Source organism: Rubrivivax benzoatilyticus JA2 = ATCC BAA-35 (assembly GCF_000190375.1).
Taxonomy (GTDB): Bacteria; Pseudomonadota; Gammaproteobacteria; order Burkholderiales; family Burkholderiaceae_C; genus Rubrivivax; species Rubrivivax benzoatilyticus.
Genome location: NZ_AEWG01000141.1, coordinates 1 through 54,299, shown reverse-complemented (window position 1 = coordinate 54,299; position 54,299 = coordinate 1). Strand labels below are relative to the sequence as shown.

Sequence of the window (54,299 nt, the reverse complement as noted above, 5' to 3'; positions counted from 1 at the left end):
AGCGGCGCTGAACGGGGGTCGGAGCGGGTCGGTCGATGTTAGCGGCGCCCTTCGTGCGCGGCGACGAAGCCGAGCAGCGTGTCGATGCCGGAGCTGGCGCCGTGCTGCGCGACACGGCGCGCGCGCGTGTCCAGCCGCTCACCGGCCGCGGGCAGCGCGCGGCAGAGCTGGATCAGGTGGCTGCCGAAGACACCGTCGAGCGCGCGGCGCAGATAACCGGCGCCCAGCGGCGTCGTCAGCGCCCCGAGCGCCTCGCGCCAGGGCAGCAGCGCCCGGCGCAGCGGGCTGTCGGCGCCGTCGACGAGCCAGCCGTGCGCCAGCGCGCCGATCAGCGCGTCGTCGCCGGCCGGAGTCGAGCCGGCGCCGCGGCCGATCAGCTGCAGCAGCGCCGGCGCCGTCGGGCCGTCGGCGGCGGCCTGCAGCGCCTGCCGCAGGCGGCCGTCGGCCGCCAGCACCTGCGCCTGGGCGCCGCCGAAGCCGTTGGCTGGCGGTTGCGAGCGCAGCCAGTCGGCGACGCGGGCGACGCCGGCGTCCAGCTCGGGCAACGCATGGCGGCGGCCCAGGCCGAGCTGCCAGCGCCGCGCCGCGCTCAGGTCCCAGCGCAGGCGTTCGCCGATGCCGAGCCGGCGCCGCAGCGTCTCGAAGCTGTCGCGGCGCACGACGACGTGCAGCGGCAGCAGCCCGGCGCCCGGCGGGCCGACGAAGATCGGCTCGCCGCCCGCCACGACGACGCTGAAGCCGCGGCGGTGCAGCGCTGCGACGGTGGCGACGCGACCGTCCAGCGCACGCGCCGCGGCCTCGCTGAGCGCCAGCGCTCGCACGCGGGTGGCAACGGCGGCACTCATGATCTGCTGTCCGATCGTCGCGCCGCCATCGCCGGGCCCGGGCCAGGCCTTCAGTCGGCCGTCACGCCGACGGTCTCGGCCACTGCTTCGAGCGCCTTCTCGAAGCAGCCGCGCGGCGGCCGCACGGTGCCGGCGCCGACCTGGCCGATGCCGGCCTTGCGGTGCGCGATGCCGGTGTTGATGACCGGCGTGATGCCGGTCTCGACGACGCGGCGCACGTCCAGCCCCAGACACGCGGCCTGGAAGTCCCAGGTCGGGATCTGGAACATCGGCGAGCTGTCGACGTAGATCTCGCGCATCTCCTCGCTGGTCTCCAGCGCGTCGCTGAAGCCGCCGGCACCGACGAAGCGCGTGACGCCCGGGGCGGCGATCATCGCCGCGCCGCCGATGCCCAGCGTCTCGGTGATCGCCGAGTCGCCGATGTCGGGGTTGGCGTCGTCCTGGCTGAAGCCGGAGAAGAACAGGCCCGCCGGCGTGTTGACCGGCGCCGTGAACCAGCGCTTGCCGGTACCGCTGACGCGGATGCCGAAGTCGCGGCCGTTGCGCGTCATCGCGGTGACGATGGTGCCGGCCTCGACCGTCGCGCCGGCGTCCATCACGCACTTGCAATAGGCCATCGCGACGTTGAGGAAGAACTGGTCGGTGCGGCCGAGGAAACGCAGCACCTCCTCCTTGTGCTGGGTGCTGGCCTCGCAGGCGGCGATGTCCGGCGCCAGCAGCTTGAGCAGCAGCGCCGAGGCGGCGATGTTGCGCTGGTGGAACTCGTCGCCCATCGTGATCGCCTGCGCCATCAGCACCGACAGGTCGATGCCGCCGGGAACCATGCCCAGCGCCTGCGACAGCACCGGCCCGAGCACGTCGCGCATCCAGGCCAGGCGGGTCTGCACCTCGCCTTCGAAGGCGCCGAAGCGCATCACCTTGCCGATGCCTTCGTTGAGGTTGCAGAAGGCCATGTTGCCCTGGACCTCGTTGAGCACCACCAGCACCGGCATCGATGCCGAGGTGATGCCGCCCATCGGGCCGACGGCCGAATGGTCGTGGCAGGGCGTGAAGCGAATCTCGCCGCTGGCGGCCAGGCGTTCGGCCTCTTCGGCGTCGCGCGCCCAGCCTTCGAACATCGCGGCACCGAGCACCGCGCCCTGCATCGGGCCGGTCATGTCGGCCCAGGCGATCGGCGGGCCGGCGTGCAGCAGCGTCCTGCCTTCGCGCAGCACCGGGATGCAGTCGGCGGCAGGCCGCACGTCGACGAGGCGGGGCCGCGCACGCTTGATCTCGTTGATGACGGCTTCGTTGGCTTCGTTGATGGTTTCGTACATGGAATCGCTCCGTTTCGTCATTGCAGTGCGGCGACCAGCCGCTGCAGGCGTTGATTGCCGCCCGCGATCGGTTCCCAGAGGTAATGGACGACGTTCGTGCCGCCGGCCTGCAGTTCGTCGGCGAAGCCGCGCAGGCCGATGTTCACGATCGCCGGCGGTGCGGCCAGCAGCGGCGGCGGCGCGCCGATGCCGGCCACCGGCGGCTGCACCAGGCGCAGCGCCAGCTCGACCGCGGTGCGCGTGCTCTCGGCGATCACGATGCCGGCTTCCTCCAGCTTGGCGGCCTGGCTGGCGCGGTCCTGCGGGTCCTGGTCGGTGCCGGTCAGCGTGGCGATGACCGTGATCGGCGCGCCGCCACGCCCGGCGCGCATCTCGGCGACGGCACGCGCGGTGACGCCGGCCGGGTCGGCGTTGGCGCCGTAGCCGAGCACGACGTCGAGCAGCAGCACGCCGTAGGTCGGCTCGTCGGCCAGCGCGCGGATCATCTCGTTGCGCAGCGTCGGATCGATCATCGGGTGCGGCCGGCCGCGGGTGTAGAGGTCGTCGCCGAGGTCGATGACGCGGTGGCCGCCGCTGCGCAGCATGTAGCCCTCGGCGTGCGTCTCGTCGGCGTGCAGCCCCAGCGCGTCGGCCAGCAGCTGCGCCGCCTCGGCGGCCAGCGTGCCGCCGGTGTACAGGCCGCAGATGCCCAGGCCGCTGGCCGAAGGCTGGTGCGAGGCCTGCGAGTCGACGTTGGCCAGGTCCACCGCCAGCGCCGCGGCGCCGTCCAGCGTCTGTGCGAAGTGCACGTTGCCGTCGCGGCGCACGGCCTGGCGGTCGCCGAGGAAGAGCGCGACCACCGGCCGCTGCATCAGCTTCAGCGCCGCCAGCACGCGCGCCTTGACCTCCGGCGCCGGCGGCTTGGAGACGAAGACGACGACGCGACTGGCGGCGTCGGCAGCGACGAAGTCGATCGCCGTCAGCGCGCTGATGCCGCCGACCGCCGCCGACAGATCGCGGCCGCCGAGGCCGATGGCGTGCGTGATGCCGGCACCGCGCGCGGCGATCTGCGAGCAGATCTCCTGGATGCCGGTGCCCGAGGCGCCGATCACCGCGATCGGCCCCTTGGGCATGCGGTTGGCGAAGGCCAGCGGCACGCCGCCGATGACCGAGGTGCCGCAGTCCGGGCCCATGACGATCAGGCCGCGGCGGCGCGCCGCAAGCTTGAGCTCGACCTCGGCTTCGACCGACACGTTGTCGGAGAACATCATCACGTGGCAGCCGTCGTCCAGCGCCTGTCGCGCGACGTCGGCGGCGTAGTGGCCGGCCACCGAGATCAGCGCGACCTTGGCGTCGGGCACCAGCTGGCGGGCGCGGCGCCAGCTGCGCGCCACCGGGTAGCCCGAGGCGCGCCGGCTCCTGGCGACGTCGGCCAGCCGCGTCTTCAGCTCTTCGAGCACGGCGGCGGCACGCGCCGCGTCCTCGCAGTCGACGATGACGCAGACGTCGCTGGGCGTGGCCTCGTCCAGCGTGTCGTGCCACAGGCCGGTCTCGCGGAACACGTCCTTGTTGGCGGGTGTGCCCATCATCACCGAGGCCTTGACGACGCCGGGCAGCGCCGACAGGTCGCGCGACAGCACCATCAAGGTGACGGAGTCCTGGAAACTGCCTTTCAGGATGAAGCAGTGCAACATGGGGAATCCTTTCGTGGATCGGGTTCAGGCGCGGGCGCCGGGGCGCTCGCGCAGCAGGGCCATGCACGCCATGCCGAAGGCCAGCACGGCGGCGGAGATGTAGAAGTTGGCGGCCAGGCTGCCGGTGGCGTCGGAGACGAAGCCGGCGATCGTCGGCGCGACGATCGACGAGCACATGCCGACGAAGTTGTAGATGCCATAGGCCGTGCCGTAGCGCGCCTCGGGGGCGTTGTCGGCGACGGTGGCGATCAGCACCGGGTCCAGCGCCAGCTTGCCGAAGAAGCCGTAGACGCAGATCGCGACGATCACCTGGTTCACGTCCTGCAGCCAGGCGATGCTGATCAGGCTGGCGACGGCGATCGGCACCAGCACGAAGACCAGCGGCTTGCGCCGGCCCAGCTTGTCGGAGATGCGCGCGAACAGCAGGCCGCCGGGGATCGACACCCAGGCCACCAGCGAGCTGACGTTGCCGATCTCCTTGACCGGGATGCCGCGTTCGGTCTGCAGGTAGTACGGCAGCCAGGTGAGGATCATGAAGAAGCCGAACAGCGAGCAGAACACCATCACGTAGGTGACCAGCAGGTTGCGGTTCCTCAGCAGCGAGGTGAACGAGCGCGTGTGCGCCTCGGCCAGCGCGCCGGGGCGGCGCGGGTTCTCCTTGATCAGCCAGGCGATCAGCAGCCCGGTGACCACCGTCGGCACGGCCATGAAATAGAACGGCGTGCGCCAGCCCAGCTCCAGCGTGTGCGCCACCCAGCTCGAGGCCATCAGCCCGAGCGCGATGCCGAAGGCCATGCCCGAGTTGATCAGCGCCATGCCCAGCGAGCGGTGCGCGGCCGGGATCTGCTCCGCGCTGATGCCGAACTGCGGGCCGTAGTAGGTGCCTTCGGCGGCGCCGGTGCCGATGCGCGCCAGCAGCAGCTCCCAGTACGAGCGCACGACGCCGGTCACCGCCGTCAGCACGCCGAACAGCACGAAGCCGGGCACCAGCACTTTCTTGCGGCCGATGCGGTCGCCGAGCACGCCGGCCGGGATCTGCAGCACCGCGTACGACAGGAAGAACGAGCTGCTGACCAGGCCGAGCTGCGTCGCGCTGAGGCCGAACTCGGTCTGGATGTCCTTCATCACCGGGTTCAGCACGGTGCGGTCGGCGTACATGAAGATCCAGCCGAGCCAGAACAGGAACACGGTGATCCACCAGCCCGGGATGCCGACGCGACGGTCGATCGCGCGGGTCGGCAGCGGCTTGGGACAGATCGGGGCAGTCATTCGGGGAACTCCGTCGCGTGGGGCTCCGTCCGGGGCGGCCGTGGCCGGCGGCCCGCACGGAGCAAGCCGGTCACGCCGTCGCGGCCTGTTTCGGGGTTTCGCGCAGGAAGCCCATGCCGATCATCCCGACCGCGAGCACGGCGGCCGAAATGTAGAAGTTGGTGGCCAGGCTGCCGGTGGCGTCGGACACGAAGCCGGCGATCGTCGGCGCCAGGATCGACGAGCTCATGCCGACGAAATTGAAGATGCCGAAGGCCGTGCCGTAGCTCTCCTTGGGCGTGTTGTCGGCCACCGTGGCGATCAGCACCGGGTCCAGCGCCAGCTTGCCGAAGAAGCCGTAGACGCAGATCGCGGCGATGACCTGGTTCACGTCCTGCAGCCAGGCGATGCTGATCAGGCTGGCCGCGGCGATCGGCACCAGCACGAAGACCAGCGGCTTGCGCTTGCCGAGCTTGTCGGAGACCTGGGCGAACAGCAGGCCGCCGGGGATCGACACCCAGGCCACCAGCGAGCTGATGTTGCCGATCTCCTTGACCGGGATGCCGCGCTCGGTCTGCAGGTAGTACGGCAGCCAGGTGAGGATCATGAAGAAGCCGAACAGCGAGCAGAACACCATCACGTAGGTGACCAGCAGGTTGCGGTTCTTCAGCAGCGCGACGAACGACGCCTTGTTCGACTGCGCCTGCGCCTGGGCGCCGAGCGGCCGCGGGTTCTCCTTGATCAGCCACCAGATCAGCAGCGCCATCACCACCGTCGGCACGGCCATCACGAAGAACGGCGCGCGCCAGCCGTAGCCCAGCGAGTGCGCGACCCAGGACGAGACCATCAGCCCGAGCGCGATGCCGAAGGCCATGCCGGAGTTGATCAGCGCGCTGCCCAGCGAGCGGTTGCGCGCCGGGATCTGCTCGGCGGCGATGCCGTACTGCGGCCCGTAATAGGTGCCCTGGCCGGCGCCGGTGACCACCCGCGCGGCGATGAAGGTGGCGAAGCTCCTGGCCATGCCGCTGACCGCGGTGAACAGCCCGAAGAGCAGGAAGCCGGGCACCAGCACCTTCTTGCGGCCGATGCGGTCGCCGAGCACGCCGGCCGGCACCTGCAGCAGCGCGTACGACAGGAAGAAGGCGCTGCTGATGATGCCGAGCTGCGTGGCGCTGAGGCCGAACTCGGTCTGGATGTCCTTCATCACCGGGTTGAGGATCGTGCGGTCGGCGTACATGAAGATCCAGCCGAGCCAGAACACGGCCACGGTGATCCACCAGCCGGGTATCCCGGCCCTGCGCTCGGTCGCGGCCTCCTGGCCGCGGTCCGGTGTCGTGATCGATGACATTGCTTCTACCTCTGTGCTGCGTTCAGTTGACGACGCAGCCAGTGTCATCACGACACCCCGCCGAGGGCAGGTGCCAGGCATCGTTTTCCGCGACTTTCAAACAGCTCTCAACAATGCAATCGCGACCGTTCGAAACCCGGAAGAGCCGGTTTCAGGGCCTCGTGGCGATTCGAAAGATCGGCATTGCACTGTGAGACCGATTCGAACGAACGTGGGGATCGGCGTTTCGACAATGGCTTTTGCAAAGACTGACCGTTCTGCAGGAGCACATGCGATGACCCAACCGTTCTCCGTTCCGCGCCGCCTGATCGTCGCGGTGGGCGGCAACGCCCTCGACCCGGCCGAGGGCCGCGGCACGCCCGAGGAGCAGAAGGCGATCGCCGCGGCCACGGCCCGAGCGATGCTGCCGCTGCTCGAACTCGACAACCAGCTCGTCGTCGTGCACGGCAACGGCCCGCAGGTCGGCAAGCTGCTGCTGGCCAACGCCGCGGCGCAGGACCGCGTGGCGCCGCAGTCGCTGGACATCCTGGTGGCGCAGACCCAGGGCGCGCTGGCCTACATCCTGGCGCAGGCCTTCGAGAACGCGCTGCGCGAAGCCGGCAACCCGCGCCACGTCGTCGGGCTGGTGACGCAGGTCGAGGTCGACCGCCACGACCCGGCCTTCGCCAACCCGACCAAGCCGGTCGGCCCCTTCTTCAGCGAAGCCCAGGCCAAGGCACTGGCCGCCGAGCTGGGCGTGACGGTGCGCGAGGACTCGGGCCGCGGCTGGCGCTACGTCGTGCCCTCGCCCAAGCCCAAGCACATCTGCGACGTCTCGCTGGTCGAGGCGCTGATGTGCGGCCGCACCGTCGTCATCGCCGGCGGCGGCGGCGGCATCCCGGTGCTGCGCGACGAGGCCGGCCGCCGCCGCGGCGTCGAGGCCGTCATCGACAAGGACCTGACGGCGGCGGTGATGGCCAACGTGCTGGGCATCCGCGACATGATGATCCTGACCGCCGTGCCGCGTGTCGCCGTCCACTTCGGCCAGCCCCAGCAGCGCGACCTGGCACGCGCCTCGCTGAGCGAGATGAAGCGTTACCTGGCCGAGGGCCACTTCCCGCCCGGCAGCATGGGGCCAAAGATCGAGGCGGCGATCCGCTTCCTCGAGACCGGCGGCCGGCGCGTGATCATCACCAGCCTGGAGACCGCGGTGCCGGCGCTGATGGGCGAGACCGGCACGCACATCGTGCACGACCACGAGACCGAAGGCGACGACGAGGCGGCAGCCGTTGCCGGCAGCCGTTTGCTGCGCACCCCCGCGGCGCTGGCGACGGCCTGAGCACCGCGCGGGCCGCCCCGTCCCCGGAGATGGCGGCCCCTGACGCGGCCCGCGCCGCGTCGGATGAAACGAGCGGCCGGCCCGGGTCGGGAGGAGCCGCCGCCCGGGCCGTGAGGCGCCTCAGGCGGCGGCGGATCGGCTAACCTGCCGGCCGCCCGCGCATCCGGGAGCCCCCGCCGCCATGAAGAGCGCCCTGTTCGTCGACTTCGACAACGTGTTTTCGCAGCTGCGCCAGCTGCAGCCCGACGCCGCCGAACGTTTCGCGCGTCACCCTTCCGAATGGATCGGCTGGCTGACCAGCGCTCTGGCACTGCCCGAGCCGCACGAGGACGGCGAGCGCCGCCGGCTGCTGGTGCGCCGCTGCTACCTGAACCCGAACTGGTACCAGACCTACCGCCACGCCTTCCTGCGTGCCGGCTTCGAGATCGTCGACTGCCCGCCGGTGACCAGCCAGGGCAAGACCAGCACCGACATCCACATGGTGCTGGACATCGTCGACCTGCTGCAGCACGAGACCCGCTGCGACGAGTTCATCGTCTTCTCGGCCGACGCCGACTTCACGCCGGTGCTGCGCAAGCTGCGCCGCTACGACCGCCGCACCACGGTGCTGGCGATCGGTTTCCCGTCGGCGGCCTACCAGGCCTCGGCCGACCTGCTGATCGACGAACGGGTGTTCCTGCGCGACGCGCTGGCGCTGGCGCAGCCGGCGCCAGAAGCCGTGGCCGACACGGGCGAAGCACGCGCCGCCGCCGCGCCGCGGCCCGAGCCGGCGCGCGAGGCGCCGCGCCCCGCCACCGGCGACGAACTGGGCCTGATCGCCACCCGCATCTGGGCCACGGTCGACGAGTCGGCGCTGCCGGTGAGCGCCGGCATGCTGGCCTCGCGCCTGCGCCAGGAGCACCCGGACATCATGGAGAACTGGAACGGCGGCGGCACGTTCAAGGCCTTCTTCCGGTCACTGGGGATGGCGCGGCTGCTGTGGATCAGCGGTTCGGGGGGGCGCATCGTCGACCCGGCGCGCCACGAGGTCGAGGCCGCGGCCGTCGAGCAGGACGCGGAGTCGCCCTGGCACGGCCGCGGTGCCACCTTCGCCGTCGTGCGCGAGGTGTGCTCGCTGACCGGCGCGCCGATGCTGGCGCCGCAGGACCTGCAGCTCGTGTTGCGCACGCTGTCGGAGCTGCTGGCCGAACGCGGCTTCGAGGCCGCGGCCACCGCGCACGAGGTCTGCCGCCGCTGCCACGAGACGGCGGGCATGCGCGTGCGCCAGCGCGACGTCAGCTTCCTGGTGCGCGGCATGCAGCTCAACGGCCACGTCTTCGGCCAGGGCCAGGACAGCGTGCCGACGCTGGGCTCGCGGCTGGTGAACCAGATGCAGTTCCTGTGCGAGCGCGAGCAGAAGGTGCTGGACGCCGACGAGCTGGCGCAGATCCGGGCCTGGGTGGGGGTGGAAGCGGTCGAAGAAGCGGCCTGACCGGCGCCCCTTGGCTGGCCGCTGCTTCGGCAAGAAGCTCGAACAGTCGCAACACCACACCCTGATGAACTCCACGCCCTCTTCGCTGCTTGCTCTCTTCGGCCTGTTGCTGCTGTCGGCGACGGCCCGGGCCCAAGACGCCGGCCCGCGCGCTGACGCGCAACCCGGCTTCGACTGCCAGCGCGCGCGCACGCCCGTCGAGCGCCTGGTCTGCGCCGACCCCGACCTGGCCCGGGCGGATGCGCGCATGGCGGCGGCCTACAGCGCGCTGACCCAACGCTGGGAGGAAGACCGCAGCCTGCGCCGCACGCAGCGCCGCTGGCTGCGCGAGCGCAACGCCTGCGGCGCCGACACCGCGTGCGTGGCCGCGGCCTATGCGGCCCGCAACGCGGTGCTGGCACGAGCGCTGGCGCAGGTGCCGGACCTCGGCCCCTTCCCGTGGACGACGGCGCCGGCGGGCAGCACCTGGCGCATCGAGCGCATCGACGACACGCGGGTGCTGCGCTTGACGATCCCGGCAGCGACGCAGCGCCAAACCCTGCAGTGGGAGTTCTATCCCGACCCGGACGACCACCGGCACCTGTTCACCGGCGGGCCGCTCACCGAGGTCGTGTGCCGCCCGCCCGACGCACGCGAAGGCTACGCGCCGCGCTTCAGCTTCCAGCAGCGCAAGGCCGGGCCGGCGATCGCGCCGATCCGGCGGGGTGAACGGCAGGGCTACCGCCTGATGCGCATGACGCTGGGGAAGGATGTGCCGCTGGGCGAGGAGATCCGCTGCAGCTTCGTCTTCAGCAGCTGGCTGCTGGACAAACCGAGCGAGCTGTACCTGGTGCCGGTCGGCGCGACGGCGGCGAGGTGAGACCTGTGCCCTGTGCCGAGGCCGCGGCCCTGCAGCCGGCAGGTGTTGGTAGGCCGTCGGGGGCTCGAACCCCGGACCAAAGGATTATGAGTCCTCTGCTCTAACCGACTGAGCTAACGGCCCCGCGCGAAAAGACGGCGATTCTAGGAGCCCTCGTCGGGCGCCGGCAGCGCGGCGCGCACGGCGTCGTCGAGCGCCGCCAGCGCGCGCTCCAGCTCGGCCTGCTGGGCCTGCAGCTGCTCCAGCGGCACGCCGGCCCGGATCGACTGCTCCAGCACCGCGGCCAGCGCGCTGACGGCCGCCGCGCCGATCTGCGCTGCGCCGCCCTTGAGCGTGTGCGCGGCCAGGCGCGCCGCCGCCAGGTCGCCGCCGGCGAGCGCCTCGCCGACGCGGCCGGCAATCGTGCCGCGGCTGTCGGCAAACCGGCGCAGCAGACGCTCGTACAGCCCGCGCCGGCCGCCGGCCAGCCGCAGGCCGGTCTCGATGTCGAGCACGCCCGGATCGGGTGGAGCGGGGGCCGGCGACGGCGGCGCGACCACGGCCGGCACCGGCTCGGCGCCACGCTCCAGGCAGCCCTGCAGCTGGCTGGCCAGCCGGCGCGGGTCGATGGGCTTGGCGATGTGGCCGTCCATGCCGGCGCTGAGGCAGCGCTGGACGTCGTCGACCATCGCGTTGGCGGTCATCGCGACGATCGGCAGCCGGGCGGCGCCGGGCAACGCCCGGATCGCGCGCGTGGCGCTCAGGCCGTCCATCTCGGGCATCTGCATGTCCATCAGCACGAGGTCGTAGCGGCGCTCGCGCACCCGCTCGACCGCCGTGCGCCCGTTGTCGACGACGTCGACGACCAGGCCCAGCTCGGACAGCAGCTCGACGGCCACCTGCTGGTTGAGCTCGTTGTCCTCGGCCAGCAGCACGCGGCGCCCGGCCAGCGACGCGGGGGCGGCGGCCGGACCGGGCAGCGCGGCGGCCGGCGGCAGCTCGGGCCGCGGCGCCACCAGCAGGCGCATCAGCGCGTCGAGCAGCCGGGACGGCGTCATCGGCTGGCGCAGCAGCGCCAGCGTCGGCGTCTCGGCGACGTCGAGGTCGCCCTCGGGGCCGGCCACCAGCACCAGCCGAGGCGGCCGCGCCAGCGCCAGGGGCTGCAGCAACGCCTCGGGCGCCGCACCGCCGGCGAGCCGCGGATCGACGACGGCGACGTCGAAACCCTGGCCCTCGGCATCGCTCTCCTGCAGCATCGCGGCCGCTGGCGGCCAGTCGTCGGCGACGGCGACGTGCAGCCCGAAGCCGCGCAGCATCGCCACCAGCACCTCGCGCGACCGCGGATGGGCGTCGGCCACCAGCGCATGCCGGCCGCGCAGCGCGGTGTCGCCCCAGTTGCGAGCGCCGCGCCCGGCGCCGACACCCAGGTGGACGGTGAACCAGAACGTCGAGCCCACGCCGGGCTGGCTGTCGACGCCGATCTCGCCGCCCTGCAGTTCCACCAGGCGCTTGGCGATCACCAGGCCCAGGCCGGTGCCGCCGTAGCGCCGCGTGATCGAGCTGTCGGCCTGCTGGAAGCTCTGGAACAGGCGCGAGCGCTGCTCCTCGCCAAGCCCGATGCCGCTGTCCTGCACGGCGCAGCGCAGCAGCACCTGGCCCTCGGTCTGGCGCTGCACGCGCAGGCGCACGCAGACGCCGCCCTGCTCGGTGAACTTCACCGCGTTGCCGCACAGGTTGAGCAGCACCTGGCCCAGACGCAGCGGGTCGCCGACGAGACGGCGGGGCACCTCGGGGCCGAGGTCGACGACGAATTCCAGCCCCTTGGCTGCGGCACGCGCGGCGAGCTGGTCGCAGACCTCGCCGACGACCTCCTCGAGGTCGAACTCGCGCCGCTCGATCTCGAGCTTGCCGGCCTCGATCTTGGAGAAGTCGAGGATGTCGTTGATCGTCGCCAGCAGGCTGCGGCCGGCGGACTGGATCTTCTGCAGGTAGTCGCGCTGGCGCGGGCTGAGCTCGGTGTTCAGCGCCAGCGCGGTCATGCCGATGATCGCGTTCATCGGCGTGCGGATCTCGTGGCTCATCGTCGCCAGGAAGGCACTCTTGGCGGCGCTGGCGGCCTCGGCGAGCTCCTGGGCACGCTTGAGCGGCGTGATGTCGGCGAGCGTGACGACCATGCCGTCGCCCAGTTGCTGGCCACCGGCCAGCAGCACCAGGTCGAGGCCGCCGCGCACGCGCACGCGGCACTCGATCTCGTGCACGCGCCCGCCTTCGCGGGCCGCGCGTTCGACCGCCTCGCGCCAGGCGCGCTGCATCGCCTCGCGCGCGGCGTCGTCCGGGCAGACCAGGCGCCACCAGGCGTCGAAGCTGCCGAGTTCGTGCTCGTCGACACCGAACAGCTCGCGGAAGGCGACGTTGCTCGACTCGACGACCTCGCCGCGCAGGTACAGCATCGGCAGCGGCGCAGCGTCGCTCAGCGCCCGCAGGCGGCGGTCGCGTTCGGCGATGACCTCGCGTTCGCGGGCCTGCAGCAGCGCCTCCTCGGCGGCGCGGCGCCGGGTGATGTCGCGCGACAGGGTCAGCACGTGGCCGGTGGCCTTGCGCGTGGTCGACAGCTCGAACCAGTGCGGCTGGCCGCCGATGTCGAGCTCCATCGTCCGGCCGTAATCCGCACCGTCGCGCAGCGCCACGGAGATCGACTCCAGCACGATCGCCGCGGCGTCGGCGGGCAGGACCTCGCCGACGCGGCGGCCGATGATCTCGTCGGAGTCCCGGTACAGCAGCCGGGTGCTGCTGCCGCCGGAATAGACGTCCAGGTATCGGCCCTGGGCGTCGAACTCGAACAGCAGGTCGGGGATGGCCGACAGCGTCGCGGCCAGGTTGGCGCGCACCGACTCGGCGACCGCGTGCGCGTTGCGCAGCTCGCCCAGCGCGTCCTGCAGCTCGGCGGTGCGCCCGGCCACGCGCCGGCGCAGCGAGACGTTCCACAGCAGCAGCGCCCCGCCCAGCGCCAGCACGCCGGGGGCGATCCACCACAGCTGGTCGACGTAGGACGCACCGCGCAGCGGCTCGCCGAACCAGGCGATGCGCAGCGCCTCGTCCTCCTCGGGCGAGATCGCCGCGACGCCCCGGTCGACCAGCGCCAGCGTCGCGCTGTCGCCCTTGCGCACGGCGCGGTGGAACTGCCCGGTGTAGAGCTGGAACGCACGCTTGAACTCGCGTTCGGCGCCGAACTTGTAGAGGTAGAAGTTGGCCGGGGCCTGGTCGAGACAGAACAGGCGCACCTCGGCGCGCTTGGCGCCGGCGATCAGCGCGTCGTAGTTGGCGTACTCGACGAGCGAGTCGATGCCGTGCTCGTGCAGCTTGTCGATGCAGGCGTCACCCGCCTGCACCCCCACCGGCAGACCCTTCAGCGTGGCGACGCTGTTCACCCCGCTCAGCCCGACGTGGCTGTAGATGTTGACCGGCAGCTGCGCGTGCGGCGAGGAGAAGTCGTAAATCGCCTCGCGCGCCGGGGTGCGGTAGATCAGGTCGATGACGTCGGCCTCGCCGGCCTGCACACGCCGCTGGGCCTCGACCCAGCCGGTGGCGATCAGCTCGACGCGCACGCCGGTGCGGCGCTGCCAGAGTTTCCAGTAGTCGACCAGATAGCCCTGGACCTGGCCGTCGGCGTCACGGAACAGGAACGGCGGGTAGTTCTCGTCGCTGATGACGCGCAGCACGCGGTCCTGCGCCAGCGCGTTGCCGGCGGCGACAAAGGCGAACACGAGCATCGCCAGGACATGCGCGAACCGGGGCGGATGGAAGACCGCAGGGCACCGAGGCTCCGTGAGACGACGAACGCGAACGAACAACCGAACTCCCGTGGCGGAGACCGGGTGATCGCCCCCGCCAGACTGGCCTGCGGACGGCGTCTGTCGCGCCTGGTCCGCACCGGAGTGGATGGCGACCGCGCCTACGCTGCACGCGGTGCCATGCGGTTTATAACGGCCACCACGTTGCAGCGTGTATCGGCCGCCCCCCACGGGGCTGAAAAATCTCAACGCCGGGCCGGCAATCCCTCACGCGCGGGCCGTCTGCGTGACGCGCGCTCAGCGCGAGGACAGCGCATTGCCCACCAGCCGGGCGGTGATGTCGACGATGCGGATCATGCGGTCGTAGGCCATGCGCGTCGGGCCGATGACACCCAGCGTGCCGACGATGCGCCCGTCCACCTCGTAGGGGGCGGTGACGACCGACAGCTCCTCGAACGGCACGACCTGGCTCTCGCCGCCGATGTAGATGCGCACCCCCTCGGCCCGGCTGCTGACGTCGAGCAGCCGCATCAGCTCGGTCTTCTGCTCGAAGACGTCGAACAGCCGGCGCAGCCCGACCATGTCGTGGCCCAGGTCCTGCACGCCCAGCAGGTTGTGCTCGCCGGAGACGACGACGTTCTCGCTGCGCCCGGCCAGCTCCTCGCCGGCCTGCACCGCGGCCTGCATCAGCTGGGCGATCTCGCCGCGCAGCGCGTCGACCTCGTGTTTCAGGCGCTCGCGCACCTCCTCGATCGCCAGCCCGGTGTAGTGGGCGTTGAGGAAGTTGGTGGCCTCGATCAGCTCGGCCTGGGTGTAGTCGCGGGCGGTGAAGATGACGCGGTTCTGAACGTCGCCGTCGGGCGCGACGAGGATCACCAGCACGCGGCGCTCGCCCAGGCGCAGGAACTCGATGTGGTGGATCAGCCCGGCCTTGCGCGGCGCGCTGACGACGCCGACGAAGCTCGACAGGTTGGACAGCAGCGAAGCCGCCTGGGCGATGACACGCTGCGGCTGGTCGGGATGCAGCTGCTCGCGCGCGGCGGCCAGCTCCGGGGCGACGGTCTGCAGGTCGATCGGGCGTGCGGTGAGCATCGTGTCGACGAACAGCCGGTAGCCGCGTGCCGTCGGGATGCGGCCGGCGCTGGTGTGCGGGCTGGCGATCAGGCCGAGCTCTTCCAGGTCGGCCATCACGTTGCGGATCGTCGCCGGCGACAGGTCCAGCCCGGAGGCGCGCGACAGCGTGCGCGACCCCACCGGCTGGCCGTCGGCGATGTAGCGCTCCACGAGGGCTTTCAGCAGCGTCTTGGCGCGGTCGTCGAGCATGGTTTCGGATTGTAGGGAGCAGTTTTCCCTATGGTGTAATGCGCCGCATGCCGGCCCCGTTCCGCCATGCCGCGATCGTCGGAAAGTACCAGGCACAGGGCATCGCCCCGGTGCTGCTGGAGCTTGCGCGTTTCCTGCAGCAGCAGGACGTCGCGGTGTCCTTCGAGCGCGAGACCGCCGAGGCCACCGGCATCGCCGAGTTCGGCGCCCACGACGCGCAGTCGCTGGGCGAACACTGCGACTTCGCCGTCGTCGTCGGCGGCGACGGCACGATGCTCGGCATCGCGCGCGAGTTCTCGCGCCACAACCTGCCGCTGGTCGGCATCAACCAGGGCCGGCTGGGTTTCATCACCGACGTGCCGGTGGGCCAGTACAAGGAGGCGCTCGCGACGCTGATCGCCGGCGACTACGAGGAAGAGCATCGCTCGATGCTCGAAGGCCAGGTCTTCCGCGACGGCCAGCCGATCCACGAGGCGCTGTCGCTGAACGACGTGGTGGTGGCGCGCGGCGTCACGGCCAGCATGGTCGAGCTGCGGGTCGACGTCGACGACGACTTCGTCGCCAACCTGCGCTGCGACGGCCTGATCATCGCCACGCCGACCGGCTCCACCGCCTACGCGCTGTCCGCCGGCGGGCCGATCCTGCACCCCGGCATCGCCGGGCTGGTGTTCGCGCCGATCGCCTCGCACACGCTGTCCAACCGGCCGATCGTGCTGCCCGACAGCGCGACGGTGCGCATCACGCTGGTCGCCGGGCGCGACGCCTCGGCGCACTTCGACATGCACAGCCTGGCCAGCCTGCAGCACGGCGACTGCGTGCAGGTGCGGCGCTCGGCCTACAAGGTGCGTTTTCTTCATCCGCGCGGCTGGAGCTACTACGCGACGTTGCGTCGAAAACTCCGCTGGTACGAAGGCGTGGTCTAGAGATGCTCCGCCGACTTTCTCTTCGCGACGTCGTCATCGTCGAACGCCTGGAGATCGAGCTGGACGCCGGCTTCAGCGTGCTCACCGGCGAGACCGGTGCCGGCAAGTCCATCCTGATCGACGCGCTGCAGCTGGCGCTGGGCGCACGCGGCGACGCCACGCTGGTGCGCGAAGGCGCGGCGCGTGCCGAAGTGGCCGCCGAATTCGACGCCCCGCCCTCGCTGGCCGCCTGGCTGGACGAGGCCGGCTTCGCCGCCGAGCCGACGCTGCTGCTGCGCCGCACGATCGACGCCCAGGGCAAGAGCCGGGCGTGGATCAACGGCAGCCCGGCCACCGTGACGCAGCTGCGCGAAGCCGCCGACCATCTCGTCGACATCCACGGCCAGCACGCCTGGCAGAGCCTGACGCGGCCGGCCGCGGTGCGCGCGCTGCTCGACGCCCAGGCCGGCGCCGACACCCGCCCGCTGGCCGCCCGCTGGGCCGCCTGGCGCCAGGCGCTGGGCGCGCTGGACGCCGCCCGCGCGCAGCGCGACACGCTGGAGCGTGAACGCGAGCGCCTGGCCTGGCAGATCGGCGAGCTCGACAAGCTCGCGCCGGGCGAACACGAGTGGGAGGAGCTGAACGCCGAGCACCAGCGGCTGGCGCACGGCCAGGCGCTGCTCGACGGCGCCCGCGCGGCGCTGGACGCCACCGCCGAAGGTGAACCCTCGGCCGATGCGCTGATCGCGCGTGCCATCGACGCACTGGAGGAGGTGCAGCGCTACGACGCCGAGCTGGCCTCGGTCGTCGAGGTGCTGCGCGGCGCCCAGGCGCAGCTGGAAGACGCCGCGCACACGCTGGGCAGCTACCTCGGCCGCCGCGAACCGGACCCCGAACGCCTGGCCGACCTGGACGCCCGCCTGGGGGCCTGGGTCTCGCTGGCGCGGCGCTACCGCCGCCAGCCGATCGAGCTGCCGGCGCTGCTGGCCGGCTGGAAGGCCGAACTCGCGGCGCTCGACGCCGCCGCCGACCTCGACGGCCTCGAACGGGCCGCCGCCGAAGCCGAACGCGCCTGGCGCGACGAGGCGAAGAAGATCAGCCGCGCCCGCGCCAAGGCCGCGCCCAAACTCGCCGACGCGGTGACGCAGGCGATGCAGCAGCTGGGCATGGCCGGCGGGCGTTTCGAGGTCGCGCTGCTGCCGCAGGACGAACCGCAGGCCTACGGGCTGGAGAACGTCGAGCTGCGTGTCGCCGGCCACGCCGGCAGCACGCCGCGCGCGATCGCCAAGGTCGCCTCGGGCGGCGAGCTGTCGCGGCTGGCGCTGGCGATCGCCGTTACCACGGCCGCCAACGCGCCCGGCGACGGCGCGCAGACGCTGATCTTCGACGAGATCGACGCCGGTGTCGGCGGCGCCGTGGCCGACAGCGTCGGGCGGCTGATGAAGCAGCTCGGCGGCACGACGCAGGTGCTGGCCGTGACCCACCTGGCGCAGGTCGCGGCCTGCGCCGACCATCATTTCGTCGTCGCCAAGGCGCTGCAGGGCCAGGCCACGGTCAGCGAGGTGCGGCCGGTGGCCGGCGAGGCCCGCGTGGCCGAGGTCGCGCGCATGCTCGGCGGCGAACGCCTGACCAGCACCAGCCGCGCCCACGCCGAGGCGATGCTGGCAGGGAACGCACGATGAGCCCTCGGGACCTGCCGCGGGCTCGTTCCTGCCGGGCCGCAGCGGCCGCAGGCCGAAGGGAGTTCCAGTGAGCGGATTCGTCGACCCGCCGCCCAGCGAATGGGCGCCGCTGCCCGACGGCAGCGGCAACGAGATCTTCCTCGTCACCGGGATCTCCGGCTCGGGCAAGTCGATCGCCCTGCACGCGCTCGAGGATGCCGGCTACTTCTGCGTCGACAACCTGCCGCCGGAGCTGCTGCGCGAGTTCATCCGCCTGGAGCACGGCCGCTGGACGCGGCGCGTGGCCGTCGCGGTGGACGTGCGCACCGTCGGTTCGCTGCCGCTGCTGCTGCCGCTGATCGACGAGCTGCGCGCCGAAGGGCTGAAGGTTCGTTCGCTGTTCCTGGACGCCAGCACCGACGCGCTGGTGCGGCGCTTCTCCGAGACCCGCCGGCCGCACCCGCTGTCCTCGGTGCCGGCCGGCAACGACGCCGCGCGCGCGCTGGTCGAGGCGATCGAGCTCGAACGCGAGCTGCTGGCGGGGCTGCGCGAGAAGTCCACCGTCATCGACACCAGCCAGCTGCGCCCCGGGGTGCTGCGTGCCTGGGTGCGCGGGCTGGCCGGCGCACGCGAGTCGGCGCTGACGCTGGTCTTCGAGAGCTTCGCCTTCAAGCAGGGCGTGCCGCTTGACGCCGACTTCGTCTTCGACCTGCGTGCGCTGCCCAACCCGTACTACGTGCGCGAGCTGCGTGCGCTGACCGGCCGCGACGAGCCGGTGGCCGCCTACCTGCGGGCGCAAACCGATGCCGGCGAGATGCTCGAGCAGATCGCCACCTTCATCGAACGCTGGCTGCCGGCCTTCGAGGACAACCAGCGCAGCTACCTGACGGTCGCGCTGGGCTGCACCGGCGGCCAGCACCGCTCGGTCTACGGCGTCGAGCAGCTGGCCCGGCGCTTCGAAGGCCGCCAGGCCACCTTGATCCGCCATCGCGAGCTCGACGCCCGTGGATGAAATGACGGCCCCCGGCCGCCTGGCGGCCGCCCTTGCAGGGCGCGCCGGCCGGGGACGGCGGGCTCTTCGCCAGGCGCAGACAGTCCTCCGGACTGTCTTCGTCCGGGCTCAGCCCCAAAGGGGCTCCGAATCCGACCGGGAGACCCGGATCGGATCCGGCCCGTATGCCACGGGCGCTCCCCCTGCCCGCCAGTGGCGAGCTGTCCCCGGGGGGAAGACCTCCGCAGGCCAACAGGCGAGGGGTTGTCGATGAGCCCAACGGGACTGATGCCGCTGTTCCCGCTGCAGGCCGTGCTCTTTCCCGGCGGGCTGGTCGGGCTGAAGGTCTTCGAGGCGCGTTACCTGGACCTCGTCGCACGCTGTCTGCGTGAAGGCACGGGCTTCGGCATCGTTTGCCTGCAGCAGGGGCGCGAGACCGGCACCGCGGCGCAGGGCGTGAAGCTCGAAAGGGTCGGTGTCGTCGTGCGGCTCGACGAGGTCGACGCCGACGGCCCCGGGCTGCTGCGCGTGCGTGGCACCGGGCTGGAACGCTTCCGCCTCGCCGGCACCCCGGCGCAGCAGCCCGACGGGCTCTGGACCTGCGAGGTCGAGGACATCGCTGCCGACGCGCTGCGTGCGCCGGGCGAGGCGATGCAGCCGACGGTGCAGGCGCTGCAGGAGGCGATCCGCAAGCTCGACGAACAGGGCCACCAGCCGTTTGCCGAGCCCTACCGCTTCGACGACGCCGGCTGGGTGGCCAACCGCTGGTGCGAGCTGCTGCCGGTGCCGCTGTCGGCCAAGCAGAAGCTGATGGAACTCGAAGATCCGGTGATCCGGCTGTCGATCGTCGACGGCTACCTGCGCGACAAGTCGATCGTCATCGGCTGAGCACCGCGTCGGCTTCGAGCAGGCGCCGCACCGGCGCCGGCAGCCCGGCGGCCAGCGCCTCGGCACGCGTGAACCAGCGCCCGGCCGGCAGCACGGCTTCGACGGCGCCCGGCTCGGCGGCCAGCGCCGGCGGCAGCGTCCAGCGCAGCGGCTCCAAGGTCCAGTCCAGGTGCGTCAGCACGTGCACGAACGGGGCCAGCCACGCGCCCTGCCCCGGCCAGCCGGCGACGAGCGCCTCCAGATCCTCGGCCGACTCGTATTCGGGCAGGCTCCAGAGCCCGGCCCAGACGCCGCTGTCGGGGCGCTGCACCAGCCAGACCGCGTCGCCCCGGCTCAGCCACAGCAGCGCGTGGCGGCGCCGGCCGCGGCGCAGCGTGCGCGTCTTCACCGGATAGCGTTCGGGCGCGCCTTCGGTGCGCGCGACACAGACCTCGGCCAGCGGGCACAGCAGGCACTGCGGCCGGCGCGCCAGGCAGACGGTCGCGCCCAGGTCCATCAGGCCTTGCGTGTAGCGCTCGATGTCCTGCTCGGGCAGCAGCGCCTCGGCTTGGCGCCACAGCGCCCGCTCCTCGGCCGGGCGTGCCAGGTCGCCGCCGAAGCCGATCGCGCGCGTCAGCACGCGCTTGACGTTGCCGTCGAGGATCGCGGCGCGCTCGCCGTAGGCGAAAGCGGCGATCGCCGCGGCGGTCGAGCGGCCGATGCCGGGCAGCGTCGCCAGCGTCGCGGCGTCGGGCGGGAAACGCCCGCCGTGTTCGGCGACGACGGCCTGCGCGCAGCGGTGCAGGTTGCGCGCGCGGCTGTAGTAGCCCAGCCCGCTCCACAGCGCCAGCACCTCGTCCAGCGGCGCGGCGGCGAGCGCGGCGACGTCGGGAAAGCGCTGCAGGAAACGTTCGTAGTAGCCGAGCACCGTCGCCACCTGGGTCTGCTGCAGCATCACCTCGGACAGCCAGATGCGGTACGGGTCGCGCGTGTTCTGCCACGGCAGCGTGTGGCGGCCGTGCGTGCGCTGCCAGCGCACGACGCGCGCGGCGATCGTGGTGTCGGGCATCAGGCGGCGTCGCGGGCCAGCGGCGCGGCCGCGGACGCCTCGACGGGCGCCCGCTCGAGGCCCTCGGCGTCGCGCGCCGCGGCCACCAGGTCGGCGACGACGCGGTCCAGCCCGACCTGCAGCGCGACCAGGTGCTGGTCCTGCTGCTCGACCTCGGCAATGCGCCCCTCGAGCTCGCCGGCGGCCGACTGGATGCGCACCAGCGCCTCACGGCGCCGGCGGAAGCCCCGGCGGCGCTCGCGCAGCTGCTCGTCGACCTGCGCCGACTGCGACTGGCTCCAGACCTCGACGTCATGCGCAGCGCGCTCGAAGACGACGCGCAGCTTGGCCAGCAGCATGCGCCGGAACTGCTCGGCCGAGCCCGGCATCGCCATGCGCCAGCCCTGGGCCAGACCGAGGTAGCGGCCGTAGTTCTGCTCGAGCTGGTCGAGCTGGTCGACGTAGGCGTTGAGCAGCGGCGGCGGCTGCAGCGCGAAGGCGAAACCGTGTTCGGCGTTGAGCTGCACGAAGCTGGAGTCCAGCATGCGCCGCATCTCGTCGGTGCGTGCGCTGGCGTCGCCGAGCGTGGCGCGCAGGCGCTTGAACAGCGTCGCGAAGCTCTCGCGCGCGCCGGCGGTGAAAGCCCGCCCGCCGATGGCCGACAGCATCGCCGAGACCTCGGTGCGCAGCGCGTCGCTGCCCAGGCGGTCGAGCAGCGCGCCGAGCTGGCGCGTCTGCACCAGCCGCAGCGCCGCCAGGCGCTTGACGCAGCCGTCGAACTCGGCCGACTCGGCCTCGACACGGTCGAGCATCAGCCGCACCTTGGCGGCGCTCTTGCCGCGCAGGCCGCGCAGCTCCAGCAACTGCTCGGCGAGCTGGCGGCGGCGGTCGGCGAGGCGGCGCGACGCGGCGCTGCGCATCTGCTGCGCGCAGCCGGCCGCCGCCTGGGCCAGCACCTCGTGCTGGCGCGGGATCAGCTCGGCGGTCAGCGCCGACTCCAGCGCCGGCAGGCGGCTGCGCTCCAGCGCCGCGGCGTCGCCGGCCACGCGCGCGGCCAGCGCCTCGCGCGCCGACAGCGGAAAGACACGCGAACGCGCCACGCCGAGCGAGGCGGCGCTGGCGTCGCGCTGGCGCTCGATCTGCGCCGCGACGACGGCCGGCTCGGCCAGCGGATCGGCCAGCGTGTCGATCTTGTTGAGCACGACGAACCGTTCGAGCCCGTCGCTGCCCAGGTGCTCGCGCCAGATCGCGAGGTCCGAACGCGTGACGCCGGCGTCGGCCGCGAGCACGAACACGCAGGCATGCGCCGACGGCAGCAGCGACAGCGTCAGCTCGGGCTCGGCGCCGATCGCGTTGAGGCCCGGCGTGTCGAGCACGACCAGCCCGCGCGACAGCAGCGCGTGCGGGAAGTTGATCAGCGCGTGGCGCCAGGCCGGCACCTCGACCTGGCCGTCGGCCAGCAGCGGCGGGTTGTCCTCGGGGCGCTCGTCGTGCCAGAAGCCCAGCGCACGCGCCTCGCCAACGGTGACGCGGCGCGAGCGCGTCACCGCTGCCAGCGTGGCGGCGAGCTGCTCCGGGTCCTGCGGATCCAGCGGCAGCGACTGCCAGGCCTCGTCGCGGCGGCGCAGCTCGGCCAGCGACAGGCCGGCCAGCCGGGTCTCGATCGGCAGCAGCGACAGCCGCGGCGGCTGCGCCGGGTCGTGGAACAGCTCGACCGGGCACATCGTCGTGCGCCCGGGAGTCGCCGGCATCACGCGGCGGCCGGCCGCCGCGAAGAAGATCGCGTTGATCAGCTCCGACTTGCCGCGCGAGAACTCGGCCACGAAGGCCAGCACCACGCGCTCGGCCGCCAGCCGTTCGCGCAGCGTGGCCAGCAGCTCGGTCTGCGCCGCGTCGGCCAGTTCGTGATCGGCCAGGAAACGCGCGAACACGGCCACGCGGCGGTCGACGTCCTGCCGCCATGCGGCCAGGGAGTCGAGCGTCGAGACCAGGGAACTCTTCATGGCGCGGCCGATGCTAGCGCAGCCCTCCGCGCGCCCGGGCGCGCGGCGCCGCGTCAAGGAAACAAGCTGCGCAATCCGTCGCGTTCAGGGACGCTGGCAGGCGGCGCAGAAATAGGTGGCGCGCTGCGCCTGCACGACACGCCGCACCGCGGCGCCGCAGCGCGGGCAGGGTTCGCCGGCACGGCCGTAGACCCGGGCATGGTGCTGGAACTCGCCGTTCATGCCGTGGGCATCGCGGAAGTCGCGCAGCGTCGAGCCGCCCAGCTCGATCGCCTGCGCCAGCGTCTCGCGCAGCGCCTGCAGCAGCCGCGCCGCACGCAGCGGGCCGATGCGCCGGCACGGCGTCGCCGGGTGGATGCCGGCCTGATGCAGCGCCTCGCAGGCGTAGATGTTGCCGGCGCCGACGACGATGCGCCCGGACAGCAGCATCGCCTTGATCGGCGTGCGATGGCGCTGCAGCGCGGCATGGAAGGACTGCGGCGTGAGCGTGGCGTCAAACGGCTCGGCGCCGAGCGCGGCCAGCAGCGTCGCCGCCGGCGGGTCGGCGGTGGACGGCGACCAGACGACGGCACCGAAGCGCCGTGGGTCGGTCAGGCGCAGCGTGCCGTGCGAGGTGACGAGGTCGAAGTGGTCGTGCGGGCCGGGCGCCGGCGCGGCCGGGTGCAGCGCCAGCGAGCCGGACATGCCCAGGTGCAGCAGCAGCCCGCCGCCGCAGCCGCCGAGCAGCGGCAGCCAGAGGTACTTGCCGCGCCGCTGCACCGGCAGCACGCGGGCGCCGAGCAGGGCCTGCGGCGCGACGCCCAGCGGCCAGCGCAAGGCCTTGCCCAGGCGCACCGCCAAGACCTCGGCACCACGCAGCGGCTCGTCGATGCCCCTGCGCGTGACTTCGACTTCGGGCAATTCGGGCATGCGGCATTATGTCGAGATGCCTTGCCGTTCCCTTGTCGCCGCGCGTCGCCGCGGCGCCCGTCCGCTGGCCGCCGCGCTGGCCTTCGCCGCCGTCTCTGCCTGGGCCCAGGGGGCCGTCGCCACATCGCCCCCGGCGCCACCCGAGGTGCGCAACTCGGCCCTCGACGCGCCGCTGTTCTACCAGCTGCTGATCGGCGAGATCGAGGCCCGCCAAGGCCAGCCGGGAGCCGCCTACCAGGTGATCCTCGACGCCGCGCGGCGCAGCCGTGACGAGCTGCTGTTCCGCCGCGCGGTCGAGATCGCGCTGCAGGCCCGGGCCGGCGAGGAGGCGCTGACCGCCACACGCGCCTGGCGCACGGCGCTGCCGCGTTCGCAAGAGGCGCTGCGCACCGAGCTGCAGATCCTGTCGGCGATGAACCGCCTGGACCAGGCCGCCGAACCGTTGCGCGCGCTGCTGGCGGCCGCGACCCCGGCCGAGCGCAGCGGCATCATCGCCGCGGTGCCGGGTTTCCTGCAGCGTGCGGCCGACCCGGCGCGCGGCGCCCGGCTCGTCGAGGAGGTGCTCGCACCGTACCTGGAGACCCCGGCGACGCGGGTGGCCGCACAGATCGCGATCGGCCGCGCGCGGCTGACCGCAGGCGACGGCACGCGCGCGCTCGAGCTGGCGCGCCAGGCGCATGCCGCCGACCCGGCGGCGCAGGCGCCGGTGCTGCTGGCACTGGAGCTGCTGCCCAGCCGGCCCGAGGCCGAGCCCATCGTCACCGACTACGCCGCCCGCCCCGACGCCGAGCCGGCGCTGCTGCTGCTGTACGCGCGGGCGCTGACCAGCACGCAGCGTTATGCCGAGGCGCTGCGCCAGCTCGAAACCGTCACCCGGCGCAAGCCCGATCTCGCGCCGCCCTATCTGACGCTGGGCGCGCTGCACCTGGAGCTCCGGCACGCCGCCCAGGGCGAGGCCGCGCTGCGCCGCTACCTGGAGCTGACCGAACCCGCCGCGGCGCCGGCGTCGGCCGCGAGCGCTGCCGCCAGCGGCGGCGGCGAAGACGACCGCTCGCACGCGCCGGCCCAGGGCCGCGTCCAGGCCTGGCTGATGCTGGCGGCCTCGGCCGAGCAGCGTGGCGACTACGCCGCCGCCGAGCGCTGGCTGGCGCGTGTCGACGCCCCCGAGCGTGCGCTGGAGGTCCAGACCCGGCGGGCGTCGATGCTCGCGCGCCAGGGCCGCGTCGACGACGCGCGCCGGCTGCTGCTGGCCATGCCCGGCAGCGAGCCGAAGGACCTGCGCGCCCGGCTCGACGCCGAGGCGTCGATGCTGCGCGGCGTCAAGCGCTGGAAGGAGGCCTACGAGGTGATGGGCCAGGCACTGAAGCTGCAGCCCGACGACCCCGAACTGCTCTACGAACAGTCGATGCTGGCCGAGAAGCTCGGCCGCATCGACGAGATGGAGCGCCTGCTGCGCCGCGTCATCGAGCTCAAGCCCGACAACGCGCACGCCTACAACGCGCTGGGCTACTCGCTGGCCGATCGCGGCCAGCGCCTGCCCGAGGCACGCGACCTGATCGCCCGGGCGCTCGAACTCGCCCCCGGCGACCCGTTCATCACCGACAGCCTGGGCTGGGTCGAGTTCCGCCTGGGCAACCGCGCCCGGGCGCTGGAGCTGCTGCAGCGCGCCTACGCCTCGCGCCCCGACGCCGAGATCGCCGCCCACCTCGGCGAGGTGCTGTGGGCCGACGGCCGCCAGGACGAGGCGCGGCGCGTCTGGGCCGAGGCCCGCAGCCGCGACGCCGACAACGAGGTCCTGGTCGAGACCCTGAAGCGGCTGAAGGTGCGGCCGTGAGTGCGGCCGCATGAAGCGCGCGCTGCTCGCGGCCGCGGCCCTCGCGCTGGCCGGCTGCACGACGGTGCCGCACAACGCTGGCGGCTGGGTGGCCGGCAAGCTGTCGGTCGAGGTGCGCCCCGCCGACGCGCCGCTGCGCCGCCTGGCCAGCGGATTCGAGCTGCAGGGCGACGGCGAGCGCGGCGAGCTGCGCCTGACCTCGCCGCTGGGCAGCATCGTCGCCACCGCGCGCTGGGCGCCAGGCGAGGCGGTGCTGACCGCCGCCGAGGGCAGCACACGCTACGCCGGGCTGGACGAGCTCTCGCGCGAGGCGCTCGGCGAGGCGCTGCCGCTGGCCGCCCTGCCCGACTGGCTGGCCGGCCGGCCCTGGCCCGGCGCCGCGTCGCAGCCGACGGCACGTGGCTTCGATCAGCTGGGCTGGACGATCGACCTCGCGCGGCGCGACGACGGCTGGGTCGAGGCCTCGCGTGCGGCACCGCCGCCGGTGCTGGTGCGCGTGCGGCTGGAGCAAGCGCCGGAATGAACCCGGACCGAGGCGCGCTTGGCTCGGCGCAAGCGTGACCGGACGGGCGACGGCTTAGAGTCGCGACCCATGACCTTGCGATCGCTGCTCGACGTCCCGGCCCCGGCCAAGCTGAACCTGTTCCTGCACATCGTCGGCCGCCGCGCCGACGGCTACCACCTGCTGCAGTCGCCGTTCGTGCTGATCGACTGGGCCGACACGCTGCACTTCGAGCGCCGCGACGACGGCCGGATCGCCCGCCACGACCTCGGCGTGGCGCTGCCGTCCGACGATCTCTGCCTGCGTGCCGCGCGCGCGCTGCAGGCGGCCAGCGGCACGACGCTGGGCGTCGACATCTCGATCGCCAAACAGCTGCCGGCCGGCGCCGGGATGGGCGGCGGCAGCTCCGACGCCGCGACCGTGCTGCTGGCGCTGAACCGCCTGTGGGGCCTGGACTGGCCGCGCGAGCGCCTGCTGGCGCTGGGCGCGACGCTGGGCGCCGACGTGCCGTTCTTCGTCGGCGGCCGCAACGCCTTCGTCGAAGGCATCGGCGAAAAGCTCACGCCGATCGAGCTGCCGCGCCAGTGGTACGCGGTCGTGAAGCCCGTGCAAGGCCTCTCCACGAAAGAAATCTTCGAACACCCCCTTCTCAAACGGGATACATCTGCTATAGTCTTGGGCTCTCCCGCAGAGGACAAAGTTGTCGCGGAATTCAGTGCAGGATACGGTTGCAACGACATGCAACCCCCCGCGCAGGACCGATGCAACGATGTGGCGCAAGCCCTGGGTTTCCTCGAGCAACGTTACGGCAACAGCCGCATGACGGGCTCAGGCAGCGCAGTCTTCGCGAGAGCTGGCACAGGCGATCGACCCCTGGCGACATTTTCGGAAGCCGAGCTTCCGGAAGGTTGGGTCGGACGGATGTGCCGCAGTCTGGAGCATCATCCGCTGGTCGGCTGGGCTCGTGACTGAGACGGTTTCAAGGGCGCGGCCTAGCCGGGTCCTGTGTAGGGGAGTCGCCAAGTTGGTTAAGGCATCGGATTTTGATTCCGACATGCGAGGGTTCGAGTCCTTCCTCCCCTGCCAAAATTCTCTCTGACGGCGCGTCGCCGTCAGCGCTCCCGGAGATCCCCATCGTGCTGTTCAATACCGTGCTCTTCACCGGCAACGCGAACCCGGTGCTGGCGCAGGAAATTGCCACGCATCTGAGCGTCGAGCTCGGGCGGGCTTCGGTGGGTCGCTTCTCCGACGGCGAGGTCACGGTCGAGATCCGGCAGAACGTGCGTGCCCGCGACGTCTTCGTCGTGCAGCCGACCTGCAGCCCGACCAACGAGAACCTGATGGAGTTCCTGATCATGGTCGATGCGTTGAAGCGCGCCAGCGCTCGCCGCATCACCGCCGTGATCCCGTACTTCGGCTATGCCCGCCAGGACCGCCGCCCGCGCAGCACGCGGGTGCCGATCAGCGCCAAGGTCGTCGCCAACCTGCTCGAGACGGTGGGCGTCGAGCGCCTGCTGACGATGGATCTGCACGCCGACCAGATCCAGGGCTTCTTCGACATCCCGGTCGACAACATCTACGCCAGCCCGGTGCTGCTGTCGGACCTGAAGAGCAAGGCCTACAAGGACCTGGTCGTCGTGTCGCCGGACGTCGGCGGCGTGGTCCGTGCCCGCGCGCTGGCCAAGCAGCTCGGCTGCGACCTGGCGATCATCGACAAGCGCCGCCCCGCCGCCAACGTCTCCGAGGTGATGCACATCATCGGCGAGATCGACGGCCGCAACTGCGTGATCATGGACGACATGATCGACACCGCCGGCACGCTGGTGAAGGCCGCCGAGGTGCTGAAGGAACGCGGCGCCAAGAGCGTCTACGCCTACTGCACGCACCCGGTGTTCTCCGGCCCGGCCGTCGAGCGCATCAAGAATTCGCAGATCGACGAGGTCGTCATCACGAACACGATCCCGATGAGCCCGGAAGCCAAGGCCTGCCCGAAGATCCGCCAGCTCAGCGTCGCGTTCCTGTTCGCCGAGACGATCCGCCGCATCAGCGACGGCGAGTCGGTGACCTCGCTGTTCGCCGAGCAGAACAGTAATTTCTGATTCGGAAAGCGGGCTCGCTTCGCGAGCCCTTTTCCTTTTTGGGGCCTGGTCGCGGGCCCCTTTTTCGCAACTGTGGAGTCCACATGAAATTCACTGCTTACGAGCGTAGCGTCCAGGGGACCGGAGCGAGCCGCCGCCTGCGCAACGCCGCCAAGGTTCCGGGCATCGTCTACGGTGCCGGCGAGCCGAAGATGATCGAGCTCGATCACAACGCCCTCTTCTTCGCGCTGAAGAAGGAAGCCTTCCACTCCTCGATCCTCGAGATGGAACTGGCCGGCAAGGTCGAGAAGGTTCTGCTGCGCGACTTCCAGATGCACGCCTGGAAGCCGATCGTCATGCACGTGGACTTCCAGCGCGTCGACGAGACGACCCGCCTGCGCAAGAAGGTGCCGCTGCACTTCGAAGGCGAAGAGAACTCGCCGGCGGTGAAGACCGACAAGTGCCTGGTCAGCCACGTCGCCACCGAAATCGAGATCGAGTGCCTGGCCTCGCAGCTGCCCGAGTTCGTGACGATCGACCTGTCGGGCCTGGTGAAGAACCAGAGCCTGCACCTCAACGACCTGAAGCTGCCGGCCGGCATCAAGGCCGTGCGCCACGGCACGCTGAACCCGGCGATCGTCGCCGTCACGATGCCGAAGGCCGAGGAAGAAGTGATCGTCGCCCCGGTGGCCGCGCCCGAAAAGGGCAAGGGCAAGGGCAAGAAGGACGAGAAGCAGAACAAGAAGTGATGCCCCGGCCGGCCTCGCGCCGGCTGCGCACACCGTTTGGGGCCCCACCTCGGTGGGGCCTTGTCGTTTCCGGGCTCCGGATAATCCTCGACCATGATTCGTCTGTTCGTCGGCCTGGGCAACCCGGGCCCTGAGTACGAGGCCACGCGCCACAACGCGGGCTTCTGGTGGCTGGAGGCGCTGGCCGACAAGCTCGGCGCACGCCTCGTGCCCGAACGCGGCTACCAGGCGCTGGCCGCACGTGTGAACACGCCGCACGGCCCGGTCTGGCTGCTCGAGCCGATGACCTACATGAACCGCTCCGGGTTCTCGGTCGCGACGCTGGCGCGTTTCTTCAAGATCGCACCGAACGAGATCCTCGTCGTGCACGACGAGCTCGACCTGCAGCCCGGCGAGGCCAAGATCAAGCTCGGCGGCAGCGCCGCCGGCCACAACGGCCTGAAGGACATCCACAGCCAGCTCGGCACGCTGGACTTCTGGCGCCTGCGCCTGGGCATCGGCCACCCCGGCGTGCGCGCCGAGGTCGTCAACTGGGTGCTGAAGAAGCCCTCACCGGACCACCGCGAGGCCATCGCCAAGGCCATCGAGCAGTCGCTCGCCGCGTCGGACCTGCTGCTCGCCGGCGAGATGGACCGCGCGCTGCAGAAGATCCACGCCAAGCCTGCGCGTCCCAAGCCGCCGAAGCCGCCGCGCCCCGAGGCGCCGCCGGCGCCGGACGTCCCGCCCGGCGCCTGACCATGCGCGCCGCGCTCGCCCTCGCCTTGTTGGCGCTGGCCGGCGCGGCCGACGCGCAGCGCATCTGGCGCTGCGGGCCCGACGGGCGCCTGCTGCAGGATCGCCCCTGCCACGACGGCGAGGCCATGACCGTGCGCGACGAGCGCCCCAGCGCCAGCGACGAAGCCGCCGCCCGCGAAGTGGCGCGCCGCGAGATGGCGCTGGCCGAACAGCTGCGCGACGAGCGCCGTGCACGTGAACGCGAGGCCGTGACGGCCGCTGCCGGCTTCGTCGAACCCGAGAAGCCGGCCGTGCAGAGCGTGCTGAAGAAGACGCCGAAGAAAGCGCCGCGCAAGAAGAAGAACCGGCGCGACTAACGCGCGCCGCCAGCCTGCAGCGCCTGGAACTTCAGCCGCAGCTGCTCGCGCGTCTCGACGTGCTCCGGGTTCACCGGAATGCACTCCACCGGGCAGACCTGCACGCACTGCGGCTCGTCGAAATGGCCCACGCACTCGGTGCAGCGCCGCGGGTCGATCTCGTAGCGTTCATCGCCCATCGAGATCGCCTGGTTCGGGCACTCGGGTTCGCAGACGTCGCAGTTGATGCACTCGTCGGTGATCCACAAAGCCATCGTCAAGCCGCCGGTTGGTTCACGCGGTCCTGGAGTCGTTTCAGCACCGACGGTGCCACGAACTTGGAGACATCGCCGCCGAGGGTGGCAATCTCGCGGATGAAGGTCGCGCTGACGAACTGGTACTGGTCGGACGGCGTCATGAACACCGTCTCGACGTCGGGCATCAGCTGGCGGTTCATGCCGGCCATCTGGAACTCGTACTCGAAGTCGCTGACCGCACGCAGGCCGCGCACGACGACCTTGGCGCCGGCAGCAACGACGAAATCGCGCAGCAGCCCGCGGAAGGCCACGACCTCGACGTTGGCGTAGGGTGCGGCGATCTCGCGCGCGATCGACAGCCGCTCCTCGATCGTGAACATCGTGCGCTTGTGGTGGCCGGCGGCCACCGCCAGGATCAGCCGGTCGAACAGGCGCGAGCCGCGGCGCATCAAGTCCTCGTGGCCCAGCGTCATCGGGTCGAAGGTGCCGGGATAGACGGCGGTCAGCGGGGTGACGGTGGTCACGGCGTCGGTCCTGTAACGCAAACCGGCGCAGTGTAGCCGCGGCGCAGCAGGCGGTAGTGCACCGCGCCGGCACGGCCTTCACGCCAGGTTTCCAACCCCTCGGGCGGCTCTGCCAGCGGCTCGGCGCTCTCGACATAGACGAAGCCGCCCGGCACGACGAGACGCGCGGCGGCTCGCGCCGCCGGCAGCGCCAGACCGGCGGCGAACGGCGGGTCCAGCAGCACCAGTTCCCAGGCCGCGGGCGCGGCCGAGGCCATCCAGGCCATCGCGTCGGCGCGGCGCGCCTCCAGCCCGGTGGCACCCAGCCGTTGCGCATGGGCCTTGAAGCCGGCGACGAGCTGCGCGTCCTGCTCCAGCAGCAGCACCTGGGCCGCGCCGCGCGACGCGGCCTCGAAACCGAGCGCGCCGCTGCCGGCGAAGGCGTCGAGCACACGCCAGCCCGTGAGGTCCTGGCCCAGCCAGTTGAACAGCGTCTCGCGCACGCGGTCGGGCGTCGGGCGCAGACCGGGCCGGTCGGGCACCGGCAGCTTGCTGCGCTTCCAGGCGCCGCCGATCAGCCGCACCTCGTTCGGACGGCCGCGCTGCGGCGGTTTCACGGGCGGACCGGGATGCCGTCGCGGGCCATCAGCGCCTTGGCCTGGGCGACGGTGAACTCGCCATAGTGGAAGATGCTGGCCGCCAGCACCGCGTCGGCGCCGCCCAGGCGGATGCCTTCGGACAGATGCTCCAGCGTGCCGACGCCGCCCGAGGCGATGACCGGCACCGGCACCGCGTCACTGACGGCGCGCGTGAGTTCCAGGTCGAAACCGCTCTTCGTGCCGTCGCGGTCCATGCTGGTCAGCAGGATCTCGCCGGCACCGTGTTCGGCCATGCGGCGCGCCCATTCGACGGCGTCCAGGCCGACGTTCTTGCGCCCGCCGTGGGTGTAGACGTCCCAGCCCGGGCCGCGCGCGGCGAGGTCCTCGCCCTGGCGGCGCTTGGCGTCGATGGCGACGACGATGCACTGCGCACCGTACTTCTCCGACGCGTCGCGGATGACCTGCGGGTTGGCCACCGCCGCCGAGTTGAAGCTCACCTTGTCGGCGCCGGCGTTCAGCAGCCGGCGCACGTCCTCGACGCTGCGCACGCCGCCGCCGACGGTCAGCGGGATGAAGACCTGCGAGGCCACGGCCTCGATGATGTGCAGGATCAGGTCGCGGCCGTCGCTGGTCGCGGTGATGTCCAGGAAGGTCAGTTCGTCGGCGCCCTGCTCGTTGTAGCGCGCGGCGATCTCGACCGGGTCGCCCGCGTCGCGCAGCTCGACGAAGTTGACGCCCTTGACGACCCGGCCGCCGGTGACGTCCAGGCAGGGAATGATGCGTTTGGCCAGCATGGGAACGCCCGGCGAGGGGCGGCGCGAAAGAGGTTAGGCGGCGCCGTTGAGCTCGTCGGCGCGCGCCTGCGCGGCGGCGAAGTCGAGCGCGCCGGTGTAGATGCTGCGCCCGCAGATGACGCCTTCGACACCGTCGGACTCGACGCCGCACAGGCGCTCGATGTCCGCCAGGTCCGACAGGCCGCCCGAGGCGATGACGGGGATAGCCAGCGCCTGCGCCAGCTTGACGGTGGCCTCGATGTTGATGCCGGTGAGCATGCCGTCGCGGCCGATGTCGGTGTAGATCACGCCTTCGACGCCGTAGTCCTCGAACTTCTTCGCCAGGTCGACGACCTCGTGGCCGGTGAGCTTGCTCCAGCCGTCGGTGGCGACCTTGCCGTCCTTGGCGTCGAGGCCGACGATGATGTGGCCGCCGAAGGCCGTGCAGGCGTCCTTCAGGAAACCCGGGCTCTTGACCGCGGCGGTGCCGATGATGACGTAGCTGATGCCGTCGTCGAGCAGGCGTTCGATGGTGTCCAGGTCGCGGATGCCGCCACCCAGCTGCACCGGGATCTCGTCGCCGACCTCACGCAGGATGGCCTTGACGGCCGCCTCGTTGATCGGCCGGCCGGCGAAGGCGCCGTTGAGGTCGACCAGGTGCAGACGGCGTGCGCCGGCGTCGAGCCAGCGGCGCGCCATCGCGGCGGGGTCGTCGCCGAAGGTCGTGGAGGCATTCATATCGCCCTGCTGGAGGCGGACGCACTTGCCGTCCTTCAGGTCGATGGCGGGGATCAGCAGCATGGCTCGTCGGCGCCGTGGCGGGAGGGGGAAAGACGGATCAGGGCTTCCAGCCGAGGAAGTTGCGGTACAGCGCGAGGCCGTGGGCAGCGCTCTTCTCGGGGTGGAACTGGGTGGCAAAAATGTTATCCCGCGCGATAGCGCAGGTAAAGCGCGCGCCGTAGTCGGTTTCGCCCGCGGTGTGGGCGGCATCCGCGGGCTGCGCGAAGTAGCTGTGGACGAAATAGAAGAAGGCGCCGTCGGGCACACCGTCCCACAGCGCGTGCGGGCGCTGCCAGACCTGGTTCCAGCCCATCTGCGGCACCTTGAAGCGGCTGCCGTCCTCCTGCAGCCGGCCTTCGAGACGGAAACGCTTCACCTCGCCGGGGATCAGGCCGAGACCGGGCGTGTCCTGCTCCTCGCTGTGCGTCAGCAGCATCTGCATGCCGACGCACACGCCCATCAGCGGCTTGTTCGCGGCGGCGTCGAGCACCGCCTCCAGCAGCCCGGAGTCGTGCAGCTCGCGCATGCAGTCGCGGATCGCGCCCTGCCCCGGCAGCACGATGCGCTCGGCGGCGAAGACCTCCTCAGGCTGCGAGGTGACGACGACCTCGTGCCCGGTGCCAGCGGCGACGTGCATCACCGCCTGCGACACCGAGCGCAGGTTGCCCATCCCGTAATCGACGACGGCGACGACGCTCACAAACAACCTTTCGTCGACGGCACGATGCCGGCCGCACGTTCGTCGGCGGCGAGCGCCATGCGCAGCGCGCGGCCGAAGGCCTTGAACACCGTCTCGCACTGGTGGTGGGCGTTGATGCCCTTCAGGTTGTCGACGTGCAGCGTGACCAGCGCGTGGTTGACGAAGCCCTGGAAGAACTCGTAGACGAGCTGGGTGTCCAGCGCGCCGATCATGCCGGCGGTGAACTTGACGTCGAAAGCCAGCCCGGGGCGGCCGGAGAAGTCGACGACGACACGCGACAGCGCCTCGTCCAGCGGCACGTAGCTGTGGCCGTAGCGCGTGATGCCGCGCTTGTCGCCGACGGCCTGCGCGACCGCCTGCCCCAGCGTGATGCCGATGTCCTCGACGCTGTGGTGGCCGTCGATGTGCAGATCGCCCTCGCACTCGACTTCCAGGTCGATCATGCCGTGGCGCGCCACCTGGTCGAGCATGTGGTCGAGGAAGCCGATGCCGGTGGCGAGCTTGGCGTCACCGCGGCCGTCGAGGTCGACGCGCACGCGGATGCGCGTTTCGCGGGTGTCGCGCCGGACTTCGGCGGTGCGGGCGTCGTTGCGGGTGTCCATGGCGTCCTTCTACAGGCTGGCGCGCAGCGCGTCGATCAGTCGGGTCGTCTCGTCGGGGGTGCCGACGGTCAGGCGCAGGCAGTTGGCGAGCGAGGGGTGCAGCGCCGAGACGTTCTTCACCAGCACGCCGCGCGACTTGAGGCCGGCGAAGGCCGCTGCGGCGTCGGGCACACGCGCCAGGATCATGTTCGCCTCGCTCGGCCAGGCGTGAACGCCGGGCATCGTCTGCAGCGCCTCGTGCAGGCGCTGGCGCTGGGCGCGGATCTCGGCGGCCTGGCGCGCGTACTCGTCGGCGTGCTCCAGCGCGAACAGCGCCGCCTCGGCGTTGAGCACGCTGACGTTGAACGGCGGGCGCAGCTTGTCGATCTCGGCGATCAGCGCGCTGCGGCCCATCAGGTAGCCGATGCGCACGCCGGCCAGGCCGAACTTGCTCATCGTGCGCATCACCAGCACGTGCGGATGCGCGGCCAGGCGCGCCATCGAGTCGCGTGCGGCGAAGGGCTGGTAGGCCTCGTCCATCACGACCAGGCCGCCGGCTTCGCCCATCGCCGCGATCAGGCGGTCGACGACGGCGTCGTCCCAGAGGTTGCCGGTCGGGTTGTTCGGATAGGCGAGGTACAGCAGCGACGGACGGTGCTCGGCGATCGCCGCCAGCATCGCCGTTTCGTCGAGCTCGAAGTCGGCCGCCAGCGGCACGCCGACGAAACGCACGCCCTGCAGCGCCGCCGACAGCCCGTACATCACGAAGCTCGGCAGCGGCGACATGAAGACCGCGCCCGGCACCGCGCAGGCCAGGCTGAGCATCGTGATGAGCTCGTCGGAGCCGTTGCCCAGCGTCAGCGCGCAGCCTTCGGGCAGGCCGGCGAACTGCGCCAGCGCCACCTTCAGGTCCTCGGTGCGCTCGGCCGGGTAGCGGTTGATCGCCACACGGCCCAGACGCTCGCCCAGCGCCTGCTGCAGCTCAGGCGGCAGCGGGAACGGGTTCTCCATCGTGTCCAGCTTGACGAAGCCGGCCGAGGGCTGCACCGCATAGGCGTGCAGGCCCTGGATGTCCTGGCGCACGACGCGCGCCATCAGGGACGGGAGATCGGGAGTCATCGCGGGCTTTCGGGCCTGGGGTTCTGCGACACGGTCACCGGCTGAGCTCAGGCCGCGCTCAACGGGGCTTCAGACGGAACTCGGCGGCCTGGGCGTGGGCCTGCAGCCCTTCGCCGTAGGCCAGCTCGGCGGCGATCGGGCCCAGCACCTGGGCGCCGGCCTCGCTCACCTCGATCAGGCTGCTGCGCTTCTGGAAGTCGTAGACGCCCAGCGGCGACGAGAAGCGCGCGGTGCCCGAAGTCGGCAGCACGTGGTTCGGGCCGGCGCAGTAGTCGCCCAGGCTCTCGCTGGTGTAGGCGCCGAGGAAGATCGCGCCGGCGTGGCGCAGCAGCGGCTCCCAGCGGCCGGGTTCGGCCGAGCTGACTTCCAGGTGCTCGGGCGCGACGCGGTTGGAGATCTCGCAGGCCTCCTCCATCGAGCGCGTGTGGATGAGCGCGCCGCGGCCTTCGAGCGAGGCGCGGATCGTCGCCTGGCGCGGCATCGCCGGCAGCAGGCGCTCGATCTCGGCCTGCACCGCGGCGATGTAGCCGGCATCCGGGCACAGCAGGATGCTCTGCGCCAGCTCGTCGTGCTCGGCCTGGCTGAACAGGTCCATCGCCACCCACTCGGCCGGCGTCGTGCCGTCGGCCAGCACGAGGATCTCGCTCGGCCCGGCGATCATGTCGATGCCGACCTGGCCGAAGACGCGGCGCTTGGCGCTGGCGACGTAGGCGTTGCCCGGGCCGGTGATCTTGTCGACGCGGGGCACGGTCGCCGTGCCGTAGGCCAGCGCGGCCACCGCCTGGGCGCCGCCGATCGTGAAGACGCGGTGGGCACCAGCCACCGCGGCGGCGGCCAGCACCAGCGCGTTGCGCTCGCCGCCGGGCGTCGGCACCACCATCACGATCTCGCCGACACCGGCCACCTGGGCCGGGATGGCGTTCATCAGCACGCTCGACGGGTAGGCCGCCTTGCCGCCGGGCACGTAGATGCCGACGCGGTCCAGCGGCGTGACTTTCTGGCCCAGCAGCGTGCCGTCGGCGTCGCGGTAGCTCCAGCTGCGGCCGCAGGCGTCCAGCTGGCGCTGGTGGTAGTCACGAACGCGTTCGGCGGCAGCCTCGAGCGCCGAGCGCTGCGCCGGCGTGATCGAGGCCAGCGCGGCGCGCAGTTCGTCGGCGCCGATCTCCAGCGCCGCGACCGAGTCGGCCTGCAGGCGGTCGAAACGCGCCGTGTACTCCAGCACCGCGGCGTCGCCGCGCTGGCGCACGTCGTCGAGGATCGCGGCGACGCGGTTCTCGATCTCGGCGTCGGTCTCGGCCGACCAGTGCAGCACACGCTGGAAACCGGCCTCGAAGCCGGCGTCGGCGGTAGACAGACGGGTGATCGCAACGGGGTTCATGCGCGGGACTCCACGGCTTGCTCGAAGGCGTCGATCAGCGCGCGCAGCGGGGCGCGCTTCAACTTCAGCGCCGCCGGGTTGACGACCAGGCGCGACGAGATGTCCATGATCTTCTCGACCTCGACGAGCTGGTTGGCCTTCAGCGTGCTGCCGGTCGAGACCAGGTCGACGATGGCGTCGGCCAGGCCCGTGAGCGGCGCCAGCTCCATCGAGCCGTAGAGCTTGATCAGGTCGACGTGCACGCCCTTGGCGGCGAAGTGCTGGCGCGCGATCTGGGTGTACTTGGTGGCGACGCGGATGCGTGCACCCTGGCGCACGGCGTGCGCGTAGTCGAAGTCGGCGCGCGTGGCGACGCTCATGCGGCAGCGCGCGATGCGCAGGTCCAACGGGCGGTACAGGCCGTCGCCGTGCTCCAGCAGCACGTCCAGGCCGGCGACGCCGAGGTCGGCGCCGCCGTGCTGCACGTAGGTCGGCACGTCGCTGGCGCGCACCAGCACGACGCGCACGTCGGGCCGGGTGGTGCCGATGATCAGCTTGCGGCTCTTCTCCGGGTCCTCCAGCACCTCGATGCCGGCGGCCGCCAGCAACGGCAGCGAGTCCTCGAAGATGCGGCCCTTGGACAGTGCGAGCGTGATCATCGGATTCTTTCGATGTCCGCCCCGAGGGCGCGCAGCTTGGCTTCCATGCGGTCGTAGCCGCGGTCCAGGTGGTAGATGCGCTCCACCGTCGTCTCGCCTTCGGCCACCAGGCCGGCGATGACCAGGCTGGCCGAGGCGCGCAGGTCGGTCGCCATCACGGTGGCACCCGAGAGCGTCGGCACGCCCTGGATCATCGCCGTGTGGCCGTCGACCTGGATGCGCGCGCCCAGGCGCACCAGCTCGTTGACGTGCATGAAGCGGTTCTCGAAGATCGTCTCCGAGACCTTGGCCGCGCCTTCGGCGACGCAGTCGACGGCCATGAACTGGGCCTGCATGTCGGTCGGGAAGGCCGGGTACTCGCTGGTGCGGAAGCTCACCGCCTTCGGGCGCGCGTCGGCACGCACGCGGATCCAGTCCTCGCCCGACTCGATGGCAACGCCGGCTTCGCGCAACTTGGTGATGACGGCGTCGAGGTGCTCGGCACGCGCGTCGCGCAGCACGGCCTCGCCGCCGGCGGCGGCCACCGCGCAGAGGAAGGTGCCGGCCTCGATGCGGTCGGGCACGATGCGGTGCGGCGCGGCCGGCGCGTGCAGGCGCTCGACACCCTGGATGCGGATGCGGCCGCTGCCGTGGCCTTCGATCTTCGCGCCCATCGAGATCAGCAGCTCGGCCAGGTCGGTGACCTCGGGCTCCTGAGCGGCGTTCTCCAGCACCGTCTCGCCCTCGGCCAGCGCCGCGGCCATCAGCAGGTTCTCGGTGCCGGTGACGGTGATCATGTCCGTCGTGATGCGCGCGCCGCGCAGCCGGCCGGCGCTGGCGACGATGTTGCCGTGTTCGACCTTGACCGTCGCGCCCATCGCCTGCAGGCCCTTGATGTGCTGGTCGACCGGGCGCGAGCCGATCGCGCAGCCGCCGGGCAGCGACACCGTCGCGCGGCCGAAACGCGCCAGCAGCGGGCCGAGCACGAGGATCGACGCGCGCATCGTCTTCACGAGCTCGTAGGGCGCGACCGGGTCGACGCCGTCGGGCGCGGCGAGCGTCACGCGCGCCGGCTGGTCTTCGGGGCGCTCGACGGCGACGCCCATGCGGCGCAGCAGCGACAGCATCGTCGCCACGTCCTGCAGGCGCGGCACGTTGTCCAGCGTCAGCGGCCCGGCGCACAGCAGCGCGGCGCAGAGCTCGGGCAGCGCGGCGTTCTTGGCGCCGGAGATCGCCACCTCGCCTTGGAGGCGGCGTCCGCCGCGGATCAGGAGTTTGTCCATGCTGGTGCTCGGAAAAGCACGCGGCACGGGACGGGCGGCAGCGCAGCACGCGGCCACCCGCGGCGCGCCGCAGGTGCCGTGTCAGGGGTGGTGGGTGGCGCCTTGGGCCGAGTACTCGGCCGGCGTGAGCGTCTTCATCGACAGCGCGTGGATCTGCTCGCGCATTCTATCGCCCAGCGCGGCGTAGACCCGCTGGTGGCGGCGCACGCGGTTCAGGCCCTCGAAGGCCGACGAGACGATGGTGGCGAAGAAGTGGCGGCCGTCGCCTTCGACCTGCAGGTGCTCGCAGGGCAGCCCGGCCTCGATGTAGCCGCGGACTTCGGCGACGGTCGGCTCGGCCATCAGGCGAGTTCCGACTGGCGTTCGATGACGCGCGACACGATGCCGTAGGCGATCGCCTCGTCGGCGCTCATCCAGTAGTCGCGCTCCATGTCGGCCATGACCTTCTCGATCTTCTGGCCGGTCTGGGTGGCGACGACACGCGCGATGCGCTCGCGGGTCTTGATGATTTCCTTGGCCTGGATCGCGATGTCGGTGGCCCGGCCGCCGGCGCCGCCGGCGGGCTGGTGGATCATGAAACGCGTGTTCGGCAGACAGACCCGGCGCTCCTTGGGCGCGGCCAGGTAGATGTGCGTGCCGGCGCTGGCGACCCAGCCGCTGCCGATGGTCGTCACCGGCGCGTTGATGAAGCGGATCATGTCGTGGATCGCGTCGCCGCTTTCCACGTGGCCGCCCGGGCTGCTGATCAGCATGTGGATCGGCGCGTCGGAGTCCTGCGACAGCGCGATCAGGCGCTCGCAGGTGGCGCGCGCCAGCTTGTCGTCGATCTCGCCGAAGACAAGGACGAAACGCGACTTGAACGACAGCTGTTCCTGCAGGCCGCCGGCGGGCTTGGCGGCGTCCTTGTCGGCAGGCTTGGCGTCGCAGGCGGCGTGGATGTGCGTCATGCTCGGAGGCTCGTGCAGGGGTTGGAAGGCGATTATCTCAGGCCGCCGCGGCGGGCGTCATGAACGCAGCTTGTAGCCCGACGCCAGAAGGCGCAAGGCGATCGCCGAGACGACGACGAAACTCGTGCCGACGACCGCCAGGCTGAGCCAGGGCGAGACGTCGCTGGCGCCGAAGAAGCCGCGGCGGAAGCCGTCGATCATGTAGAAGAACGGGTTCAGGTGGCTCGCCGCCTGCCAGACGCCGGGCAGCGACTTCACCGAGTAGAAAACGCCCGACAGAAAGGTCATCGGCATGACGATGAAGTTCTGGAACGCGGCGAGCTGGTCGAACTTCTCCGCCCACAGCCCGGCGATCAGCCCCAGCGCGCCCAGCATGCCGGCGCCCAGCGCGGCGAAGACCAGCACCCACCACGGTTCGGCCAGGTGCAGCGGCGCGAACCAGACGGTGACCAGCAGCACGCCCAGGCCGACGACCAGCCCGCGCACCGCCGACGCCGCGACATAGGCGACGAACCAGGCCCAGTGCGACAGCGGCGTCAGCAGCAGGAAGACGAGGTTGCCGGTGATCTTGCTCTGGATCAGCGACGAGCTGGTGTTGGCGAAGGCGTTCTGCAGCACGCTCATCATCACCAGCCCGGGCACGAGGAAGCTCGTGTAGCCGACACCGGGGAAGACCTCGACGTGGTCCTCCAGCACGTGGCCGAAGATCAGCAGGTACAGCACCGCCGTCAGCACCGGCGCGGCGACGGTCTGGAAGGCCACCTTCCAGAAGCGCAGCACCTCCTTGCGGAACAGCGTGCCGGCGCCGGCGAGGTCGATGCCGCTCATCGTGCGCCCTCCCCGCCCATGATCCCGAGGAAGACGTCCTCGAGGTCGGCACGGCCGATCTCCAGGTCCTCGACAGCGACGCCGGCCTGGCGCAGCGTGGCCAGGTCGTGCTCGACCTCGGCGGCGTCGCGCGCCTGCAGCTGCACGATGCGGCCGGTGACGCGGGCGCGCGCCGCCAGCGCCGGCGGCAGCGCGGCGTCGGTCTTGAAGCGCAGCATCGTGCTCGCCATGCCCGACAGCAGCGCCGAGGTGCGGTCCAGCGCGACGACGCGGCCCTGCTTGAGCATCGCGATGCGGCCGCACAGCGCCTCGGCTTCTTCCAGGTAATGCGTGGTCAGCAGCACCGTGTGGCCTTCGCGGTTCAGGCGTGCGACGAAGTGCCACAGCGTCTGGCGCAGCTCGACGTCGACGCCGGCGGTCGGCTCGTCGAGCACGATGACCGGCGGCCGGTGCACCAGCGCCTGGGCGACGAGCACACGCCGCTTCATGCCGCCGGAGAGCTGGCGCATGTTGGCGCCGCCCTTGTCGGCCAGGCCGAGGTTGGCCAGCAGCTCGTCGATCCAGTCGTCGTTGTGCTTCAGGCCGAAGTAGCCGCTCTGGATGCGCAGCGTCTCGCGCACGCTGAAGAACGGGTCGAAGACCAGCTCCTGCGGCACGATGCCCAGCGCCCGGCGCGCGGCGGCGAAGTCGGTGACGACGTCGTGGCCCATGACCTCGACGCGGCCGCCGCTGGCTTGCGCCAGCCCGGCGAGGATGGAGATCAGCGTCGTCTTGCCGGCGCCGTTGGAGCCGAGCAGGCCGAAGAACTCGCCCGGCTCGATGTCGAAACTGACGCCGTCCAGGGCCTGGACGGTGCCGCGTGCGCCGCGGAAGGTCTTGGTGACGTGGTCGAAACGGACAGCGGGCATGGGGGGCGGATTGTAGGCAGCGCACCCCAGACCCCACGGTGCACAATGCGCCGCACCATGCCGACGCCCAAGAAGCCGCGGCGCACCGCGGAACGCATCCTCGAGGTGACGCTGGACCTCTTCAACCGGTTCGGCGAGCCGAACGTCAGCACGACGCTGATCTCGGCCGAGCTCGGCATCAGCCCCGGCAACCTGTACTACCACTACCCGGCCAAGGACGAGCTGATCAACGCGCTGTTCGACCGTTACGAACGTGCGCTGGACGAGCTGCTGCGTGCCGCCGACGGCGTGCGCAACGTCGAGGACGCGTGGCTGTTCCTGCACATGTTCTTCGAGCTGGTCTGGCAGTACCGCTTCCTGTACCGCGACCTGAACGACCTGCTCAGCAAGAACCGGCGCCTGGAGACGCACTTCCAGTTCGTGCTGCGCCACAAGGGCGAGGCGGTGCGTGAGTTGCTGGCCGGGCTGTCGGGTGCCGGCGCGGTGAAGCTGACACCCGAGGAGGCCGAGCCGCTGGCCACCGCGATGGTCGTCGTGCTGACCTACTGGCTGAGCTACGAATACGTGCGCGACCCGCGCCGGGCGCTGGAGCCCGAAGGCGCCGGCGCGGCGCTGGCGCGTGGCGCCTGGCACACGATGAGCCTGCTGCTGCCCTATCTGGACGCCGAGTCGCGCGCGCACCTGAACGCGCTGGCCGCGCCCTACCGCGCCTGATGGCGCGCTGGGTGCGTTTCCCCTGGCCCGACCCGGGCTACGTCTACGAGCCGGCGGCGCTGCGCCGGCGCTGGAAACGGCTGCATGTCGGCGACGCCGAGCCGCTGCCACGCGATGCGGCGCTGCTCGCGGCCTGGGCGAAGCTCCATGCCGGCGAGTTCCGCGCCGCCTACGACGCCGCGCTGGCGCTGGGGCCGGCCGGCGTCACGCTGGCCAACAAGGCCCAGGCGCTGCAGGCCACCTACCTCGAACGCACCGAACGCACGCGGCTGGCGATGGTCGACGAGGTCGCGCGCCGTGCCCTTGCCCAGCAGAAGGCCGAGCCCGCCAACCCGGCGGGCTGGTTCTGGCACGCCTACGCGCTGGGGCGCCGCGCCGAGTCGCTGGACCTGCTGAAGCTGGTCGCCGAACGTCTGGCGCCGCAGGTGCGGCAGTCGCTCGAACACACGCTGAAGCTGGCGCCGAAGCACCCCGAAGCCCACCTGGCGCTGGCCACCTTCCACGCCGAGGCCATCGCGCGCGTCGGCCGGCTGCTGGCGATGACCGAAGGCGCCGACGCCGTCAAGGGCCTGGCGCACTACCGCCAGGCGCTGGCGCTGAACCCGGCCAGCGCGATCGTGAAGGTCGAGGTCGCGCGCGGGCTGCTGATCCTCGAAGGCGAGGCCGCGCGGCCCGAGGCCCGGCGGCTGCTGGCCGACGCAGCACGCCACGTGCCGGCCGACGCGATCGAACGGCTGGAAGTCGAGGCGGCGAAGCTGGCGCTGCAGGCGGCGGTTTAGGCGGCCGCGCCGTCCTCGCCCGGCCAGGGCAGCATCATCGTCAGCCAGAGCAGCTTCTCGAACTCGGGCTCGAAACGTTCGACGATGGCCTCGGGGTCGGGGCACAGCGCAGTGTCGGCGATCAGGCCGAACTGCACGCCGCCGCCGTAGCTGAGCACGCTGACGCCCAGGCCGACGTCGCCCGAGGCCGGCACCCAGAACATCGTCTGGCGCAGCGTCGAGCCGCAAAACTTCAGCGGCTCGCGCGGGCCGGGCACGTTGGTCATCACCGCGGTGGTCTTGCGTGCGAAGAGGTTCAGCACCGCGTCCTGCACCGGCTTGACGAGGAAACCCGCCATCGCCAGCACCGCGAAGGCCAGCAGCGGCTGGTAACTGCCCTTCAGCTCGGCCATGCGCTGGCGCACCGCGTAGACGCGTTCGATCGGGTTGGTGATGCCGATCGGCAGCACCAGCGGCGCCAGGCCGAAGCGGTTGCCCAGCTGCCAGGCCTTGTCCATCGGCCGCAGGTTCACCGGCACCATGGCCCGGATCTCCTTGCCCGCCGGGTCGTCGCCGCATTCGTGCAGGTAGCGGCCGATCGCGCCGGCGACGCAGGCCAGCAGCACATCGTTGATCGAGCAGCCCAGCGCCTTGCCGACGGCCTTGACGGTGTCCAGCGGCAGCGGTTCGTTCCAGGCCACGGCCTTCAGGCCGCCGGGTTTGCCCTTCAGCGCGGTCGGCGAGTCGTCGGCCATCAGCGCCAGCGACGCGGCGTCGTGCACCACCTGCCAGCCGTGGCGCGCCACCGCGAGCGAGCCCCACAGCGGCGCCTGCGGGTGCGCCAGCATCTCCATCGAGCGGGCGACACCGTTGCCGTACATGCCGATCGCCTTGACCGTCAGGTCGGTGATCGGGCGCAGCACCGCGTCGGCCAGCCAGTCGTGTTCATGCGAGTGGTCGTGGCCATGCGCGTGCTGCGGGTGCTTCGGCGGCTCGGCGCCGCCGTCGGTGATCGACAGCATCACCGAGATCAGCGCGATGCCGTCGGCGATGCAGTGGTGCAGGCGCACGACGATGGCCGAGCCACCTTCGTAGCGCTCGATGAGGTGGAACTGCCACAGCGGGCGCTGGGGGTCGAGCGGCGTCGCGGCGAGTTCGGCGCACAAGGTCTTCAGCGCGGCGCGCTCGTCCTGGCCGCGGCGGCGCGGCAGCTTCGTCGTGACGACGTGGCGCGAGAGGTCGAAGTCATCGTCCTCGACCCAGGAGGCGCCGAGCAGGTCGGGCACGGCGCGCTGGCGGAAACGCGCGTAGCGCAGGAAGCGCTCCTCGACACGCCGCCGCAGCGCCGCCAGCGTGATGCCGGGCTCCAGCAGCCAGACACCGACGATCATCATCAGGTTGACGTCGTTGTCCATGCGCAGCCACGCGGTGTCCACGCGTGACATGCGCTCGGCGTCAAGACTCATGCGCTCCTCCGCTTTTTCGCGGCACGATGGCCGCTAACATCGGGAGCGTCAAGCCCGGATCACGGGTCAGAGGAGACCTGCACCATGCCGCAACTCAAGGCTGCGTTCGAAAAGGCCGTCGCGGAGAGCAAGTCGCTGCCGGCCAAGCCCGACAACGCGACGCTGCTGAAGATCTATTCGCTCTACAAGCAGGCCACGGTCGGCGACGTCGAAGGCGACCGCCCGGGCTTCACCGACTTCGTCGGCCGGGCGAAGTACGACGCCTGGGCGGGCTTGAAGGGCAAGAGCGCGAACGAGGCGATGCAGGAATACATCGACCTCATCGAGGATTTGAAGTAAGGCTTCAGCCGCGCTTCTTCGCGTCGCCCGCGTGGCGGGCGAGTTGCTGGTCGAGGTTGCTGCGGATCTCGCGTTCGATCGTCTTGCTGAAGGCGCCGAGCAGGAAACCGAGCTTGGCGTCGAGGTCGAAATGATCGGCGGCGACGATGAGGCGGCCGTTGACGCCGCTGCGGCGGAACTCGACCGTGTCGCTGCTCTCGCCGCGGCGCACGCTGCACTGCATGTCGAACTGGGTACGGCACTGTTCGGCCCAGTCGTCGGCCACTGCACGGGCCACGTCCAGGCCCAGGTCGTGTTCGCGTCGGATGCGGATGTCGCTCACTCTTCAACTCCTGTCGCCGCGGCGGCGGCCAGTGCCGCACGTCGCTGGGCCTTGGGCAGCGCGGCCAGCCGCGCCACCTCGGCATAGAACCGTTTGAAATCGGCGCCTTCGGCCTCGAAGAGCCGCTCGAACGCCGGCACCCACTCGTCGTAGGCCGCCTGCACGCCCAGCGCCGCGTTGTTCGCATTGTCGAACCAGGCGTCGTAACCGGCATAACCCGCCCACTCGCCGGCCTTCAGCGCCGCGTGGCGCGCGCGCATCGCGGCCATCAGCTCGGCCTTGCGGGCGCGCTTCGTCGCCTCGTCGGCGTCGCTGGCGTACAGCGTGCGCAGCGCCTCGCGCGTCTCGCCGACCAGCGCGCGGAAAGCGCGCCGGCGGGCGTCGAAACGTTCGTACTCGGCGCGTGCCGCGGCGTCGGCCTGGGTGTCCAGCCAGCGCCGCACGCCCAGGCGCTCAACCGCGGTGGCGAAGGATTCGTTGAACGGCGTGTCGTCCGGCGCGTAAGCGACCTGGTGCGCGAGCTCGTGGAACACCAGCCGCGCCAGTTCACCGTCGGACCAGCCGATGAAGGTCGACAGCAGCGGGTCGCCGCCCAGCCATTCGCTCCAGCCCAGCGTCGAATAGGCCGGCACGCCGTAGACCCAGACCTCGCGGCCTTCGGCCTTCAGCTCGGCGGCCAGCGCATCGGCGCCGTCACGCCGGAAGTAGCCGCGGTAGCCGACGCAGCCCATCACCGGCCAGCACCAGGTCTGCAGCGTCAGCGACAGCTCGGGCGCGGCGACGACGTTCCAGACGACGGCCTTGCGGTCGAGCTCGGCATAACGTTTGTAGCTGCGGTTGTCGGGAAGCTTCAGCTCGGCGACGGCGAAGGCCCGCAGGCGTTGCGCCAGTTCCAGCCGGGCGTGCAGCGCCGGCGGCGTCGCCGGGTCGCCCAGCCAGTCCTCGACCGGGCGCGAGCGCTGCAGCAGGTCCAGGTGGCCTTGCAGCGCCTGGGCGACGTAGCCGACGTTGCTGCAGCCGGCCAGCGCCGTCACGGCGGCCAGCACCGCGACCCCGCCCGCCCGGCGCCCGCGCATCAGGCGACCGCCACCTCGACGAGGCAGTCGTAGAAGCTCGGCGCGCGGCCGATGTCGGTGAGCCGCTGGTGCGTCAGCTCGTTGACGTTGGTGCCGTCGCGGCCCAGCTTGCGCCACCAGACGCCCAGGCCGACGACGACGCCCGGCCGCGCGCGTGTGCTGACCGCCGCGGCGCAGCGGTACTCGCCACGTTCGTTGAACACCCGCACCTCGGCGCCGTCGGCGATGCCGCGTGCGGCGGCATCGTCGGGGTGGATCTCCAGCAGCGGCTCGCCTTCGACGGCACGCAGGCTCTTCACGTTGACGAAGGTCGAGTTCAGGAAGTGGCGCGCCGGCGGCGAGATCATCGCCAGCGGGAAACGCGCTGCCAGCTCGGGCGTCGTCTCCGCACACTCGTAGTTCGGCACGTGGTCGGGCACACCCAGCCCCGGCACGTCGACGATGGCCTTGCCCGACGGTGTCGGGAAGCCGTTGGCGAACGGCGCCTCGGCGACGTCCAGCCGGGCCCAGCCGCGCCGCTCCAGTGAGTCGAGATCGACACGGTCGGCGAGGAAGGCGCGCCGCGCCAGCGTCTCGTCGTCGTCGGCAAAACACGGGTCGTCGAAACCCATCCGTTCAGCCAGCGCACGAAAGATCGCGGCGTTGGAGCGCGCCTGGCCCACCGGCTCGATCGCAGGCTTGTTCAGCAGCGCGTAGGTGTGGCCGTAGGCGGTGTGCGCGTCCCAGTGTTCGAGCTGGGTCGTCGCCGGCAGCACGAAGTCGGCGTGGTCGGCGGTGTCGGTGAGGAAATGCTCGAGCACGACGGTGAACAGGTCCTCGCGTGCGAAGCCGGCGACGACCTTGCGGCTCTCGGGCGCCACCGCCACCGGGTTGCTGTTGTAGACGACGACGGCCTCGATGCGCGGGCCGAAGGCCGGCGAGGCTTCGCGCAGCAGGTCGCCGCCGATCGTGCTCATGTTGATCGTGCGCGGCTGGCGGCCGGCCAGCAGGTCGGGACGCTGCAGCCAGGCGTCGTCGCGCCGGCCGGCGAACCAGCCCGAGGCCGACAGCAGCAGACCGCCGGCGCGATGCCGCCAGGCGCCGGTCAGGCAGGGCAGCAAGGCGATCAGGCGCACCGCGCTGCCGCCGCCGTGCACACGCTGCATGCCGTAGTTCAGGCGGATCGCCGCCGGTTTCGTCGTGCCGTAGTCGCGCGCCAGGCCGCGGATCTGCTCGACCGTCAGGCCGCAGACCGCGGCAGCACGTTCGGCCGGCCACTGCAGCGCACGTTCACGCAGCGCCGGCCAGCCGTCGACGTAGCGTTCCAGGTAGTCGTGGTCCAGCCAGTCGTGGGCGATCAGCTCGTGCATCAGCGCCAGCGCCAGCGCGCCGTCGCTGCCCGGGCGCAGCGCCAGGTGTTCGTGGCACTTCTCGGCGGTCTCGGTGCGCCGCGGGTCGATGCAGACGAGTTTGGCGCCCTGGCGCTTGGCGGCCTGGGCGATGGTCCAGAAGTGCAGGTTCGAGGTGATCGAGTTGCTGCCCCAGATCAGGATCAGCCGGCTCTCGGTGAAGTGCTCGACGTGCATGCCGGCCTTGATGCCGTAGGTCGCCAGCAGCGCCTCGCTGCCGGCCGAGGCGCAGATCGTGCGGTCCAGGCGCGAGGCGCCAAGCTGGTGGAAGAAACGCGCCGCCATGCTCTCGCCCTGCACCAGGCCCATCGTGCCGGCATAGCTGTAGGGCAGGATGGCCTCGGGGTCGCGCGCGGCGATGGCCTTGAGCCGCGCGGCGATCGTGTCCAGCGCCTCGTCCCAGGACACCGGCACGAACTCGCCGCGGCCCTTGGGGCCGACGCGCTTCAGCGGCGTCAGCACACGTTCGGGGTGGTAGGTGCGCTCCGGATAACGGCTGACCTTGGTGCACAGCGCGCCGTTCGTCGTCGGGTGCTCCGGGTCCCCCTGCACCCGCACCGCGCGGCCGTTCTCGACGGTGACCCGCATCGCGCAGGTGTCGGGGCAGTCGTGCGGGCAGGCGGCGTGCACGACGCGGATGTCGGGAGCGGCGTTCATGGTCGGAGCGTGGCGGTAGGCGGCGCGAAGGCCGAGATGGTGCCATGCGACCGCCGGCCCGCCGCTCGACACGGTATCTCCCCGGCGACCGATGCGGCGCGGGATCGGGGCTAGGATCGCCGTTTGGCCGTCCCCTGCCCTGCCCGATGAAGCTGATCGATTCCATCGTCGCCGACGCCGCCGGCATCGCCACGCTGCGACGTGACCTGCACGCCCACCCCGAGCTGTGTTTCGAGGAACAGCGCACCAGCGACCTGATCGCCGCCGCGCTGGAAGGCTGGGGCATCCCGGTGCACCGCGGGCTGGGCAAGACCGGCGTCGTCGGCATCGTGAAAAAACGGCAGCTCGGCGCGCGCCGTCGGCCTGCGTGCCGACATCGACGCGCTGCCGATCACCGAGAAGAACACCTTCGCGCACGCCAGCCGCCACGCCGGCCGCATGCACGCCTGCGGCCACGACGGCCACACGGCGATGCTGCTGGCGGCCGCCCAGCACCTGGCGACGAACCGGAACTTCGACGGCACCGTGTACCTGGTGTTCCAGCCGGCCGAAGAAGGCGGCGGCGGCGCGCGCGAGATGATCCAGGACGGCTTGTTCGAGCGTTTCCCGATGGAGGCGATCTTCGGCGCCCACAACTGGCCGGGGCTGGAAGCCGGCCAGTTCGCGGTGAAGACCGGCCCGGTCTTCGCCAGCAGCAACGAGTTCAAGGTGACGATCCGCGGCAAGGGCGCGCACGCGGCGATGCCGCACAACGGCATCGACCCAGTGCTCGTCGCCTGCCAGCTGGTCAACGCCTGGCAAGGCATCGTCACGCGCAACAAGCGCCCGATCGACACCGCGGTGATCTCGACGACGATGATCCACGCCGGCGAGGCGACCAACGTCATCCCCGACAGCGTCGAGCTGCAGGGCACGGTGCGCACCTTCACGACCGAGGTGCTGGACCTGGTGGAGCGCCGCATGCAGCAGGTGGCCGAAGCGACCTGCGCGGCCTACGACGCACGCTGCGAGTTCGAGTTCCACCGCAACTACCCGCCGACGATCAACCACCCGGCCGAGACCGAGTTCGTGCGCCGCACGCTGGCCGAGGTGGTGGGCGCGGCCAACGTGCTCGAGTTCGAGCCGACGATGGGCGCCGAGGACTTCAGCTTCTACCTGCAGCAGCAGCCCGGCTGCTACTTCGTCATCGGCAACGGCGACGGCACGCACCGCGAAGCCGGCCACGGCCTGGGGCCGTGCATGCTGCACAACCCGAGCTACGACTTCAACGACGCGCTGATCCCGATCGGCGCCTCGGCCTGGGTGCGGCTGGCCGAAGCCTGGCTGGCGCAGCCGCGGCCCTGAGGCCACGACAGCGGATGTCCTGAAACGTCCGCCTCGCGTCCGGTTCGGGCCCGGCGCGTGCACACTGCGAGAGGCACGATGCGGTCACCATCCACCACCGCACGAGGCCTTCCGATGTCCACCGCCGTCCTGTTGATCGACGTCCAGCAGTCCTTCACCGCGCGTCCCTACTGGGACCCGGCGGCCGCGCCGGGCTTCCTGGCGCGTGTCAATGCGCTTGTGTCCGGCGCCGCCGAACGCGGCCTGCCGGTGGTGCGCATCCTGCACACCGACGGCCCGAAGACGGCCGACAACCCGTTCGCGCTCGAAAGCGGCCTCGTGCGGCCGCTGGACGGCCTGGCGCCCTACGACGCCGCGGCCAGCTTCCTGAAGGAGCGCCACAGCGCGCTGGTCGGCACCGGGCTCACGGTCTGGCTGCACCAGCAGGGCATCCGCCGACTGATCGTCGCCGGCATCCGCACCGAGCAGTGCTGCGAGACGACGACGCGCCACGCCAGCGACGAAGGCTGGGAGGTCGACTACGTCACCGAGGCCACGCTGACCTTCGCGATGACGACACCCGCCGGCCGCACGCTTAGCCCGGCCGAACTCTACGAACGTACCGAGACCGTGCTCGCCGGGCGTTTCGCGACGATCTGCAGCGTCGAGGAGGCCTTGCGCCGCGCCGCATGATCGACATCGTCTTCGTCGTCCTGCCCGACACGCTGCTGCTGGACCTGGCGGGCCCGGCCGAGGTCTTGCGCCTCGCCAACCAGCAGCTGCAGCGCCGCGGCCGGCCGCCGGCCTTCCGGCTGCGCCACGTCGGCCCCGAGCCGCAGGCGGCGAGTTCGGTCGGCGCGACGATCACGGCGCTGGAGCCGCTGCCGGCCAGCTTCGACCGCGAGACCTGGGTCGTGCTGCTGGGCCAGCCAAGCGGCAACGAGAGCGCGCTGCAACAGCCGCTGCCGGCGCACTGGGCCGCGACACGCCGCTGGCTGGCCGAGGCGGTGGCGCCGCGCCTGGGCGCCGGCGTCGAGCTGCTGACGGTCTGCGCCGGCGCGCTGCTGGCGGCCGACGCCGGCCTGCTGGCCGGGCGGCGCTGCACGACGCACCACGAGATGCTCGGCGAGCTGCAGCGCCTGGCGCCGAGCGCCCAGGTGCTGGCCAACCGCCTGTTCGTCACCGACGGTCCGGTGGCGACGAGCGCCGGCGTCACCGCCGGCATCGACCTTGCGCTGCACGCCGTCGGGCGCGTCTGCGGCGAGGCCGTGGCGGCGGCCGTGGCGCAGACGATGGTCGTCTTCCACCGCCGCGGCAGCGAGGACCCGCAGCACTCGGCGCTGCTCGCCGGCCGCGAGCACCTGCACCCGGCGCTGCACCGCGTGCAGGACGCGGTGCTCGACGACCCGGCCGCCGACTGGCCGCTGGAGAAACTCGCGGCGCTGGCCCATGTCTCGCCGCGCCACCTGGCGCGGCTGTTCGCCGAACACGTGGGCAGCAGCCCACGCGCCTGGATCGAGGACCTGCGTGTCGCGCTCGCCGAACGTGCGCTGCGCGAAGGCCGGGCGACCAAGCAGGCGGTCGCCGAAGCCGGCCTCGGCGGCACGCGCCAGTGGCGGCGCGTGCGCGCGCGGCGCAGCGCCTGAGGCCTCAGCCGCGCAGCTTGGCCAGCAACCCGGCGGTGCTGGCGTCCAGCCCGCGCGTGTCGCCCGAGGCCAGGCGCGGCAGCAGGTCGTTGGCCAGCGCCTTGCCGAGCTCGACGCCCCACTGGTCGAAGCTGTTGAGGCCCCACAGCGCGCCGCTGGTCCAGACGCGGTGCTCGTACATCGCGACCAGCGCGCCCAGCGCCCGCGGCGTCAGCGCGTCGAGCACGAAGGTCGTGCTTGGCCGGTTGCCGGGGAAGGTGCGGTGGCGCGCGAGCACGTCGCGGTCCAGCGTCGCCGACGCGGTGGGCACCTTTTCGCCGCGCGCCGCCTCGGCGGTCTTGCCCAGCATCAGCGCCTGGCTCTGCGCCAGGCAGTTGGCGAGCAGCTTGGCGTGCAGGTCGGCGTGCGCGTGTGTCGGCCGGCGCACGGCGATGAACTCCACCGGGATCACGTCGGTGCCCTGGTGCAGCATCTGGAAGTAGGCGTGCTGGCCGTTGGTGCCGGGCTCGCCCCAGACGACCGGGCTGGTGGCGTAGGGCAGCGGCTCACCGGCCAGGTCGACACGCTTGCCGTTGGACTCCATCTCCAGCTGCTGCAGATAGGCCGGCAGCCGGCGCAGGCCCTGGTGGTAGGGCGCGACGCTGCGGCTGGTGAAGCCGTGGAAGTTGCGGTACCAGACGTCGAGCAGGCCCAGCAGCATCGGCAGGTTGCGTTCGACCGGCGCCTCGGCGAAGTGGCGGTCCATCGCGTGCGCGCCGTCGAGCAGCGCGCGGAAGTTGGCTGCGCCGATGGCGATCGCGATCGGCAGGCCGATCGCGCTCCACAGCGAGTAGCGCCCGCCGACCCAGTCCCAGAAGCCGAAGGTCGTCGTGATGCCGAAGGCCGCCGCGGCGCTGACGTTGGTCGTCGTCGCGGCGAAGTGGCGCGCGATCTGCTCGACCGTGCCGCCGCGGGCCAGGAACCAGGCCCGCGCGACCTGCGCGTTGGCCATCGTCTCCTGCGTCGTGAAGGTCTTGGAGGCGACGATGAACAGCGTGCGCTTCGGATCGAGCCGGGCCAGCACCGGCGTGATGTCGTGGCCGTCGACGTTGCTGACGAAGTGCAGCCGCCGGCCCGGCTCGCCGTAGGACTCGAGCGCGGCGACGACCATCTGCGGCCCGAGGTCGCTGCCGCCGATGCCGATGTTGACGATGTCGGTGATCTGCGCGTCCAGCCGCACCTGCTCGGCGTAGGCCAGCATCGCCGCCAGCACCGCATGCACCGGCTCGCCGTGCGGCGCGGCGCCCAGCGGCGCACGCAGCGCGGTGTGCAAGACCTCGCGGCCTTCGGTGAGGTTGGCGACCGCACCGGCCAGCATCGCGTCGCGGCGCGCCGGCAGCTCGCACTCCTGCGCCAGATCGGCGAGGAAGTGCAGCGTCGCCGTGTCGAGCAGATTCTTCGACAGGTCGGCGAAGACCTCCGGCGCCTGCAGCGACAGCGCCTCGAAGCGCGAGGCGTCGCGCGCGAAGGCTTCGCGCAGGTCCAGCGTGCGGCCGTGGGCCTCGTAGTGGCCGGCCAGCGCGCTCCAGGCTTCGGTGCGGTCGCAGCGTGTCATCGTCTTGCTTCCTCGATCAGCGCGTCCAGCGCGCGGGCGTCGGCGGCGAAGGCGCGGATGCCTTCGGCCAGCTTCTCGGTGGCCATCGCGTCCTCGTTGAGCGTCCAGCGGAACGCGGCTTCGTCCAGGTGCACGGCGGGCAGGTCGGCGGCCTTCGCTTCGGCGAGGTCGAGCGCCCGCGCGACCGGCGCGTCGGCGGCCTGCAGCTGGGCCAGCAGCTCGGGGCTGATGGTCAGCAGGTCGCAGCCGGCCAGCGCCAGGATCTGGCCGACGTTGCGGAAGCTCGCGCCCATCACCTCGGTGGCCAGGCCGTGGCGCTTGTAGTGGCGCCAGATCGTCGTCACCGACTGCACGCCGGGGTCGGCGGCGCCGCTGTGGGCCGCGGCGTCCCAGGCGGCGCCGGCACGCGCCTTGTGCCAGTCGAGGATGCGGCCGACGAAGGGCGAGATCAGCGTCACGCCGGCATCGCCGCAGGCCACGGCCTGGCCGAAGCCGAAGAGCAGCGTCAGGTTGCAGTGGATGCCTTCGCGCTCCAGCACCTCGGCGGCACGGATGCCTTCCCAGGTCGACGCGATCTTGACCAGCAGGCGCTCCGGGCCGACGCCGGCGGCGCGGTACAGCGCGGCGATGCGGCGGCCGCGTTCGATCGTCGCCGCGGTGTCGAACGACAGGCGGGCGTCGACCTCGGTGCTGACGCGGCCGGGCACGACCTTCAGGATCTCCAGGCCGAAACGCACCAGCACCTCGTCGACGATCTCGTCGAGCGGGCGGGCGGCGTGCGCGGCCACGGTCTCGGCCAGCAGCGGCGCGTACTCGGGCTGGCGCACGGCCTTCAGGATCAGCGACGGGTTGGTCGTCGCGTCACGCGGCGCGAACTGGGCGAGTTGGTGGAAGTTGCCGGTGTCGGCGACGACGGTCGTGTACTGGCGGAGCTGGTCGAGCTGGTTCATGGCGGGTCGGCGTGAAGTCTGGATTGCACCGGAGGCGGACACGCGGGCGTGTGACACGGGCGTGAAGCAAGCGCGATACCGGGCCTCGCTATGCTAGGCGTCTTCGCGCAACCCGTCGCGCCGCAACGCCCCACGACCGATCCGGACCCCGATGTACGCGAGCTTCTTCGGCCTGCAGCGCGAGCCCTTCTCGATCGCCCCCGACCCGCGGTTCCTCTACATGAGCGAAGCGCACCGCGAGGCGCTGGCGCACCTGCTCTACGGCCTGTCGGGCGGCGGCGGCTTCGTGCTGCTGACCGGCGAGATCGGCGCCGGCAAGACCACCGTCTGCCGCTGCTTCCTGGAGCAGGTGCCGGCGCACTGCGACGTGGCCTACGTCTTCAACCCCAAGCTCGACGCGCTGGAGCTGCTGCAGACCGTCTGCGACGAGTTCCGCCTCGAGGTGCCGGCCGGCGCGGCGACGGTGAAGGCCTACGTCGACGCGCTGAACCGCTTCCTGCTCGCCGCGCACGCCGCCGGCCGCCACGCGGTGCTGGTCATCGACGAGGCCCAGGCGCTGGCCCCCGAGGTGCTGGAACAGCTGCGCCTGCTGACCAACCTGGAGACCGACGAGCGCAAGCTGCTGCAGATCGTGCTGATCGGCCAGCCCGAGCTGCGCACGATGCTGGCGCGGCCCGACCTGGAACAGCTCGCCCAGCGTGTCATCGCGCGCTACCACCTGCCGGCGCTGGACGCTGCCGAGACCGCGGCCTACGTGCGCCACCGGCTGGCGGTCGCCGGGCTGGCCGGCGAACCGCCGTTCGACGACGAGGCGCTGGCGGCGCTGCACCGGCTGTGCGGCGGCGTGCCGCGGCGCATCAACCTGCTCGCCGACCGGGCGCTGCTCGGCGGTTACGCCCAGGGGCAGCGGCGCATCGGCCGCGCCATCGTCGAACGTGCGGCGCACGAGGTCTTCGACACGACACCGCCGGCGCCCACGCCGTCGCGTGCGCCGGTGGCGGCCGCGGT

Annotated in this window: 51 protein-coding genes, 2 tRNA genes and 1 pseudogene; 22 read left to right on the top strand and 32 right to left on the bottom strand. The window is 71.7% G+C overall.

Annotated elements, in window-relative coordinates; translation table 11 throughout:
* Window positions 1–38 precede the first annotated feature (38 nt).
* From RBXJA2T_RS15400 to RBXJA2T_RS15380, 5 genes are all read right to left on the bottom strand, one after another.
* Entirely contained in the window at window positions 39–845 is an 807-nt protein-coding gene (locus RBXJA2T_RS15400) for an oxamate carbamoyltransferase subunit AllH family protein (RefSeq protein ID WP_009858332.1), read from the bottom strand.
* 50 nt (window positions 846–895) lie between these two features.
* Window positions 896–2,161 carry a YlbE family protein gene (locus tag RBXJA2T_RS15395; protein WP_009858331.1) on the bottom strand — a complete coding sequence of 422 codons (1,266 nt, stop codon included), beginning with the start codon at window positions 2,159–2,161 and terminating at the stop codon, window positions 896–898.
* Window positions 2,162–2,178: 17 nt separating this feature from the next.
* The gene (gene fdrA / locus RBXJA2T_RS15390; RefSeq protein WP_009858330.1) at window positions 2,179–3,834 is read right to left on the bottom strand and encodes an acyl-CoA synthetase FdrA; all 1,656 of its coding nucleotides are present in this window, start codon (window positions 3,832–3,834) and stop codon (window positions 2,179–2,181) included.
* A gap of 24 nt (window positions 3,835–3,858) precedes the next feature.
* A complete protein-coding gene (locus RBXJA2T_RS15385) occupies window positions 3,859–5,103 on the bottom strand; it encodes an MFS transporter (RefSeq protein WP_009858329.1) in 1,245 nt (414 codons plus the stop codon).
* A gap of 70 nt (window positions 5,104–5,173) precedes the next feature.
* Window positions 5,174–6,430, bottom strand: a complete 1,257-nt coding sequence (locus RBXJA2T_RS15380; protein ID WP_050801781.1) for an MFS transporter — start codon at window positions 6,428–6,430, stop codon at window positions 5,174–5,176.
* A 274-nt stretch (window positions 6,431–6,704) separates the two neighbouring features.
* On the opposite strand from RBXJA2T_RS15380, the gene RBXJA2T_RS15375 reads away from it, so the two are divergent.
* From RBXJA2T_RS15375 to RBXJA2T_RS19580, 3 genes are all read left to right on the top strand, one after another.
* Window positions 6,705–7,748 (top strand): carbamate kinase, encoded by a 1,044-nt coding sequence (locus RBXJA2T_RS15375; RefSeq protein ID WP_009858327.1) that lies wholly within the window; start codon window positions 6,705–6,707, stop codon window positions 7,746–7,748.
* Window positions 7,749–7,929: 181 nt separating this feature from the next.
* Complete coding sequence (locus RBXJA2T_RS15370) at window positions 7,930–9,219, top strand: NYN domain-containing protein (RefSeq protein WP_009858326.1); 1,290 nt, start codon at window positions 7,930–7,932, stop codon at window positions 9,217–9,219.
* Between the two features lie 64 nt (window positions 9,220–9,283).
* Window positions 9,284–10,078, top strand: coding sequence for a lysozyme inhibitor LprI family protein (locus tag RBXJA2T_RS19580; RefSeq protein ID WP_138938896.1), 795 nt, complete (start codon window positions 9,284–9,286; stop codon window positions 10,076–10,078).
* A gap of 46 nt (window positions 10,079–10,124) precedes the next feature.
* On the opposite strand, the gene RBXJA2T_RS15360 is transcribed toward RBXJA2T_RS19580, so the two are convergent.
* The 3 genes from RBXJA2T_RS15360 to hrcA all read right to left on the bottom strand — a co-directional run bounded on the left by RBXJA2T_RS15360 (window position 10,125) and on the right by hrcA (window position 15,171).
* Window positions 10,125–10,201: transfer RNA gene (locus RBXJA2T_RS15360), tRNA-Ile, on the bottom strand.
* Between the two features lie 20 nt (window positions 10,202–10,221).
* Entirely contained in the window at window positions 10,222–13,827 is a 3,606-nt protein-coding gene (locus tag RBXJA2T_RS15355) for a response regulator (protein WP_009858324.1), read from the bottom strand.
* Window positions 13,828–14,145: 318 nt separating this feature from the next.
* On the bottom strand, window positions 14,146–15,171 hold the full coding sequence (gene hrcA, locus RBXJA2T_RS15350) for a heat-inducible transcriptional repressor HrcA (RefSeq protein WP_009858323.1): 1,026 nt from the start codon (window positions 15,169–15,171) through the stop codon (window positions 14,146–14,148).
* 47 nt (window positions 15,172–15,218) lie between these two features.
* On the opposite strand from hrcA, the gene RBXJA2T_RS15345 reads away from it, so the two are divergent.
* The 4 genes from RBXJA2T_RS15345 to RBXJA2T_RS15330 all read left to right on the top strand — a co-directional run bounded on the left by RBXJA2T_RS15345 (window position 15,219) and on the right by RBXJA2T_RS15330 (window position 19,613).
* Window positions 15,219–16,094, top strand: coding sequence for an NAD kinase (locus RBXJA2T_RS15345; RefSeq protein ID WP_029718748.1), 876 nt, complete (start codon window positions 15,219–15,221; stop codon window positions 16,092–16,094).
* Between the two features lie 2 nt (window positions 16,095–16,096).
* The gene (gene recN, locus RBXJA2T_RS15340) at window positions 16,097–17,755 is read left to right on the top strand and encodes a DNA repair protein RecN (protein WP_009858321.1); all 1,659 of its coding nucleotides are present in this window, start codon (window positions 16,097–16,099) and stop codon (window positions 17,753–17,755) included.
* Window positions 17,756–17,864: 109 nt separating this feature from the next.
* Window positions 17,865–18,746, top strand: a complete 882-nt coding sequence (rapZ, locus tag RBXJA2T_RS15335; protein WP_029718747.1) for an RNase adapter RapZ — start codon at window positions 17,865–17,867, stop codon at window positions 18,744–18,746.
* 249 nt (window positions 18,747–18,995) lie between these two features.
* The gene (locus RBXJA2T_RS15330) at window positions 18,996–19,613 is read left to right on the top strand and encodes an LON peptidase substrate-binding domain-containing protein (RefSeq protein ID WP_037290442.1); all 618 of its coding nucleotides are present in this window, start codon (window positions 18,996–18,998) and stop codon (window positions 19,611–19,613) included.
* On the opposite strand, the gene mutY is transcribed toward RBXJA2T_RS15330, so the two are convergent.
* From mutY to mutM, 3 genes are all read right to left on the bottom strand, one after another.
* Window positions 19,603–20,661 (bottom strand): A/G-specific adenine glycosylase, encoded by a 1,059-nt coding sequence (mutY, locus tag RBXJA2T_RS15325; RefSeq protein ID WP_009858318.1) that lies wholly within the window; start codon window positions 20,659–20,661, stop codon window positions 19,603–19,605. The genes RBXJA2T_RS15330 and mutY overlap by 11 nt on opposite strands.
* Window positions 20,661–22,643, bottom strand: coding sequence for a dynamin family protein (locus tag RBXJA2T_RS15320; RefSeq protein WP_009858317.1), 1,983 nt, complete (start codon window positions 22,641–22,643; stop codon window positions 20,661–20,663). Before RBXJA2T_RS15320 ends, mutY begins: the two co-directional genes overlap by 1 nt.
* Window positions 22,644–22,727: 84 nt before the next feature.
* Window positions 22,728–23,552 (bottom strand): bifunctional DNA-formamidopyrimidine glycosylase/DNA-(apurinic or apyrimidinic site) lyase, encoded by an 825-nt coding sequence (gene mutM / locus RBXJA2T_RS15315; protein ID WP_009858316.1) that lies wholly within the window; start codon window positions 23,550–23,552, stop codon window positions 22,728–22,730.
* Between the two features lie 16 nt (window positions 23,553–23,568).
* Here mutM and RBXJA2T_RS15310 point away from each other — a divergent pair, with 16 nt between their 5' ends.
* The 8 genes from RBXJA2T_RS15310 to RBXJA2T_RS15275 all read left to right on the top strand — a co-directional run bounded on the left by RBXJA2T_RS15310 (window position 23,569) and on the right by RBXJA2T_RS15275 (window position 29,806).
* Window positions 23,569–25,386: a tetratricopeptide repeat protein gene (locus RBXJA2T_RS15310; protein WP_237704894.1), complete on the top strand. Its 1,818-nt coding sequence runs from the start codon at window positions 23,569–23,571 to the stop codon at window positions 25,384–25,386.
* Between the two features lie 10 nt (window positions 25,387–25,396).
* Window positions 25,397–25,909 carry a lipoprotein insertase outer membrane protein LolB gene (locus RBXJA2T_RS15305; RefSeq protein ID WP_009858314.1) on the top strand — a complete coding sequence of 171 codons (513 nt, stop codon included), beginning with the start codon at window positions 25,397–25,399 and terminating at the stop codon, window positions 25,907–25,909.
* A 69-nt stretch (window positions 25,910–25,978) separates the two neighbouring features.
* Window positions 25,979–26,860, top strand: a complete 882-nt coding sequence (gene ispE, locus RBXJA2T_RS15300) for a 4-(cytidine 5'-diphospho)-2-C-methyl-D-erythritol kinase (protein WP_009858313.1) — start codon at window positions 25,979–25,981, stop codon at window positions 26,858–26,860.
* 37 nt (window positions 26,861–26,897) lie between these two features.
* Window positions 26,898–26,974: transfer RNA gene (locus RBXJA2T_RS15295), tRNA-Gln, on the top strand.
* Between the two features lie 50 nt (window positions 26,975–27,024).
* The gene (locus tag RBXJA2T_RS15290) at window positions 27,025–27,987 is read left to right on the top strand and encodes a ribose-phosphate pyrophosphokinase (RefSeq protein ID WP_009858312.1); all 963 of its coding nucleotides are present in this window, start codon (window positions 27,025–27,027) and stop codon (window positions 27,985–27,987) included.
* A gap of 83 nt (window positions 27,988–28,070) precedes the next feature.
* Window positions 28,071–28,715, top strand: a complete 645-nt coding sequence (locus tag RBXJA2T_RS15285) for a 50S ribosomal protein L25/general stress protein Ctc (RefSeq protein WP_009858311.1) — start codon at window positions 28,071–28,073, stop codon at window positions 28,713–28,715.
* Between the two features lie 93 nt (window positions 28,716–28,808).
* On the top strand, window positions 28,809–29,450 hold the full coding sequence (pth, locus tag RBXJA2T_RS15280; protein ID WP_009858310.1) for an aminoacyl-tRNA hydrolase: 642 nt from the start codon (window positions 28,809–28,811) through the stop codon (window positions 29,448–29,450).
* 2 nt (window positions 29,451–29,452) lie between these two features.
* The gene (locus RBXJA2T_RS15275) at window positions 29,453–29,806 is read left to right on the top strand and encodes a hypothetical protein (protein WP_009858309.1); all 354 of its coding nucleotides are present in this window, start codon (window positions 29,453–29,455) and stop codon (window positions 29,804–29,806) included.
* Here RBXJA2T_RS15275 and RBXJA2T_RS15270 read toward each other — a convergent pair.
* The 15 genes from RBXJA2T_RS15270 to RBXJA2T_RS15200 all read right to left on the bottom strand — a co-directional run bounded on the left by RBXJA2T_RS15270 (window position 29,803) and on the right by RBXJA2T_RS15200 (window position 41,058).
* Window positions 29,803–30,060 carry a YfhL family 4Fe-4S dicluster ferredoxin gene (locus RBXJA2T_RS15270; protein ID WP_009858308.1) on the bottom strand — a complete coding sequence of 86 codons (258 nt, stop codon included), beginning with the start codon at window positions 30,058–30,060 and terminating at the stop codon, window positions 29,803–29,805. The genes RBXJA2T_RS15275 and RBXJA2T_RS15270 overlap by 4 nt on opposite strands.
* 2 nt (window positions 30,061–30,062) lie before the next feature.
* Complete coding sequence (gene coaD, locus RBXJA2T_RS15265) at window positions 30,063–30,566, bottom strand: pantetheine-phosphate adenylyltransferase (RefSeq protein ID WP_009858307.1); 504 nt, start codon at window positions 30,564–30,566, stop codon at window positions 30,063–30,065.
* Window positions 30,563–31,162: a 16S rRNA (guanine(966)-N(2))-methyltransferase RsmD gene (rsmD, locus tag RBXJA2T_RS15260; RefSeq protein WP_009858306.1), complete on the bottom strand. Its 600-nt coding sequence runs from the start codon at window positions 31,160–31,162 to the stop codon at window positions 30,563–30,565. The genes coaD and rsmD overlap by 4 nt, the downstream gene beginning before the upstream one ends.
* Window positions 31,159–31,938, bottom strand: a complete 780-nt coding sequence (gene hisF, locus RBXJA2T_RS15255) for an imidazole glycerol phosphate synthase subunit HisF (RefSeq protein WP_009858305.1) — start codon at window positions 31,936–31,938, stop codon at window positions 31,159–31,161. The genes rsmD and hisF overlap by 4 nt, the downstream gene beginning before the upstream one ends.
* A gap of 33 nt (window positions 31,939–31,971) precedes the next feature.
* A complete protein-coding gene (hisA, locus tag RBXJA2T_RS15250; protein ID WP_009858304.1) occupies window positions 31,972–32,718 on the bottom strand; it encodes a 1-(5-phosphoribosyl)-5-[(5-phosphoribosylamino)methylideneamino]imidazole-4-carboxamide isomerase in 747 nt (248 codons plus the stop codon).
* 37 nt (window positions 32,719–32,755) lie between these two features.
* The gene (gene hisH, locus RBXJA2T_RS15245) at window positions 32,756–33,397 is read right to left on the bottom strand and encodes an imidazole glycerol phosphate synthase subunit HisH (protein WP_009858303.1); all 642 of its coding nucleotides are present in this window, start codon (window positions 33,395–33,397) and stop codon (window positions 32,756–32,758) included.
* On the bottom strand, window positions 33,394–33,999 hold the full coding sequence (gene hisB, locus RBXJA2T_RS15240) for an imidazoleglycerol-phosphate dehydratase HisB (RefSeq protein WP_009858302.1): 606 nt from the start codon (window positions 33,997–33,999) through the stop codon (window positions 33,394–33,396). Before hisB ends, hisH begins: the two co-directional genes overlap by 4 nt.
* A 9-nt stretch (window positions 34,000–34,008) precedes the next feature.
* Window positions 34,009–35,097: a histidinol-phosphate transaminase gene (hisC, locus tag RBXJA2T_RS15235; RefSeq protein WP_029718743.1), complete on the bottom strand. Its 1,089-nt coding sequence runs from the start codon at window positions 35,095–35,097 to the stop codon at window positions 34,009–34,011.
* Between the two features lie 58 nt (window positions 35,098–35,155).
* Window positions 35,156–36,475, bottom strand: a complete 1,320-nt coding sequence (hisD, locus tag RBXJA2T_RS15230) for a histidinol dehydrogenase (RefSeq protein ID WP_009858300.1) — start codon at window positions 36,473–36,475, stop codon at window positions 35,156–35,158.
* On the bottom strand, window positions 36,472–37,113 hold the full coding sequence (gene hisG / locus RBXJA2T_RS15225; RefSeq protein WP_009858299.1) for an ATP phosphoribosyltransferase: 642 nt from the start codon (window positions 37,111–37,113) through the stop codon (window positions 36,472–36,474). Before hisG ends, hisD begins: the two co-directional genes overlap by 4 nt.
* Window positions 37,110–38,375 carry a UDP-N-acetylglucosamine 1-carboxyvinyltransferase gene (gene murA, locus RBXJA2T_RS15220; RefSeq protein ID WP_009858298.1) on the bottom strand — a complete coding sequence of 422 codons (1,266 nt, stop codon included), beginning with the start codon at window positions 38,373–38,375 and terminating at the stop codon, window positions 37,110–37,112. Before murA ends, hisG begins: the two co-directional genes overlap by 4 nt.
* Window positions 38,376–38,456: 81 nt before the next feature.
* Window positions 38,457–38,717, bottom strand: coding sequence for a BolA family protein (locus RBXJA2T_RS15215; protein WP_009858297.1), 261 nt, complete (start codon window positions 38,715–38,717; stop codon window positions 38,457–38,459).
* Window positions 38,717–39,322 carry an ATP-dependent Clp protease proteolytic subunit gene (locus tag RBXJA2T_RS15210; RefSeq protein ID WP_009858296.1) on the bottom strand — a complete coding sequence of 202 codons (606 nt, stop codon included), beginning with the start codon at window positions 39,320–39,322 and terminating at the stop codon, window positions 38,717–38,719. The genes RBXJA2T_RS15215 and RBXJA2T_RS15210 overlap by 1 nt, the downstream gene beginning before the upstream one ends.
* 57 nt (window positions 39,323–39,379) lie before the next feature.
* Window positions 39,380–40,150 (bottom strand): ABC transporter permease, encoded by a 771-nt coding sequence (locus RBXJA2T_RS15205; RefSeq protein WP_009858295.1) that lies wholly within the window; start codon window positions 40,148–40,150, stop codon window positions 39,380–39,382.
* Window positions 40,147–41,058 carry an ABC transporter ATP-binding protein gene (locus tag RBXJA2T_RS15200; RefSeq protein ID WP_009858294.1) on the bottom strand — a complete coding sequence of 304 codons (912 nt, stop codon included), beginning with the start codon at window positions 41,056–41,058 and terminating at the stop codon, window positions 40,147–40,149. The genes RBXJA2T_RS15205 and RBXJA2T_RS15200 overlap by 4 nt, the downstream gene beginning before the upstream one ends.
* Window positions 41,059–41,115: 57 nt before the next feature.
* Between RBXJA2T_RS15200 and RBXJA2T_RS15195 the strand changes: the two genes are divergently transcribed.
* Entirely contained in the window at window positions 41,116–41,772 is a 657-nt protein-coding gene (locus RBXJA2T_RS15195) for a TetR/AcrR family transcriptional regulator (protein ID WP_009858293.1), read from the top strand.
* Entirely contained in the window at window positions 41,772–42,551 is a 780-nt protein-coding gene (locus RBXJA2T_RS15190; RefSeq protein WP_009858292.1) for a tetratricopeptide repeat protein, read from the top strand. Before RBXJA2T_RS15195 ends, RBXJA2T_RS15190 begins: the two co-directional genes overlap by 1 nt.
* Here the strand turns inward: RBXJA2T_RS15190 and RBXJA2T_RS15185 are convergent.
* Complete coding sequence (locus tag RBXJA2T_RS15185; protein ID WP_029718742.1) at window positions 42,548–43,996, bottom strand: wax ester/triacylglycerol synthase family O-acyltransferase; 1,449 nt, start codon at window positions 43,994–43,996, stop codon at window positions 42,548–42,550. The two genes, RBXJA2T_RS15190 and RBXJA2T_RS15185, sit on opposite strands and share 4 nt — an antisense overlap.
* An 84-nt stretch (window positions 43,997–44,080) precedes the next feature.
* Here RBXJA2T_RS15185 and RBXJA2T_RS15180 point away from each other — a divergent pair, with 84 nt between their 5' ends.
* Window positions 44,081–44,335, top strand: coding sequence for an acyl-CoA-binding protein (locus RBXJA2T_RS15180; protein WP_009858290.1), 255 nt, complete (start codon window positions 44,081–44,083; stop codon window positions 44,333–44,335).
* 4 nt (window positions 44,336–44,339) lie between these two features.
* Here RBXJA2T_RS15180 and RBXJA2T_RS15175 read toward each other — a convergent pair whose 3' ends face one another.
* From RBXJA2T_RS15175 to RBXJA2T_RS15165, 3 genes are read right to left on the bottom strand one after another with little or no spacing between them, the layout of a single operon-like run.
* Complete coding sequence (locus RBXJA2T_RS15175) at window positions 44,340–44,657, bottom strand: polyhydroxyalkanoic acid system family protein (protein WP_009858289.1); 318 nt, start codon at window positions 44,655–44,657, stop codon at window positions 44,340–44,342.
* Window positions 44,654–45,733 (bottom strand): aminopeptidase, encoded by a 1,080-nt coding sequence (locus tag RBXJA2T_RS15170; RefSeq protein WP_009858288.1) that lies wholly within the window; start codon window positions 45,731–45,733, stop codon window positions 44,654–44,656. Before RBXJA2T_RS15170 ends, RBXJA2T_RS15175 begins: the two co-directional genes overlap by 4 nt.
* A complete protein-coding gene (locus RBXJA2T_RS15165; protein WP_009858287.1) occupies window positions 45,733–47,778 on the bottom strand; it encodes a molybdopterin-containing oxidoreductase family protein in 2,046 nt (681 codons plus the stop codon). The genes RBXJA2T_RS15170 and RBXJA2T_RS15165 overlap by 1 nt, the downstream gene beginning before the upstream one ends.
* A gap of 146 nt (window positions 47,779–47,924) precedes the next feature.
* On the opposite strand from RBXJA2T_RS15165, the pseudogene RBXJA2T_RS15160 reads away from it, so the two are divergent.
* The 3 genes and pseudogenes from RBXJA2T_RS15160 (at window position 47,925) to RBXJA2T_RS15150 (ending at window position 50,747) form a co-directional block, all read left to right on the top strand.
* Window positions 47,925–49,122 (top strand): annotated as a pseudogene (locus RBXJA2T_RS15160) (M20 aminoacylase family protein).
* 114 nt (window positions 49,123–49,236) lie between these two features.
* Entirely contained in the window at window positions 49,237–49,794 is a 558-nt protein-coding gene (locus RBXJA2T_RS15155; protein ID WP_009858285.1) for a cysteine hydrolase family protein, read from the top strand.
* Complete coding sequence (locus tag RBXJA2T_RS15150; protein WP_009858284.1) at window positions 49,791–50,747, top strand: GlxA family transcriptional regulator; 957 nt, start codon at window positions 49,791–49,793, stop codon at window positions 50,745–50,747. The genes RBXJA2T_RS15155 and RBXJA2T_RS15150 overlap by 4 nt, the downstream gene beginning before the upstream one ends.
* Before the next feature lie 4 nt (window positions 50,748–50,751).
* Here RBXJA2T_RS15150 and pgi read toward each other — a convergent pair whose 3' ends face one another.
* Together pgi and tal are read right to left on the bottom strand one after the other, a co-directional pair.
* Window positions 50,752–52,341, bottom strand: coding sequence for a glucose-6-phosphate isomerase (pgi, locus tag RBXJA2T_RS15145; protein WP_009858283.1), 1,590 nt, complete (start codon window positions 52,339–52,341; stop codon window positions 50,752–50,754).
* Window positions 52,338–53,291, bottom strand: a complete 954-nt coding sequence (tal, locus tag RBXJA2T_RS15140) for a transaldolase (RefSeq protein WP_009858282.1) — start codon at window positions 53,289–53,291, stop codon at window positions 52,338–52,340. Before tal ends, pgi begins: the two co-directional genes overlap by 4 nt.
* A 151-nt stretch (window positions 53,292–53,442) precedes the next feature.
* Here tal and RBXJA2T_RS15135 point away from each other — a divergent pair.
* Window positions 53,443–54,299: ExeA family protein (locus RBXJA2T_RS15135; RefSeq protein WP_009858281.1), on the top strand; the 857-nt coding region annotated here is incomplete at its 3' end.

What these genes read in the sequence shown, in the direction of transcription:
- RBXJA2T_RS15400 (WP_009858332.1), bottom strand. Translation starts at nt 845, where the DNA reads ATGAGTGCCGCCGTTGCCACCCGCGTGCGAGCGCTGGCGCTCAGCGAG.
- RBXJA2T_RS15380 (WP_050801781.1), bottom strand. Translation starts at nt 6,430, where the DNA reads ATGTCATCGATCACGACACCGGACCGCGGCCAGGAGGCCGCGACCGAG.
- pgi (WP_009858283.1), bottom strand. Translation starts at nt 52,341, where the DNA reads ATGACACGCTGCGACCGCACCGAAGCCTGGAGCGCGCTGGCCGGCCAC.
- RBXJA2T_RS19580 (WP_138938896.1), top strand. Translation starts at nt 9,284, where the DNA reads ATGAACTCCACGCCCTCTTCGCTGCTTGCTCTCTTCGGCCTGTTGCTG.
- RBXJA2T_RS15190 (WP_009858292.1), top strand. Translation starts at nt 41,772, where the DNA reads ATGGCGCGCTGGGTGCGTTTCCCCTGGCCCGACCCGGGCTACGTCTAC.
- RBXJA2T_RS15170 (WP_009858288.1), bottom strand. Translation starts at nt 45,733, where the DNA reads ATGCGCGGGCGCCGGGCGGGCGGGGTCGCGGTGCTGGCCGCCGTGACG.
- RBXJA2T_RS15165 (WP_009858287.1), bottom strand. Translation starts at nt 47,778, where the DNA reads ATGAACGCCGCTCCCGACATCCGCGTCGTGCACGCCGCCTGCCCGCAC.
- RBXJA2T_RS15205 (WP_009858295.1), bottom strand. Translation starts at nt 40,150, where the DNA reads ATGAGCGGCATCGACCTCGCCGGCGCCGGCACGCTGTTCCGCAAGGAG.
- RBXJA2T_RS15275 (WP_009858309.1), top strand. Translation starts at nt 29,453, where the DNA reads ATGCGCGCCGCGCTCGCCCTCGCCTTGTTGGCGCTGGCCGGCGCGGCC.
- RBXJA2T_RS15355 (WP_009858324.1), bottom strand. Translation starts at nt 13,827, where the DNA reads ATGCTCGTGTTCGCCTTTGTCGCCGCCGGCAACGCGCTGGCGCAGGAC.
- RBXJA2T_RS15310 (WP_237704894.1), top strand. Translation starts at nt 23,569, where the DNA reads ATGCCTTGCCGTTCCCTTGTCGCCGCGCGTCGCCGCGGCGCCCGTCCG.
- ispE (WP_009858313.1), top strand. Translation starts at nt 25,979, where the DNA reads ATGACCTTGCGATCGCTGCTCGACGTCCCGGCCCCGGCCAAGCTGAAC.
- hisA (WP_009858304.1), bottom strand. Translation starts at nt 32,718, where the DNA reads ATGCTGCTGATCCCCGCCATCGACCTGAAGGACGGCAAGTGCGTCCGC.
- RBXJA2T_RS15395 (WP_009858331.1), bottom strand. Translation starts at nt 2,161, where the DNA reads ATGTACGAAACCATCAACGAAGCCAACGAAGCCGTCATCAACGAGATC.
- tal (WP_009858282.1), bottom strand. Translation starts at nt 53,291, where the DNA reads ATGAACCAGCTCGACCAGCTCCGCCAGTACACGACCGTCGTCGCCGAC.
- RBXJA2T_RS15150 (WP_009858284.1), top strand. Translation starts at nt 49,791, where the DNA reads ATGATCGACATCGTCTTCGTCGTCCTGCCCGACACGCTGCTGCTGGAC.
- mutY (WP_009858318.1), bottom strand. Translation starts at nt 20,661, where the DNA reads ATGCCCGACACCACGATCGCCGCGCGCGTCGTGCGCTGGCAGCGCACG.
- RBXJA2T_RS15195 (WP_009858293.1), top strand. Translation starts at nt 41,116, where the DNA reads ATGCCGACGCCCAAGAAGCCGCGGCGCACCGCGGAACGCATCCTCGAG.
- murA (WP_009858298.1), bottom strand. Translation starts at nt 38,375, where the DNA reads ATGGACAAACTCCTGATCCGCGGCGGACGCCGCCTCCAAGGCGAGGTG.
- RBXJA2T_RS15330 (WP_037290442.1), top strand. Translation starts at nt 18,996, where the DNA reads ATGAGCCCAACGGGACTGATGCCGCTGTTCCCGCTGCAGGCCGTGCTC.
- RBXJA2T_RS15270 (WP_009858308.1), bottom strand. Translation starts at nt 30,060, where the DNA reads ATGGCTTTGTGGATCACCGACGAGTGCATCAACTGCGACGTCTGCGAA.
- RBXJA2T_RS15185 (WP_029718742.1), bottom strand. Translation starts at nt 43,996, where the DNA reads ATGAGTCTTGACGCCGAGCGCATGTCACGCGTGGACACCGCGTGGCTG.
- hisF (WP_009858305.1), bottom strand. Translation starts at nt 31,938, where the DNA reads ATGCTGGCCAAACGCATCATTCCCTGCCTGGACGTCACCGGCGGCCGG.
- pth (WP_009858310.1), top strand. Translation starts at nt 28,809, where the DNA reads ATGATTCGTCTGTTCGTCGGCCTGGGCAACCCGGGCCCTGAGTACGAG.
- RBXJA2T_RS15375 (WP_009858327.1), top strand. Translation starts at nt 6,705, where the DNA reads ATGACCCAACCGTTCTCCGTTCCGCGCCGCCTGATCGTCGCGGTGGGC.
- hisC (WP_029718743.1), bottom strand. Translation starts at nt 35,097, where the DNA reads ATGACTCCCGATCTCCCGTCCCTGATGGCGCGCGTCGTGCGCCAGGAC.
- RBXJA2T_RS15285 (WP_009858311.1), top strand. Translation starts at nt 28,071, where the DNA reads ATGAAATTCACTGCTTACGAGCGTAGCGTCCAGGGGACCGGAGCGAGC.
- fdrA (WP_009858330.1), bottom strand. Translation starts at nt 3,834, where the DNA reads ATGTTGCACTGCTTCATCCTGAAAGGCAGTTTCCAGGACTCCGTCACC.
- RBXJA2T_RS15370 (WP_009858326.1), top strand. Translation starts at nt 7,930, where the DNA reads ATGAAGAGCGCCCTGTTCGTCGACTTCGACAACGTGTTTTCGCAGCTG.
- RBXJA2T_RS15215 (WP_009858297.1), bottom strand. Translation starts at nt 38,717, where the DNA reads ATGGCCGAGCCGACCGTCGCCGAAGTCCGCGGCTACATCGAGGCCGGG.
- recN (WP_009858321.1), top strand. Translation starts at nt 16,097, where the DNA reads ATGCTCCGCCGACTTTCTCTTCGCGACGTCGTCATCGTCGAACGCCTG.
- RBXJA2T_RS15320 (WP_009858317.1), bottom strand. Translation starts at nt 22,643, where the DNA reads ATGAAGAGTTCCCTGGTCTCGACGCTCGACTCCCTGGCCGCATGGCGG.
- RBXJA2T_RS15200 (WP_009858294.1), bottom strand. Translation starts at nt 41,058, where the DNA reads ATGCCCGCTGTCCGTTTCGACCACGTCACCAAGACCTTCCGCGGCGCA.
- RBXJA2T_RS15305 (WP_009858314.1), top strand. Translation starts at nt 25,397, where the DNA reads ATGAAGCGCGCGCTGCTCGCGGCCGCGGCCCTCGCGCTGGCCGGCTGC.
- hisB (WP_009858302.1), bottom strand. Translation starts at nt 33,999, where the DNA reads ATGGACACCCGCAACGACGCCCGCACCGCCGAAGTCCGGCGCGACACC.
- RBXJA2T_RS15180 (WP_009858290.1), top strand. Translation starts at nt 44,081, where the DNA reads ATGCCGCAACTCAAGGCTGCGTTCGAAAAGGCCGTCGCGGAGAGCAAG.
- mutM (WP_009858316.1), bottom strand. Translation starts at nt 23,552, where the DNA reads ATGCCCGAATTGCCCGAAGTCGAAGTCACGCGCAGGGGCATCGACGAG.
- hrcA (WP_009858323.1), bottom strand. Translation starts at nt 15,171, where the DNA reads ATGCTCGACGACCGCGCCAAGACGCTGCTGAAAGCCCTCGTGGAGCGC.
- hisG (WP_009858299.1), bottom strand. Translation starts at nt 37,113, where the DNA reads ATGATCACGCTCGCACTGTCCAAGGGCCGCATCTTCGAGGACTCGCTG.
- RBXJA2T_RS15345 (WP_029718748.1), top strand. Translation starts at nt 15,219, where the DNA reads ATGCCGGCCCCGTTCCGCCATGCCGCGATCGTCGGAAAGTACCAGGCA.
- hisD (WP_009858300.1), bottom strand. Translation starts at nt 36,475, where the DNA reads ATGAACCCCGTTGCGATCACCCGTCTGTCTACCGCCGACGCCGGCTTC.
- RBXJA2T_RS15210 (WP_009858296.1), bottom strand. Translation starts at nt 39,322, where the DNA reads ATGACGCACATCCACGCCGCCTGCGACGCCAAGCCTGCCGACAAGGAC.
- RBXJA2T_RS15385 (WP_009858329.1), bottom strand. Translation starts at nt 5,103, where the DNA reads ATGACTGCCCCGATCTGTCCCAAGCCGCTGCCGACCCGCGCGATCGAC.
- RBXJA2T_RS15155 (WP_009858285.1), top strand. Translation starts at nt 49,237, where the DNA reads ATGTCCACCGCCGTCCTGTTGATCGACGTCCAGCAGTCCTTCACCGCG.